This is a genomic window from Streptomyces sp. NBC_00045, from assembly GCF_045041095.1.
Classification (GTDB): domain Bacteria; phylum Actinomycetota; class Actinomycetes; order Streptomycetales; family Streptomycetaceae; genus Streptomyces.
In genome coordinates, this window is the sequence record NZ_CP108271.1 from 5,289,178 (window position 1) to 5,344,628 (window position 55,451).

The following is a 55,451-nucleotide window of genomic DNA, read 5'->3' on the forward strand; positions in this document are numbered from 1 at the left end:
GGTCTGTGTGGGTGCCGGGTTCTGCGGGCTGTCCCGATCGCCATGAAGAGATTCGCAAACCTCGGACGGGGATACAACCCCTTCCGGAAAGTTTTTTTTGATTCGTCGGTGTCTACTAGGTCACAGCCCTACATCGTGAGGGTGGACCGGCGTGTAAACGTTCGAGTGAAAGGACTTTAGGCCCTTCCACTCACACAATCACACGCAGTGCACGGCGTACGCCTGTGAACCGAACGCTGGTGCGCAGGCCGAGGTGGTCTCCGTCCATCTGGAACGGAAGCGGAACCTTCGAATGCAAGGTGAAGTCGGTCAGATCGTGCAGAGACACTGCGTGCTTGCCGCGCGGACCGCGCTCAGGAGTCGAGGTCAGGAGCTGTGTCGCGTAGCGGGCGACCGCCGGAGTTGACAAACGATTGAGCGCCAATACGTCAAGTGCGGTATCGAACGACGCCTCCGGAGAGGCGTAAAGCGGACGATTGCCCAGATATGTCCACGGCGAGGTGTTGCAGACTATCGACAGCACCAGATCCGTGACGGGATCCGCGCCGGGGCGCTCCAGCGTCACCGGGCCGTGGCGCCGGTTCGGCTCGTCCCAGAACTGGCGCATGAGCTGTCGTACGTACAGGGCGTGCGTCGAACGCTTGCCGCGCTCCCGCTGCTGCTCCACCCGGCCCACCACGCCCGCGTCGAAACCGAACCCCGCGCAGAACGTGAACCAGCGCGCCGGAACCGACTCGTCCTCCGTGCCCGGGGTACCGGCCGCCAGGCCCAGGCCCACCGTCCGCTCGCGCTGCTCGCGCAGTGCGTCCAGCAGGGCGCCGGTCGCCTCGACCGCGTCGTTGGGCAGGCCGAGCGCGCGGGCGAACACGTTGGTCGAGCCGCCGGGGACCACCGCCAGCCGGGGCAGCCGCTCCGGATCCGGCCCGTCGTGCAGCAGCCCGTTGACCACCTCGTTGACCGTGCCGTCGCCGCCGAGCGCCACGACGAGGTCGATACCGTGTTCGGCCGCCCGGCGGGCCAGGTCCCGGGCGTGCCCGCGGTACTCGGTGGTCACCGCCTCCAGCTTCATTTCGCTGGCCAGGGCGTGGGTCAGGACGTCGCGCGTGCGCGCACTGGTGGTCGTTGCTGCTGGATTGGCCACGAGAAGTGCACGCATGACCGCCAGCCTACCGACCCGTCCACAGGCCGCCCATACTGCCCGTCCCCTCCGGGGGTGCGGGCGCGCGGCTACCCTGCTGGGGTGAGTACGAAGCCCACCCCCGCCCCGGCCGAGCCGACCGCCCCGCTGCCCGGACGGCTCACCGCCGCCGCCGCGCTGACCGCCCTGGAGGGCCTCGCGCTGGCCGGCCTCGGTGTCTACATGCTGGTCGTGGGCATCGCCGGCGACCCCGATTCCCCGCAGCAGGCCGAGACGGGCGGGATCACCCTGCTCGCACTCGCCGCGCTGCCGCTGATCGCGGCGCGCGGGCTGCGGCTGGGCCGGCGCTGGAGCCGCGGGCCCGCGCTGATCACCCAGCTGATGGCGCTGCCGGTGGCGTGGACCCTGTACTCGACGGGTGGGGCGATGATCGCCGCCGCCGTGGCACTGGCGGTGGCCGCGGTGGCCGTCGTGGCCCTGCTGGTGAACCCGACGGCGACCGACGCGCTGGGAATCGGGCCCGGCGAGCAGACCCGATAGCCCCGACGGCCCGTACCGCCCCTACTCCTCGACGAGGAGCTTCTCGCGCAGCTGGGCCAGGGTGCGGGCCAGCAGGCGGGAGACGTGCATCTGGGAAATGCCGACCTCCTGCGCGATCTGCGACTGGGTCATGTTGCCGAAGAACCGCAGCAGCAGGATCCGCTTCTCCCGCGGAGGCAGTCCCTCCAAGAGCGGCTTGAGCGACTCGCGGTACTCGACGCCCTCCAGCGCCTCGTCCTCCGCGCCCAGGGTGTCCGCCACCGCCGGCGACTCGTCGTCGGTGTCGGGGACGTCCAGGGAGAGAGTGCTGTAGGCATTGGCCGATTCCAGCCCCTCCAGCACCTCCTCCTCGGAGATCCCGAGCCGCTCCGCGAGCTCGTGCACCGTGGGGGAGCGGCCGTGCTGCTGGGACAGCTCCGCCGTGGCCGTGGTCAGCGAGAGCCGCAGCTCCTGAAGACGCCGGGGCACGCGCACGGCCCAGCCCTTGTCCCGGAAGTGCCGCTTGATCTCGCCGACCACGGTCGGGGTCGCGTACGTGGAGAACTCGACCCCGCGGTCCGGATCGAACCGGTCCACCGACTTGATCAGGCCGATGGTGGCGACCTGGGTCAGGTCGTCCAGCGGCTCACCACGGTTGCGGAACCGCCGGGCGAGGTGCTCGACCAGCGGCAGGTGCATCCGTACGAGCCGGTTGCGCAGCTCCGCCTTCTCCACCGAGCCGTCGGGCAGTGCCCGCAGCTCGATGAACAGGGCCCGCGCGCCGCTGCGGTCGCGCGGATCGGGCAGCACCGCGGGCACCGGCAGCACGGGTGCCGCCGCCGGTTCCGCGTCCGGGGCCGTGGCAGCGACCCCGGGTGGCTGTGAGGATTGTGGTTCTTCTTGCTGGTTCTCGCTCATAGGGCCCGCCCGTCGCTCCGCCGAGTCCAAAAAGCCGTCTTCCGCATCCGCGTCAGCCGGGTGCGGCCGGGCGTGCTGCTGCTCCGGGATGCCGCCGTCGACCTCGTGCCGTACCCGGGGCCGATCCCCGCCCCGCACCGGGATCTCCCCGCCGTTCACGCCGGGCCTGGACCCGCGCCGCGCTGTTTGTAGAGGCTGATGCTCACCGTCCGGTCCTCCTCGACCGTGGACTCGACCTTGCCGGCCAGCGCCGACAGGACGGTCCAGGCGAACGTGTCGCGCTCCGGCGCGCGCCCGTCCGTGGTCGGTGCGGAGACCGTCACCTCCAGCGAGTCGTCGACCAACCGGAACACGCAGCTGAGGACGGAGCCCGGCACGGCCTGTTGGAGCAGGATCGCGCAGGCCTCGTCCACCGCGATGCGGAGGTCCTCGATCTCGTCGAGGGTGAAGTCCAAACGTGCCGCGAGGCCGGCCGTGGCCGTTCGCAGCACCGACAGGTAGGCACCCGCAGCGGGCAGCCGGACTTCCACGAAGTCCTGGGTCCCGGGCTCGCCTGCGATCTGGGACACCCTCACCTCCAAGGTGGTACGAGCTCTGTTCGCCGGTGACGCTATCGCGATCCGGGCGATCGTGTCGCGGCACCCCTGATGGCGCCCGTTTCAGGCACCCCCGCCCACGGCCAGTGACTGATGGTAAGCCCATGGGTACGCACAGTGGCTAGGGGTCTGCGGGCCCAAATCAGGGGAACCGGCGGAGGGTTGAACTACCCCGCTTCAGACGATCGAACCGTCGACAAAACACCATCGCCACGTCTCGCCCGGCTCGAAGCTTCGCATGATCGGATGGCCGCTGCTCTGATAATGCGCGGTGGCGTGCCGGTGCGGGGAGGAATCGCAGCACGCCACGTACCCGCACCCCAGGCACATCCGCAACTGCACCGGATGGCTGCCCAGTACCTGACATTCGGGGCAGGTCAGGGCAGTCGGGACAGGCTCGGGGCGCGGCAGTTCGGGAACGTGGGTGCACTCGCTCATGATGGCCAGCGTACTGACGTACGGGCGCCGCAGGACGAATTCCGATCAGCGACGACGAGCGAGGGTGGATCTTCGATGGAGGTATTGCCGCTGGTGGCGCTGGTGGCGGGCAGCGCGATCGTGGCCGGGGCCGCCCGCTGGACCAGGGTGCCCGCGCCGCTGCTGCTGGTCGCCGCCGGACTGATGGCCTCGTACATCCCGGGCGTGCCCTCGTACGCCCTCGATCCGCACATCGTGTTGCCCCTGCTGCTCCCGCCGCTGCTCTACACGGCCGCGGTGGACAGCTCCTACCTGGACCTGCGGGCGAACATCCGGCCCGTCGCACTGCTGTCGGTCGGGTACGTGCTCTTCGCGACGGTCGCCGTGGGGTACGCGGCGTACCTGGTGGTGCCGGGACTGTCGCTGCCGGTGGCGCTGGTGCTGGGCGCGGTGATCGCGCCGCCCGACGCGGTGGCCGCGACGGCGATCGCCCGCAAGCTCGGGCTGCCGAACCGGATCACCACCATCCTGCAGGGCGAGTCCCTCGTGAACGACGCCACCGCGATCACCGCGTACAAGGTGGCGCTGGCCGCGGCGGTCGGGGTGAGCGCCGGCTGGGCGGGCGGGATCGCGGAGTTCCTACTGGCCTCGGTGGGCGGTGTGGGCGTGGGCCTCGTGCTGATGGTGCCGATCCACCACCTGCGCAAGCGGCTGCAGGAGCCGCTGCTGCAGAACACCCTGTCGCTGCTGATCCCGTTCGTGGCGTACGCGGCGGCCGAGCGGGTGCACGCTTCGGGCGTGCTCGCGGTGGTCGTGGTGGCGCTGTACCTCGGGCACCGCAACTGGCAGGTGGACTTCGCGACCCGGCTCCAGGAGGAGGCGGTGTGGAAGATGATCGCCTTCATCCTTGAGTCGGTGGTCTTCGCGCTGATCGGCCTCCAGCTGCCGGTGGTCCTGAAGGGGGTCGCGGAGTACGAGGGCTGGGACGCGGCCTGGTACGCGCTGGCGGTGTTCCTGGCGGTGGTGGTCGCACGCTTCGTCTGGGTGTTCCCGGCCACGTTCGTGCCGCGGCTGTCGGAGCGGATCCGGACGCGGGAACCGGACACCACCTGGAAGGCTCCGGTGATCGTCGGCTGGGCGGGGATGCGCGGGGTGGTCTCGCTGGCGATCGCCTTCTCGGTGCCGATCAGCGTGCCGCACCGGAACCTGATCCTGTTCCTGACCTTCACGACGGTGATCGGCACGCTCGTGGTGCAGGGGCTGACGCTGCCGCCGCTGATCCGGCTGCTGCGGCTGCCCCCGCGGGACCTGCACGCGCAGACCCTGGCGGAGGCGCAGGCCCAGAGCGAGGCCTCGCGGTCGGCGGAGGACCGGCTGGCGGAGATGCTGGCCGAGCCGGAGAACGCGCTGCCGCCGCCGCTGGCGGAGCGGCTCCGTACGGTGATGGAGCGCCGGCGCAACGCGGTGTGGGAGCGGCTGGGCGAGGTCAACCCGACCACCGGCGAATCGGCGGACGACGTCTACCGGCGCCTGGCGCGGGAGATGATCGCGGCCGAACGCGAGGTGTTCGTGGACCTGCGCGACCACCGCCAGATCGACGACGAGATGCTGCGGGGCCTGCTGCGCAGGCTGGACCTGGAGGAGGCGGCGGCCTACCGCGAGGACGCGGCCTGACCCTGCCGGCCCCCCCGTCCGGGGGAGCGGGACGGTCCCGGGGGCTGACGCGCGGGGCCGGCGCCGCCGCGAGGCTCGGGGCATGACATCGAGAAGTCGGTGGGCCGCCGTTGCGGGTCCCGCGGGGCTCGCGGCCGGCGTGTCGGGGTGGGGGCCGCCGCTCGCGGCGTGGCCCCTGACCGCAGCGGCGGCCGTGGCCGCGGTGGCCGTCGCGGCTCGGACGGCTCGGCTGCGGTCGCTGTCGTGGGCGGCGTGCGCGCTGTCCGCCGCCTCGGGGTGCCTGCTGCTGATGGACGTGATCGCGCTGCTGTTCGGGCAGCCGCCGGACAGTTGGACGGGCGCCGCCCTGTACGCCCTGGGGTTGGCGGGCGCGGTGCTGTCGGGCGCCGCGGCGGGCCGGGGCCGCGGCCGGGACGCTGCTGCGCCGGGACGGCCGGGCCGCTGGATCGCGTACGTGGGGGTGCTGAGCTTCGTGCCGTACGCGGCGATGAAGCTCACCTGGGCCCTGGGCGGCACCTTCGGCGGCATCACCGGGGCCGAGATGCTCACCGCGTACGAGCGCAACGGCGCGTCCGGGCTGTGGATGACGCTGGAGCGGTGGGGCTTGGACGGCACGGTGCTGATGGCGCTGATCGGGATCCTGCTGCTGTTCTGCCCGATCCGCCCGTGGGGCCTGCGCCTGCCGCGCTGGCTGCCGCTGACCCCGGCGCTGATCGGCGCGGGCACCCTGGTCCCGTACGGCCTGCTGGGGCTCGGTTACCTGGCGCTGGTCCGGCTGGGCGTGGCAGCCCCCTCCGCCAGGGGACCTCCCGTCCGCGGGCGACGGCCTGCTGGTGGGGTGGATCGGGAACGCTGCCTTCGCGGGCTACGGTCTGGCGCTCCTCGCGGCCACCCGCTGGTACTGGCACGCCACCCGCGCCGGACGGGTCACGGGCGGCCGGTGACGACGGCCGCCAGGGTGGTGCCCGCGGGGAAGGCGCCCGACTCCGTGAGGGCGGCCAGGGCCCAGAGCAGCTTGGCCACGTAGATCCGCTCGACCGGGAACCCGTGCCGCTCCTCGAAGTCGGCGGCGAACGCGTCCAGCAGGGCGGGGACGCGGGCGTAGCCGCCGTGGTGGAAGCCCTCGGCCAGGCTCCAGTCCCCGGCCGGGCCGCCGAAGGCCGCCTGCTGGAGGGAACGTATCTCCGCCCCGAGGAACCCGCCCGCCAGGACGGGAACGCCCAGCGCCCGCTGGCCCGGGGCCAGTCCGGCCGCGATTCCCGCCAGGGTGCCGCCCGTGCCGCAGGCCACCGCGACGACGTCGGACGTGCCCCGCAGCTCGCGCCCGAGCTCCGCGCACCCGTGCAGGGCGAGGGCGTTGCTGCCGCCCTCGGGGACGACGTACGAGGCGGCCGCGCCGGCCTGCGCCAGCAGCCGGGCCAGCACCTCGGGTTCGGCCTTGCGGCGGTACTCCGAGCGCGTGACGAAGTGCAGCCGCATGCCGTCCGCCGCGCACCGGGCCAGGGAGTCGTTGAGGGGCCGGCCGGCGAGCTCGTCACCGCGGACGATCCCGACGGCGGGGATCCCCAGCAGCCGCCCGGCCGCGGCGGTGGCCCGCAGGTGGTTCGAGTACGCCCCGCCGAAGGTCGCCACGCCGGGGAAGCCCCCGGTGACGGCGGCCCGCAGGTTCGGCGCGAGCTTGCGCCACTTGTTGCCGGGCAGCTCGGGATGGACGAGGTCGTCCCGCTTCAGCAGCAGCCGCACCCCGTACCGCTCGAACCGCTCGTCCCGCACTTCGAGCAGCGGCGAGGGCGGGCGCGGCTGCAAGAGCGCGTCGGGGTTCGCGGGACGGTTCACCCGTCCATTGTGGCGTCCTCGGTGTTCCGGGCGGCGGCGCAGGGCACGCGGAGGTGGACGTACGGGACCGTCGCACCCGGGAGGACGTAGCGCTCCGATTCCTCGAAGCCGTGGGAGCGGGCGAAGCGCAGGCCGTCCTCGTTGGAGCCCAGGACGATCGTCTCGATCGTGTCGGGGGCGGGGACGAGTGCGCGTGCTTGGTCGAGGCCGTGGGCGTAGAGGGCGGTGCCGAAGCCCTGCCCGCGGTGCGCGGGCAGGATCCGGGCGATCACGGTGGCCACCGACGGGGCGTCGGCCGTGGGCCGGCGCACGGTCATGCAGCCGACGAGCACGTCGCCGAGGTAGGCGACGTCCAGGAGGTGGCGCCCGGCGCGCTCGCGCACTTCTCGAAGGCTCAGGGCGTCCGGGGGAATGATCACGTTGTGGACGTGCCGCCAGTCCTGGAGGGAGGCTTCGCCGGCCACCCGTTCGATGCGAAGATCAGCCATCGGGTCAGGGAAGCGGGTCGATCACGGGGTGTCAACCGCATTCGTCAGTTGAGGCGTTCACCGACCCGGGCCCGGAACGCGTCCATCGTGAAGCCCTTCGGGTCGATCTTGCCGGGCTGCCATTCGCGGTGGCCGATCACCGAGCGCTCGGTCCAGCCGTGGACGCGGCACAGGGCTGCCGCGGCGCGGACCATGGCGTCGAGCTGGACCTCCGGCCAGAGGTCGTCGCCGTCGCCGAGGTTCTCGCACTCGAAGCCGTAGAAGTGCCGGTTGCCGTCGGTGTTCGCCCGACGGTCCGGCGGGAGCCGCTTCTCGGCGATCACTGCCGCCAGGACGTCGGAATCGCCCGCCCCGGCGTGGTTGGCGCGGCCGTAGCCGACCAGGTGGACCCGGCCGTCCTTGGTGATCACGCCGTGGCACAGCGGGCCGGGCAGGTCCTCGTCGCCGTCGCGGCAGAGCGCGACGGTGAACGCGGTGCCGTGCGTGACGGTGTGGTGGATCATCACCCCGTTCACCGGGCCCCACGGGCCCTTGTGGTTGCGGTTGTGGGTGCGCCAGGCGCCGACCTCGACGACGGTCAGACCCTCGTTCCGCAGTGCTCCGATGAAGCGGTCCGCGGACATGGGTGCGGACATGGCCGCCTCCTCTCCGGGTGCACGGTGGTCACCTTTCGTGTCCACCTCGTTGCTCTCCGGTGTAATGGAGGCGGTCCTTCCGGGCTAGTGCGTTCGTACAGTGAGCGAGCCGATCCGGACACTCGTCCCGACCGGCCCACTCGTCACGGCAGTTGAGGCAGTTGCGCCAGTCGCTGTGGTTACGCGGAGGCCAGCCACAGGTCCGGGCCGAACACCTCGTAGTGGATGTCCGATGCGGGCACGCCCTTGGCGAGCAGCTGCGCGCGCACGGTCCGCATGAAGGGGAGCGGCCCGCACAGGTAGGCCGTGGTGCCCGGGTCCACCTGGACGTCCGCCAGGTCGAGGAGGCCCTCGCCGTCGCCGGGCTCGGCGTCGGCCTCGTACCAGAAGTGGGCCGAGGCGTCGGCCAGCTTGTGCGTCAGCGCCCGGTGGTCGTCCCGCAGCGCGTGGTCGGCGGGGGAGCGGTCGGCGTGCAGGACGGTCACCCGGGCGGCGTGCCCGGTCTCGGCCAGGTGTTCCAGCATCGACAGCATCGGGGTGCAACCGATCCCGGCCGAGGCGAGCAGGACCGGCGCGGCGGAGTCCCTCAGCACGAGGTCGCCGTACGGGGCCGAGACCCGCAGCGTGTCGCCGGTCGCGATCCGGGCGTGCAGGTGGTTCGAGACCTCGCCGTCCGGGCCCGCGGCGGCCGGGCCGTGGACCCGCTTGACGGTGATCGCGTGCACGGCGGAGCCGGGGCCGCGGGAGAGGCTGTACTGGCGTATCTGGCGGGCGCCGTCGGGCAGTTCCACCTGGACGGAGACGTACTGGCCGGGCTTGAAGGAGGGGGCGGGGGCGCCGTCCGCCGGAGCCAGGTGGAAGGTGGTGCAGTCCGCGGTCTCCTCGATGCGGCCGGCGACCGTCCAGGTGCGCCAGACATCCCCGGCGAGGACCTGCTGCTCGGCGTAGAGCCGCTCCTCGATGGCGATCAGGGCGTTGGCCATCAGCCAGTAGACCTCGTCCCAGGCCTCGGCCACCTCGGGGGTGACGGCTTCGCCGAGGACGTCGACGATCGCCGAGAAGAGGTGGTGGTGGACGACCGGGTACTGCTCGCGGGTGACGCCGAGGGAGGCGTGCTTGTGCGCGATGCGGTGCAGCATCACGTCCGGGCGGGTGTCCGGGTGGGCCACGAGGTGGGTGGCGAAGGCCGCGATGGAGCCGGCGAGGGCCTGCTTCTGGAGACCGGCCTTCTGGTTGCCGCGGTTGAACAGGTCGCGGAGCAGCTCGGGGTGGGCGGCGAACAGCTTCGTGTAGAAGAGGTCCGCGATGTCGCCGATGGCCGCGCCGACGGCGGGCAGGGTGGCTCGTACGGTCTCGGTCGACTTCTCGGACAGCATCCGGTGCTCCTAATTGGTATGTGAGATGCGTATTTTTGGATGTGGGTGCACCCGTTCGAAGCGGGGTGCGTGGGCGCCCCCGGGTTCAGGCGGTCCCGGTCCGCCCCGGCGGCCCGCTCGACAGGCCCAGCAGTACCGGGCCGGTGGGCGCCGCGACGAGGTCGTCCACCGTCAGCGGGTCCAATGCGGCGAAGAAGGCCTCCTGGGCCCGGCGCAGCGCGCCCCGCAAGACGCAGGCGCCGCGCAGCGGGCAGGGCGTGCTGCCGTCGCAGTCCACGACGTCGCCCGCACCCTCCAGTTCGCGGACGACCCCGCCCACCGAGGCGGCCCGCCCGGCGGCGGTCAGGGCGAGCCCGCCGCCGCGCCCGCGCCGCGCCTCGACCAGGCCGAGGTGCTGCAGCTTGGCGACGACCTTCGCGGTGTGCGTGTACGGGACCTCCATGGTCGCCGCCACGTCCCGCGTGGTCGGGAGGTCCGCGTCCTCGACGGCGAGGCGCATCAGGACGCGCAACGCCAGGTCGGTGAATCGGGTCAGCCGCATGGCCTCACTCTAGAAAACTCGCATCTGCGATGCAACTTAAGTTCCACGCAAGAAGAGGTGAACCACAAAGGGTGCCCACCCCCGAACGGAGTAGTCCCACCCTTTTGTGTAATGGTCCCACCACGTTCCGTACTGGAAGGCTGCATCCCGCAGATCCATGGAGTGATCGAAAGGGATGCACATGTCGGTCCAGGCAGGTTCCGAATCTGAGGTCGGGACACCACAGCGGAGTCTTGCGACAGCGGCCGCGCGGAACTTGGCAACCACGACCAAGTCGGCGCCGCAGATGCAGGAGATCACCTCCCGGTGGCTCCTGAAGATGCTCCCGTGGGTGTCCGTGCAGGGCGGCACGTACCGGGTGAACCGGCGACTGAGCTACTCCGTCGGCGACGGACGCGTGGAGTTCATCAAGACCGGGACCCAGGTCCAGGTCATCCCGGCCGAGCTCGGCGAACTCCCGCTGCTGCGCACCTACGAGGACCTGGACGTGCTCGCCGAGCTCGCCCAGCGGTGCCGGCAGGTCGACTTCGAGGCCGGTCAGGAACTGACCTCCTTCGGCAGCCCCTCCGACAGCGTGTTCCTGCTCGCGCACGGGCGCATCGACCAGATCGGCCCCGGCCCCTACGGCGAGGACGCCGTCCTGCGGACCGTCGCCGACGGCGCCTACTTCGGCGAGCACTCCCTCGCCGACGAGGAGGCCATCTGGGAGTACACCGCCCGCGCCGCCACCTCCGGCACCGTGCTCGTCCTGACCCGCCAGGACTTCCGGCTGCTCGCCGACCGGGTCGACTCGCTGCGCGAGCACGTGCAGACCCAGCGCTCGCTGCCCGCCCAGCGCACCAACGACTACGGAGAGGCCGCGATCGACCTCTCCGCCGGCCACCAGGGCGAAGCCGTCCTCCCCGGCACCTTCGTGGACTACGAGGCCAAACCGCGCGAGTACGAGCTCTCGATTGCACAAACGGTCCTGCGGGTGCACACGCGCGTCGCCGACCTCTACAACCAGCCGATGAACCAGACCGAGCAGCAGTTGCGGCTCACGGTCGAGGCGCTGCGCGAGCGCCAGGAGCACGAGATGCTCAACAACCGCGAGTTCGGCCTGCTCCACAACGCCGACTACGACCAGCGCATCCAGCCGCACGACGGCGGGCCCGGCCCCGACGACATGGACCAGCTGCTCAGCATGCGCCGCGGTTCCGACATGTTCCTCGCCCACCCCGCCGCCATCGCCGCCTTCGGCCGCGAGTGCAACAAGCGCGGGTTGTACCCGGAGACGATCGACGTCGCCGGCACCCGGGTGGCGTCCTGGCGGGGAGTGCCGATCTTCCCGTGCAACAAGATCCCGATCAGCGACGCGCGGACGACGTCCATCCTCTGCATGCGCACCGGCGAGGACGACTCCGGCGTCATCGGCCTCCACCAGCCCGGCCTCCCCGACGAGATCGAGCCGAGCGTGTCGGCGCGCTTCATGGGCATCAGCGAGCAGGCGATCACCTCGTACCTGGTCACCGCCTACTTCTCCGCCGCGGTACTGGTGCCGGACGCGCTCGGCATCCTGGAGAACGTCGAGATCGCCCGCTGGAGCTGAGCGGCCGGCCGGGCACCACCGGGGATCGGGATTTCGGGGATCGGGGATCGGGGACACGCCATGGGCACCACTGAGGCGATCACGACCGGCGAGGGGCAGGAGGCCGCGGCCCTGCTGGAGCGGACAAGAGAAACGGTCAACCCGGAACTGCGCCGCACGGTCGAGAGCCTGCCGGGTTCGATGCGACGCGTGGCGATGTACCACTTCGGCTGGGAGCAGGCGGACGGCACCCCGACCGCGGGCTACGACGGCAACGCGGGCAAGGCCATCCGGCCCGCGCTCGTGCTGGCCGCCGCCCGGGCCCTGGGCGGCATCCGGGGCGACGACGAGGACGGCAAGGCCGCCGAAAGCGCCGTGCGGGCGGCGGCGGCCGTGGAGCTGGCGCACAACTTCACGCTGCTGCACGACGACATCATCGACAAGGACACCAAGCGGCGGGGCAGGCCCACGGCCTGGACCGTCTTCGGGGTACCGGACGCGATCATCACCGGTGACGCGATGATGGCGCTCGCGCTGCGGCTGCTCGCGCAGGATCCGCATCCGGCCTCCGCGGAGGCCTCGGCGCGGCTCTCGGCCTGCATCATCGAGCTGTGCGCCGGCCAGCAGGCCGATTGCGCCTTCGAGCAGCGGCCGTACGTCTCGCTCGACGAGTGCCTGACCATGGCGACGGCCAAGACCGGGGCCCTGCTGGGCTGCGCCTGCGCGCTCGGTGCGCTGTACGCGGGCGCCGGGCCGGACGAGGTCGACACGATGGACGCCTTCGGGCGGGAGGCCGGGCTGGCCTTCCAGCTGATCGACGACCTGATCGGCATCTGGGGGGATCCGGGCCACACCGGCAAGCCCGCCGGGGCCGATCTGATCGCCCGCAAGAAGTCCCTCCCGGTCGTGGCCGCCCTCACCTCGGGCACCGCGGCCGGCGAGGAGCTCGCGGCCCTGTACGCGGGGCCCATGACGGAGGACGAGGTGCACAAGGCCGCCGCGGCCGTGGACCGGGCCGGCGGGCGCGACTGGGCGCAGGCCCATGCCGCGGACCGGATGGGCCGGGCGGTGCAGCTGCTGTCCCGGGCCGTACCGGACCTCGCGGCGGCGGGCGGGCTGCTGGCGCTGGCGGAGTTCGTCACGCGGCGCACCCGGTGAGCCCGTAGCGCGCAGGAGGGCGTGCGCAAGTCCCGTTCCGGCACTGCATGGTGCCGGAACGGGGCTTTCCGCTGTTCGGGGTCAACTCTAGGATCGCTGGCGGTAGTTGAAACGCGAGCGAAGGGTGTGACCAGTGGCGCTGGAGATACGTCAGGCGGATCAGTCGGACCGGGACGCGGTGGCGCGCCTGCTCGACGAGGCCTTCCGCACCGACCCGGTGAGCAGCTGGGTCTTCCCGGACCCGGAGCACCGGGCCGCGGTGCACGGCCGGTTCCTGGGCGTCTTCGTGGACGTGGCACTGGCCGAGGGGCGGATCGACTACGCGGTGGACGGTTCGGCGGCCGCCCTGTGGATGCGGGTGCCGGAGGGGGAGCCGGAGGGGGAAGCCGCCGAGGACGACGTCCCGGCGAAGATGCGGGCGGTCGCCGACCCCGACAACGAGCGGTGCGAGTTGGTCGGCCGGCTGACGGGGGCGGTGCATCCGACCTCCGAGGAGCACGAGTACCTGCTGATGATCGCGGTCGCCCCGGGCCGGCAGGGCGAGGGGCTCGGGACCGAGCTGATGCGGCCGGTGCTGGAGCGCTGCGACCGCGAGGGCGTGGCGGCGTACCTGGAAGCGAGCAGCGAGCGCAGCAAGGGGCTGTACGAGCGACTCGGCTGGGAGTTCACCGGCGAGCCGGTGCGGCTGCCGGAGGGGCCGCTGATGTGGCCGATGTGGCGCAAGCCGCAGGGGTCGGCGGCGTCCTGACGGCGAACACCCTTGCGTGACCACTGCAAGCACAGTACTTTGGCCGACGTGTCCCGGAGCGGTGACACCGACCGACGAAAGAGATTTCGCTTGCGCAAGCTGACGTACTTCATCGCCACCACCGTCGACGGCTTCATCGGAGCCCCGGACGGCGACGGCGATTTCTTCTACAGCTCCCTGGACCCCGAGTTCGTCGGGTTCCTCGCGGCCGAGTACCCCGAGACCATCGCCGCCCAGGGGCGCGTGCACCTCGGGCTCGCCGACACCCCGCCGAAGCGCTTCGACACGGTCCTGATGGGCCGCAACACGTACGAGCCGGGCCTCAAGGAGGGCGTGACCAGCCCTTACGGCCACTTCGCCGATCAGTACGTCGTCTCGCGCTCGATGACCGCCTCGCCGGACCCGGAGGTGCAGCTGATCAGCGGCGACCTCGTGGCCCGGGTGCGGGAGCTGAAGGCCCGGGACGGGCTCGACATCTGGCTGTGCGGCGGAGCCGACCTCGCCACCCAGCTGATCGACGAGATCGACGAGTTCATCGTCAAGACCTACCCGTTCTTCGCCGGCACCGGCATGCCGATGTCCCGCGCCGGATTCGGGGTGCGGCCCCTGGAGCTGACCGGCGTCCGCGGCTTCAGCGGCGGCCAGGTCGTGAGCTCGTACGCCGTCAAGCGCTGAGACCGGCCGAACGGCCGAAACCGGCCTACCGTGGAGGTATGGCCGGTGAACAGCACCAACAGCACGACCGGCGCCACACGCACCCGCATGTCGAGGCGGTGACTCCGCAGACCGCGCACGAGCAGCTCGCGTGCCCGGTCTGCGGGCGCCCCGTCGAAACCGTCATCCGGCGGCGCAAGTCGCTGGGGATCTTCATTCCGGAGTGGGTGCCGGGTCCCTGTCGGAACCCGGACTGCGCGCAATACGTACCCGAGGTGGGAAAGATCCCCTAGCCCTTCGGCTTCCTAGCCCTTCGTCCCCAGACCCGACGCGGCCAGCCCGTTGCGCCACAGCTGGTCCACGCGCGAGCGCTCCGTGCCGTTCGGGTAGGCGTTCGTGCACGAGGTGCCGGGGCCTCCGCCCGACATCAGCTCGGAGCACGGGCCCGAGTAGTGGTCCGGCAGTCCCAGCACGTGGCCGGTCTCGTGCGCGGTCACCCGGGTCGAGTTGTACTGCTGGTTCTGCTGGTAGTCGAGGAAGATGTAGCCCCGGCCGTGGCCGTCCGTGCTCGCGTAGGAACCGCGCGAGTCGTTGCCCTCGTAGTACGAGAAGTTCCCGCCGGAGGACACCTCCTGGAGCTTCACGTTCGAGACCGAGCCGTTCCATATCTGCGCGGAGCGGGATATCTGGCTGCGGAAGCTGGGCGCGTTGCGCGTGTTGTACGTGACGGTCACCGCGAGGACGCCCGGGTTCGCGGCGCGCTGCTCGGCGACCGAGCGCTGCACGGCCTCGAAGAAGGCGCGGTTCGCGGCCTGGTTCTCCTGCGAGCGCTCGTACGCCGCGTAGCTCGCGGCATTGCCGGCGGGTGCGGAGGCGGGGGCCGCGCTGGCGGTGGGGACGACGCCGAGGGCGGCCACGAAGCCGAGGCCGATGGTGGCGGCCAGCATGGCCTTGCGGGACATACGGGAGTGGCGCATGTGGGGGAGCTCCTACTCATCCGGTGCGGGGGGTGGGTCGTTCGGTACCGGAGTCTGCGGGAGCCGGAGCGGTCGGCGGATGATGTCAGCCACCGATAGCGCCGCCCTATCGGGAAGATTTCGGAAGGTCAACTTCCGTGAGAATGGCGGGATTAGATGGGGTATCAGTGGCTGGTGCGGTCCACTGGCACCGGCCTACCCTCGGGACATGGAGCTTGAGGTGAGGCACCTGCGCGCACTGTGCGCCATTGCCGACGCCGGCAGTCTGCACAAGGCCGCGCGGCAGCTCGGCGTGAGCCAGCCCTCCCTCACGACGCAGCTGCGTCGCATCGAACGCGCCCTGGACGGCGAACTGTTCCTGCGCGAGCGCACCGGCTGCCGGCCCACCCCCTTCGGCCGCACCGTCCTCGGCCGGGCCCGCCCGCTGCTCGACCAGATGGCCGCGCTCGTCGCCGAGGCGAGGGCGCTGGCCCGGGGGCCGCGGCTGAACATCGGTTCCACCGCGAGCCGGGCCCTGCCGGGATGGCTGCGCAGGATCCACCGCAGGCTGCCCGACACCGAGACCTCGCTGGTGGTGGACGTGTCCGCCAACGCCCTGCTACGGATGGTGGCTTCGGGGCAGCTGGACGTGGCGTTCGTCCACGAGGTCGAGGGCAGCTCCCTTTGGGTGCCCGCCGGGCTGGAGCTGCGGGTCCTGATGGAGCGGGAGCCGCAGTTCGTGTCGATGTCCCGGGACCATCCCGCGGCGCGCAGTCCGGTGGTCCGGTTACAGGACCTGGCGGCCGACCGGTGGACGGTCGACCCCTCCGTGGACGGCGAATGGGACGGCCTGCGGCGGGTGTTCGCGGGGGCCGGGGTGGACCCGCCCGTGCTGCACGCCGACTACCACACCGCGACCTCACTGATCATCTCCGGCGAGGCGGTGGCCCCCTGCCAGCCGACGTCGGGGCCGCGCGAGGACATGGCGATCCGGCCGCTGTCCGGGGACCCGCTGGCGGTCCGGCTGCTCATGGCCAGCCGGCCGGGCGCGCATGCCGAGACCTTCGAGGACCTCCGGGCGGCGTACCGCGAAGCCGCGCTCAGGACGCCGCCGTACCGCGCCTGGCTCCACCACAACGAGAGCCCGCTGCTGGCGGCTTAGGCGCGCGCCAGTCGTCGGTGGCTCCCCAGGGCCAGTGCGGGGGAGGAGAAGGCGGAGCGCGCGTCACCGCCCCGCCACCAGACCCCGACGGCGAAGAGGGCGGTGGCCTCCAGGAGCGGCGCCCGGGAGAGTCCGCCGCAGGGCAGCGGGGTGCAGCCCGTGCCGGTGATGAGCTCGGTGGTGAGCCGTACGCCCTCCGGTGCGTCCGCTGCGGGTGGACTACGCGCTGACGGAGGCGGGCGCGGCTCTCCTGGACCCGATCCGCGCGATGGGTGCCCGGGCGGCCCGGTACGCGGAGGTGGTCGTCGCCCCCCCAGCAACGCCGCGCCCCGGACCCCTCCGGCTGCGACGGCCCAGGCGGACCCGGGACGGGAGCGGTCTTGACTTCGCGCGACCGCGATATATCGTGTTAGCCAGAAGACGCGATATGTTGCGTGCCTGAGGAGGATCCATGGCAGAGCAGAAGACGTGGTCGGTCGCCGAACCGCAGAAGCTCACCTTCGACGAGCCGGTGACCGAGCTCCGCGTCCGTGTCGTCGGCGGCACGGTGAACGTCGTCGCCGACGAGGGTCCGGCCCGGCTTGAGGTCGCCGCGGTCGACGGGCCGCCGCTGTACGTCGTCCAGGAGGGCGGCACCCTCACCGTGTCCTACGAGGACCTTCCCTGGAACGGCTCCCAGAGCTTCAAGCAGTGGTTCGACGGCAAGCCCTGGAAGGCCTGGTCCGGCTCCGGCCGGGGCCGCAAGGCCTGGGAGCGCAAGGCCACCGTCACCCTCACCGTCCCCGCCGCCACGCACGCCCAGCTCGCGGCGGTCAGCGCCGCCGCGGTCGTCTCCGGCATCGGCGGCGGCACCGACGTCCACGGGGTCTCCGGCGACGTCACGCTGGTCGGCCTCTCCGGCAGGGTCAGCGCGAACACCGTCTCCGGCAGCGTCGAGGCCCAGTCCGTCACAGGCGAGTTCGGCTTCCACTCCGTGTCCGGCGGCCTGACCGTCGTCGACGGCGCCGGCGGCAGCGTACGGGCCGACTCGGTCAGCGGCGACATGCTCATCGACCTGGCCCTCGACCCGGCCGCGCCGCACCCGGTGGACATTTCGCTGAACTCCGTGTCCGGGGAGGTCGCGATCCGCCTTCCGCACCCCGCCGACGCGCGGGTGGAGGCCAACACGGCCAGCGGCGGCGTCTCCAACGCCTTCGACGACCTGCGCGTATCCGGCCAGTTCGGCGCCAAGCGGATCACCGGCACCCTGGGCGCGGGCACCGGAACCCTGCGGGCCACCACCGTCTCGGGTGGTATCGCCCTGCTGCGCCGCCCGGCCTCCGACGCCCCGGCCGGCGCCCCCCTCGTGCTCGACAAGAAGGTGCTCTGACATGCCGCCCGTCTTCGCCCACGGCCGCCTCCGCCTCTACCTGCTCAAGCTGCTGGACGAGGCCCCGCGGCACGGGTACGAGGTGATCCGACTGCTGGAAGAGCGTTTCCAGGGCCTGTACGCGCCCTCCGCGGGCACGGTGTACCCGCGGCTGGCCAAGTTGGAGGCCGAGGGGCTGGTCACGCACGCCACCGAAGGCGGGCGCAAGGTGTACTCCATCACCGAGGCTGGCCGCGCCGAACTGGCCGACCGCGGCGGTGAGCTCGCGGACCTGGAACTGGAGATCCGCGACTCGGTCTCCGAGCTGGCCGCGGAGATCCGCGACGACGTACGGGGCGCGGCGGGCGCCCTGAGGCGCGAGATGCGGGCCGCGGCCTCCGCGACGGCGACCCCGGTCGAGGACGCGTCCTGGGCGGCGGCCAAGGAGGAGCTGCGCAAGGCCAAGCAGGAGTGGAAGGAGCAGGCGCGCCGGGCGAAGGACGAGAGCCGCCGGGCCCGTGAGGAGGCCCAGCAGGCCCGCCGCCAGGCCAAGGAGGCGCAGGAGCGGGCGCGCGAGGAGGTCGTGCGGATCGCGGGCCAGCTCCAGGAGCAGTTCGCGAAGTCCGGCGGGATGCTGGGCAGTCTGGCCGGCAGCTGGCTCGGCGGTGCACCGACCGGTACGGCCGGCGCCGGTCCGGCCAGTACCGGTACGGCCGGCAGCGGTGCGGGGGCCTTCACGGCCGCCGACCCGCACTGGGCCGAGGACCTGACACCCACCGGCGACCCGGCCCGGGACCTGGACCGGCTGCTGGACCGCTTCCGCGACGACGTCCGCGACGCGGCCCGCGACCACGGCGTCACCCCGGGCGTGCTGGCCGAGGCCCGCGCCCACCTCGCGGCGGCCGCGGGCCGTCTGGCCGAGACGCTCCGGCCCTCGCGATAGATCGCGAGTCAGGCCGCCAGGCCCGTCTCGGCCGCCGCGTACGTGACGCCGTGGTCCGCCAGGACCTCGGCGGCCGTACCCGGACGCGAGAGCAGGGCGAGCAGCAGGTGCAGGGTGGCGATGTGGCGGTCGTGGCGACCCAGTGCGATGCGCAGCGACTGCTCCAGGGTCTTCTTCGCGCCCTGCGTGAACGGGACGTGGCGGCTTTCCGGCTCCGGGCGGCCCAGTGCCGAGCGGAGCGAGGAACCCAGCGTCCGCCGGCGCGGGGCCGCGGCGGTCAGTGCGCCTTCGCCGTGGGTCTCCTCGACCCGGGAGAGGACCGCGGTGAGGTCGATGCCGAGGTCCGCGAGGGCCTCCTCGTCGGCCCGGGACATCCCGCCGCGACGGCGGGCCGCGGCGAGGTCCGCCGCCACCGCGGCGCGGTCGACGCCCAGCGGGTCGAGCGCCCCCAGGTCCAGCAGGGCGAGGAGCAGGTGCTCCTCGGTGACCGTGGCGGCCCCCGTCCGCCGGGCCTCGGCCACGGCTCCCGTCACGGCGTCCCGGGCGTCCCGCGTGAAGCGTTCGAACATCAGACCCTCCCGTGCTTCTTGTGTACGGCCTGCCGGCTCACGCCCAGCTCTGCCGCGATCTCCTGCCAGGACCACCCCTGCGCGCGGGCACTGCGCACCTGTACGGCCTCCAGCTGCTCCAGCAGCCTGCGGAGGGCGGCCACGGCACGCAGGCCCACGCGAGGGTCGCGATCACCGGCCCGTTCGGCGAGATCGGTTGCTTCCGTCATGTCTGTCAATTTAGGTTGACGAGCGGCCCGTGTCAATCGTCGTTGACAGATGAGGAGGGGCAGACGGGGAGGGGAGGAGTGCCGGCGTTCCGCTACACCGTCAGGACGATCTTGCCGAAGAGGTCGCCCGCCTCCAGCTTCGCGAAGCCCTCCCGCGCCCGGTCCAGCGGCAGGACCTCGTCGATCACCGGCCGCACCCCGGTCGCCGCGCAGAAGGCCAGCAGGTCTTCCAGCTCGTCCTTCGATCCCATCGTCGAGCCGACCACCTTGAGCTCCAGGAAGAAGATCCGGGTCAGTTCGGCGTGCGCGGGGCGGTCCCCGCTCGTTGCGCCCGAGATGACCAGGGTGCCGCCGGGGCGCAGGGACTTGATCGAGTGCGACCAGGTGGCCGCGCCGACCGTCTCGATCACCGCGTCCACCCGCTGCGGCAGTCGCGCGCCCGGCTCGTACGCCTCCACCGCGCCCAGCTCCACCGCCCGCTTGCGCTTGGCCTCGTCCCGGCTGGTGGCGAAGACGCGCAGGCCCGCCGCTTTGCCGAGCACGATCGCGGCGGTGGCGACACCGCCGCCGGCGCCTTGGACCAGCACCGAGTCGCCGGGCCGTACGCCCGCGTTGGTGAAGAGCATCCGGTACGCCGTCAGCCACGCCGTCGGCAGGCAGGCGGCCTCCTCGAACGACAGCTCGGCGGGCTTGCGCAGGACGTTCCAGGCCGGGACGGTCACCTGTTCCGCGAAGGTGCCCTGGTAGCGCTCGGTCAGGATCGAACGGGGCTCGTCGGGGCCGACCCCGTGGCCGCTCTGGCCGATCACGGAGTGCAGGACGACCTCGTTGCCGTCCTGGTCGATGCCGGCGGCGTCGCAGCCGAGGATCATCGGGAGTTTCTCCTCGCCGAGGCCGACCCCGCGCAGCGACCACAGGTCGTGGTGGTTGAGGGAGGCGGCCTTGACGTTCACGGTCACCCAGCCGGGGCGCTCCTCGGGGGCCGGGCGCTCGCCCAGCACGAGGCCGCTCAGCGGCTGGTCACGGTCGATTCGGGCGGCGTAGGCAGCGAACATGCCGCGACGCTACCGCCCGGTAGCCCGGTGGGCCAGCCCTGCCGGGGCTCTGTGGGTGAGGCCTTCGTCGCACGGCGGCCTGCGCGGGCGGGTGGCCGTGGGCGGGAACCGGGTGGGGGTTCCCGTGCGTCTCATGAGGGCCGGGCGCGGCCTGAGCGGAACCATTCGTTGCGCGCTCAACCATGCGTTCCACGTGGGGTCTTGCGTGGTGCGGCAGGGTGAAGCGGAACGTCAGGATCAAGCCGCGGAGGGCGGTAGGATTCAGGCCATGCGGTCCGGCTCGCCATGTGCCTGTCATTTGTTGGCCGCATTCCCATTGACGAAGCGTCAGCTTCATTGAGGCGCTGAGGCGGAGCATCCCCTCCCGGTTCGGGGGCGGGGAGGGTGTGCCCGAAAAACAGGAGAGGGGCCCGGCCGGATGAACATCCGGCCGGGCCCCTCTTTCCGTCAGCTGCCCGGTCAGACCAGGCGGGCCACGCCGTCGGCCTTGGCGGCGGCGGCGACCGCGGCCGCGACGGCCTCGGCGACGCGCTCGTCGAACGGCGACGGGATCACGTAGTCGGCGGCGAGCTCGTCACCCACGACACCGGCGATGGCGTCGGCGGCGGCGATCTTCATGCCCTCGGTGATCCGGCTGGCGCGGACCTTCAGGGCGCCCGCGAAGATGCCCGGGAACGCCAGCACGTTGTTGATCTGGTTCGGGAAGTCCGAGCGGCCCGTAGCCACGACCGCCGCGTACTTGTGCGCGACGTCCGGGTGGACCTCCGGGTTCGGGTTGGCCATGGCGAAGACGAAGGCGTCCTTCGCCATCGAGGCCACCGCCTCCTCGGGCACCGTGCCGCCGGAGACGCCGATGAACACGTCCGCGCCGTTCAGCGCCGCTTCCAGGGAGCCGGTCTGGCCGGTCTTGTTCGTCAGGCCCGCGATCTCGGCCTTAACGTCCGTCAGGTCGGAGCGGTCCGCGGAGACGACGCCCTTGCGGTCGGTGACGCACACGTCGCCGATGCCCGCGTCCACGAGGATCTTGGCGATGGCGATGCCCGCCGCGCCCGCACCCGAGATCACGGCGCGCAGGTCGCCGAGCGTGCGCCCGGTCAGCTTCGCGGCGTTGCGCAGGGCGGCCAGCGTCACGATGGCCGTGCCGTGCTGGTCGTCGTGGAAGATCGGGATGTCCAGGGCTTCCTGGAGCCGGCGCTCGATCTCGAAGCAGCGGGGGGCGGAGATGTCCTCCAGGTTCACCCCGCCGAAGGACGGCGCGAGGCGGATGACCGTCTCGACGATCTCGTCCGTGTCCTTGGTGGCGAGCGCGATCGGCACCGCGTCCACACCACCGAACTGCTTGAACAGGATGGCCTTGCCCTCCATCACGGGGAGGGAGGCCTCGGGACCGATGTCACCGAGTCCGAGCACCGCCGTACCGTCGGTGACGACGGCGACCACGTTGGACTTCCAGGTGTACTCGTTCACCAGCTCGGGCTGCTCCGCGATCGCGCTGCAGACCTTCGCCACGCCCGGCGTGTACGCGAGGGACAGGTCGTCCTTGTTCTGGACCGGCACCGTGGCCTGGATGGCCATCTTGCCGCCCCGGTGCAGCGCGAACACCGCGTCGGGGTTGTTGTCCGTCGCGCTGTCGCTGCGAGGATTGACGATCTCCGCTGCCACTTTCTTGGCCCCTTAAGTCTTTGAATCGTTGAGGGTGACCACACCTGGTTAAGGGGTGGGCGGGCACCGCGTCCGTACTCCGCATCGACGGTTGGCCCGTCTCCGCGAAGGGGAGGTTCGTACGCGCGGGCGCGCCGCACGCGCGCCCTGAGCCCCGGATGAGGGGTGTAAGGATCCGTTGTACCCGAAGAACGCTCGCTCAGACGAGTCGATTCCTGCTCGACTGTAGACCGCTTGTCCTGTTTTTGGCGAAAGGTCCAAAGGTCTCTGTCCAATGGGCGAGACGGGCCGCAAATAGTCCGTCAAAAGGGCCAGGTCGCAGGGGTTCCTGCGGCCATGAAGCCCCCATTCCGCAGTCCTGTTGGGTACCCACACTCGCCCGTTATCCGATTTTGACCTGACGAACTGCCTGAATGCGTCAGTCCGAATGGCAAGATGCCGTAATCACACGAGGTCGCGACACTCGAAGGTGCGTGCCGACCGCTCTCGGATGCTTTCCCCAGCCACCCGGAGGAACCAGCTCATGACCGCTAGCACCACCCGTCGTACGACCGCCGCCCGGTCCCGGATCGCCGCGGTCGGTGCGATCGCGGTCACCGGCGCCCTGATCCTCACCGGCTGTGGTGACCAGACGGACAAGGGCTCCTCGTCTACCCCCTCCGGCGGTACGTCGAAGGACAGCTCCGCCCCGCTCTTCTCGGCCCTGCCGAAGAAGATCCAGGACGCCGGCGTCATCAAGATCGGCACGGACTCCGCCTACGCCCCGATGGAATTCGTCGAGGGCGGCAAGATCGTCGGTGTCGACCCCGACATCGCCGAGGCGCTGGGCAAGCAGCTCGGTGTGAAGATGCAGTTCACCGCGGGCACCTTCGACGGCCTGATCACCTCGATCTACACCGGCCGCGAAGACGCGATCATGTCGTCGATCACCGACAACAAGCAGCGCCAGGAGGGCCTGGACGACAAGGGCCAGAAGATCGGCAAGGGGATCGACTTCGTCGACTACTTCTCCTCCGGCCTCTCGCTCCTCGTCAAGAAGGGCAACCCCGAGGGCATCAAGTCCCTGGACGACCTCTGCGGCAAGACGGTGGCCGTCCAGCGCGGCACCACCTACGAGGACGCCTTCAAGGCCCAGGCCGAGAAGTGCGGCGACAAGAAGCTCACCATCCAGGCCTTCGACACCGACGCCGAGGCGCAGACCCGCGTCAAGGCCGGCGGCGCCGTCGCCGACCTGAACGACTACCCGGTCGCCGCCTACACGGTGAAGACCTCCGGTGGCGGCAACGACTTCGAGATCGCAGGCCAGCAGAGCGGCGTCGGCCTCTTCGGCATCGGCGTGAGCAAGGACAACAACCAGCTCCGCGACGCCCTCAAGCAGGCCCTGGACGCCGCGATCAAGGACGGTTCCTACGGCAAGGCGCTGGAGAAGTGGAACGTGCAGGACAGTGCCGTCAAGTCCGCGACGGTCAACGCAGGTCAGTAAGTCCCGCGCTCCACGCTCCACTGAAGGGCAGTCATTGTGACTGACAAGATCGAAAAGGGTCCGGCCGAGAACCCGCCGGCCGGACCCGGCGCCTCGGGCCTCCCGTACGAGGCCATCAAGGCAATTCCGGTGCGGCACTACGGCCGCTGGGTCAGCGGCGTCGTGGTCGTCGCGCTGCTCGTCTGGCTCGTCTACGCGTTCGCCAACGGCAACGTCATCTGGGCGACGGTCGGCGACAAGCTGTTCGACCCGGCGGTTCTGAGCGGTCTCGGCAACACCGTGATCATCAGCGTCTCGGCCATGGCGCTGGGCCTCGTGCTCGGCATCCTGTTCGCGGTGATGCGCCTCTCCAAGAACCCGGTGACCGGCGCCGTCTCCTGGCTCTACATCTGGTTCTTCCGCGGTACCCCGGTGTACGTCCAGCTGCTGGTGTGGTTCAACCTGTCGCTGATCTTCCAGTACATCAACCTCGGTCCGATCTACAAGAACGAGACCGTCGACATCATGACCCCGTTCATGGTCGCCCTCCTGGGCCTCGGCCTGAACGAGGGCGCGTACATGGCGGAGATCGTCCGGGCCGGCATCCAGTCGGTCGACGAGGGCCAGACCGAGGCCGCCCACGCGCTCGGCATGCCGCAGACGAAGACCATGCGCCGGATCGTGCTCCCGCAGGCGATGCGCGTGATCATCCCGCCGACCGGCAACGAGTTCATCAACATGCTGAAGACCTCCTCCCTGGTCTCGGCCGTGCAGTACACGGAACTCCTGCGGGCTTCGTCGAACATCGGCAACACGGCCGGTGCCATCATGGAGATGCTGTTCGTGGCGTCCTTCTGGTACCTGGCCCTGACCAGTGTGTTCAGCGTCGGCCAGTACTACCTGGAGCGCCGCTTCGCCCGTGGTTCCACGCGGAACCTGCCGCCGACGCCGTTCCAGCGTCTGAAGGCCAACCTGAACATGTTCCGCCGTACGGAGGTCGCGCGATGACCACTCAGCCGATGGTCAAGGCCGAGGGCGTCCACAAGTCGTACGGCGCCGCCCACATCCTCCGGGGCATCGACCTTGAGGTCGCCCCGCGCGAGGTCTTCTGCCTGGTCGGCCCGTCCGGCTCCGGCAAGTCGACCTTCCTGCGGTGCATCAACCACCTGGAGCGCATCAACTCCGGGCGGCTCTCGGTGGACGGCCAGCTGGTCGGGTACAAGCAGAAGGGCGACAAGCTCTACGAGCTGAAGGACAGCGAGGTCGCGGCCCAGCGCCGCGAGATCGGCATGGTCTTCCAGCGCTTCAACCTCTTCCCGCACATGACGGCCATCGAGAACGTCATGGAAGCCCCGGTCATGGTCAAGGGCGAGAGCAAGGCCGTGGCGCGCGAGCGCGCGGTCCGCCTCCTCGACCGCGTGGGCCTGGGGGACAAGGGCGGGAACTACCCCACACAGCTCTCCGGCGGCCAGCAGCAGCGTGTGGCGATCGCCCGCGCGCTGGCCATGGAGCCGAAGCTGATGCTCTTCGACGAGCCCACCTCGGCGCTCGACCCGGAGCTCGTCGGCGACGTCCTCGACGTCATGCGGGACCTGGCCGAGTCGGGCATGACCATGATCGTGGTGACCCACGAGATGGGCTTCGCCCGCGAGGTCGGCGACAACCTCGTCTTCATGGACGGCGGCGTTGTGGTCGAGTCCGGCCACCCGCGCGAGGTGCTGGGCAACCCCCAGCACGACCGGACGAAGGCGTTCCTGTCCAAGGTGCTGTAACCGCACGCGGTGCGTGAGGGGGGCGGTACGGGAATCCCGTACCGCCCCCCTCCACGTTCTGAAGTTCTCACTTTCCTACAAGGGCGCTGTTCCCGTCCTACTTCAGGCCTAGGACCAGCCCGTCGGAGGGCGAGCGCCAGATCGTCCGGGCCTCCGAGAAGCCCGCCTCGCGCAGGGTCCGGGCGTGCCAGGCGTCGTCGGGGGTGTCCCCGTCGGCGTGCTCGCCGTAGATCTCGAAGCGGCGCTTCGTCGGTTCGGCGAGCACCGGGTCGGCGGCCGCGAGGGCCCACCAGTCGGCCCAGTCCAGCGCGCCGGCCGCGCGGGCCCGGTCCATCCCGGCGTGCCGGTGGGCGCGCTCGGCGGCGTTGATCCCCGGGGTCGCCGGGTCGGGCATGTGGTCGGCGTTCATGAAGACCCCGCCGGGGCGCACCAGCGGGGCGAGCTGCCCGTACAGCACGGCGAGCCGCGGGCTGTGCAGCCAGTGCAGGGCGGTGGCGGTGAGGACGGCGTCGTACGTGTCGTACGGGAGCGCCGAGGTCCAGTCGGGGTCCTTGAGGTCGGCGGTGACGAAGGTGACGCGCCCGTCGCCGTCGAAGTGGCCCCGGGCGATGGTCAACAGCGCCGGGTCGAGATCGACGCCCGTGCTGGTGGATTCCGGGAACCGCTTGAGGACGCGGTCCGTAATACTTCCCGTACCGCACGCCAGGTCGAGGACCCGGGGGGCGGGGCCCACCAGTGCCTCGACCATGTCCAGCATCACCCGGAACCGCTCCTCGCGGTCGGGCATGTACCACTCCTGCTGCCGGTCCCAGCTCTCCTGCCAGACCTGCCAGTCGGTCGTGGTCCGCACCATCGTCCACCCTCCAGCCGTAATACCCTCGAATACATCTCAGCCGTTACCTGAGACACTAATCCGCAGCCGTAAGGACTACAAGTGGAACTGGCCCATTACTCGGACTATGCCGTGCGCCTGGTCAACACCGAGGAGCCGGCCCGCAACAAGGATTCGCTGACCTCGGTGGACGCCGTCCGCGGCCTCTTCGGCACCGGGGTCCAGGCCGCCCGCCGGGCCACCGACGCCGACGTCACCCGCTTCCGCAACGTCCGCGGCCGGCTGCGCGCCGTCTTCGAGGCCGCCGACGGCGGCGACCACGTCCTCGCGGTCGACCTGCTGAACTCCCTGCTCATGGAGTTCCCGGTCAGCCCGCAGGTCTCCGGCCACGAGTACCTCGACGACGAGGGCCACCCGAACTGGCACATCCACCTCGCCGACCACCCCTCGAACGCCTCCGCCGGCTACGCGGCGATCGCGTCCTTCGGCCTGGCCTTCCACCTCACCGAGCACGGCCCCGACCGCCTCGGTCTGTGCCAGGCCGCGCCCTGCCGCAACGCCTACCTCGACACCTCCACCAACCGCTCCCGGCGCTACTGCTCCGACCGCTGCGCCACCCGCGCCAACGTGGCCGCCTACCGGGCCCGCAAACGGCTGGAAGCCGAGGCGTCCGGCCAGAGCGGACGCAACGCCGACACCGCCCAGGACGCCCGCGCCCTCAGCGAACTCTGATCCGCCGCGCGCGGCCTGAACCGCAGCACCGCCGTCGCCAGCACCAGCTCCTCGGGCACCGTGCCGTAGTCGGTGCTGTCGCCGGTCTCGTTGTACGGGTTGTCCCCGAGCACCCACCAGCCGCCCGGCCGCCGCTCCACCGCCCGCTTGACCACCAGCAGGTCCTGCTGGAAGGGGTGCCGCAGCACCACCACGTCACCCGGGCGCACGGCGGCCCCGTACCGGACCACCAGCCGGTCCCCGTGCAGCAGCGTCGGCACCATCGAGGGCCCCGCCACCTCCAGCACCTCGAACGCCATCCGCGAGTGCCTCCTCTCCGCCATGCGCGACCTCCTCGCCCGCTCTCGCCCCACTGCGCATGGTGCCGCACACTCCCGTACATTCACTCACCGGTCCGCACGCCACCCTGGACTTTTGTCCTAAGCCCCCGGGGCCGCTCGCGAAAACCCCCTTCCCACGGAGTAATCTCCCCTCTTGAGAAGACGATCACGAGGAGGACAAACTCCATGCTTTCCCGCCTCTTCGCCCCCAAGGCGAAGGTCTCCGCCCACTGCGATCTTCCGTGCGGCGTGTACGACCCTGCCCAGGCCCGCATCGAGGCCGAGTCCGTCAAGGCCGTCCAGGAGAAGTACCAGGCCAACGAGGACGCCGACTTCCGCGCGCGCGCCATCACCATCAAGGAGCAGCGCGCCGAGCTCGCCAAGCACCACGTGTCGGTGCTGTGGAGCGACTACTTCAAGCCCCCGCACTTCGAGAAGTACCCGCAGCTGCACACCCTGGTCAACGACACCCTGAAGGCCCTCTCGGCCGCCAAGGCGTCGAACGACCCGGCGACCGGCCAGAAGGCCCTTGAGCTCATCGCCGAGATCGACCGCATCTTCTGGGAGACCAAGGCCGCCTGATCCAGGCCCTCCCCGAGCACGGCGAAGGGGCCCGACCGTCATGGTCGGGCCCCTTCGCCGTGCTCGGGGACAGTGCGTCCCGCGTGGACTATTCGTCCTCGTCGTCCTCGTCGTCCAGCCGCGCGAGCCACGTGGCCAGGCGTTCCACCGGGACCTCGAAGTCCGGGTTCAGGTCGACGAAGGTGCGCAGCTGCTCGGCGAGCCACTCGAAAGTGACCTCCTCCTCGCCGCGCCGCTTCTCCAGCTCCTCGATGCCGCGATCGGTGAAGTACAAGACGGGCTCCGTGCCGTGATGATGGTGTGCAGGGGGACGTTTCCCGCCAGGATAATCCGCATACCCGCCGAGACCTCCCGCCCTGCGGGACCCGGCGCTAGCCTGGACTGCCCAACACCTGAGGGGGCAGGGGATGCCGGACGGGCGCACGGGCGGCAGTGCGCGCGCCTTCGAGCTCCTCGAACCCCTCGTCCGGGCGGCCACCGTGCGCGTCCACGCGGCCCCGGACGGGTATGCACCCGGTGGGACCGGTCCCACCTGGGGGAGTGGCTTCTTCATCGCCCCGGGCTGGGTCCTGACGTGCGCGCACGTCGTCGGTGAAGGGGGTGCAGCGGTGCGTCTCGTGGGGCGTGAGCTCGGCATCACCTTCTCCTCCGGCGCCGACGGCGCCACCGGAACTGTCACCGGCCGCGTCGAGTGCGTCCTGCCCGAGCGGCTGGAGGAGCGCCGGCCCGCCCGGCACGCCCTGTGGGACCTGCCCGACCTGGCACTGGTCCGGGTCCTCGCACCGATCACGCACGCCTGCGTACGGCTCACCGACCGCGGTAGACCACGCCTCGACGAGGTCGCCTACTTCGGCTGCACCGAGGACCTCGGCGCCCCCGAGATCACCGGCCGCACCACCCGGCTGCGCGGCACCGCCGGCGCAGGCGCCGCCCTGCGCCTGGGCAGCGACGATGAGATCGAGCCGGGCATGTCCGGCGGCCCGGTCGTCGACCTGGCCCGCGGCGAGGTCATCGGCGTCGTCAAGGCCCGCCGGCACACCGGAGGCGGCGGAATCGCCGTCTCCGTCGTGCAGTTACGCACCCTGCCGCTGGCCGCCACCGGCCAGGTCGGGCTCTACCGCCGCGTCATGCAGGCCCACGACCTGTACCACTACGACCAGCACCTGAGCGATCTGGGCAGCAGCCGCACCTGGACCGACGTGCACGACGAACTCCCGACCGGCGGCGACCCGTACGAGGGCCGCAGACGACTCACCCCCGCCGAGCTCACCACCCTGTGCGGGCTGCTCGCCGAACTGCCCCCGCCGCGCTCCTCGGAGGACGTCCGCGCCCTGGTCGAGGCGGCCCGCGGCGAAGAACCGGACCCGGGCCTGCCGGCTCCGCTCAGCTGGCGCGACGGACTCGGCATGCTCCACGACCCGCCGGGCGGCACCGGCGAGGCCGCCGTGATGCTCCGGTACGCGACCGACGTCAGCGTCGCCGACCACCGCGAGCCCCCCGCCCCGGGCTCCGACGAGGAGCTGTGGGACTGGGTGCGGACCACGGCCGAACGGCTCTGGCGGCCCCTGCGCCGCGAGTTGGGCGAGCGGCGCGATCAGGGCCTCGCGCAGCGCGACCGGCGCCGGCGCGCCCGCGCCGACCGGCACCCGAACGGGCACGCCCGGCCGCCCGGCGGGCTGCCCCAGGGGCCTTCGGTGCTGCTGGAGGCGTGGGCGCACGGCTGGGAAGACGTCTACGACTGGCGCGTCTCGGTGCTCTACGGGCCCGCCCACCCGGGCCGGGTGACCCCGGTGGACTCGGGCGTACGGGTCACCCGCGCGGGTCTCGCGGAGGTGCTGCGGGCCCCCCTCGCCGAGGCCTTCCGGCGCTGCGACACCCACGAGGCCGCCGCCCTCCTCGAAGTCGCCGTGGCGCCCGAACTGTTCGGCCTGCCCGTGGACACCTGGACGGTGGCGGGCCGGGTCCCGCTGGGCGCCCAGCGGCCGGTGGTGTTCCGCTACCCGGCCGGTAGCGCAGACACCCCGCCCGACGAGGAGGACGTCCACCGCCGGGCCGACCGCTGGACACGCGTCCAGGCCGGGCCGGTGCTCGACGAACGGGCCGACTGCGCGCGCGGGCGCCCCCGGACCCCGGCGCCGGAATGGCTCGACGCACTGCCCGACAACACCGTGCCCGTGCACTGCCGGGCCGCCGACGCGGAGCCCACCCGCGGCTCCCTGTACGCGGTCCACGACGCCGGATACGGAGTGGCCGTCACCCGGCGGCCCCCGGCCGATCCGGCGGCCGACTGCGCGCCGTTCCACCGCGGGCTGCGCGAGGAGCTGACCGAGGCGGGGCGGGGAGCGCCGCTGCCGGTCCGGCTCCAGGCACTGCGGGCACGCGCGCACGGGGCCGACCCCGACGCGTACTGGGCCGACGGGATGGCCCTCGTATGGGACGACCCGGCCCGCGCGCTGCCCGACGACGAGCCGCTGCAGGGAGACCTGTGACGGGCGGGACGGGGAGGGAGCAGGCGTGAACGAGGAATGGCTCATCTACCGGGGGGTCGGCGAGCCCCACGACGGGATCGGGGCCCTGCCCGATCCGCCGCCGTGGCGGGACTTCGACGGAGGTCCCGTCGGCGAACCCGGGGGACCGGCGGACACCGCCGACGGCAACGTCGCGCGGCGCCTCGGCGCGCACCGGCAGGCCGCCGAACTGCACCGGCCCGAGCCCGAGGAACTGGAAGCCATCAACGCGGCCCTGTACCTGCGCCGGCCGCTGCTCGTGACCGGCTACCCCGGAACCGGGAAGTCCACCCTCGCGCACGCCGTCGCGCACGAGCTGAAACTCGGCCGGGTACTGCGCTGGCCCGTCGTCTCGCGGACCGTGCTCCAAGAAGGCCTGTACCGCTACGACGCCATCGCCCGGCTCCAGGACGTGCAGATCGCCGCGAGCGGCGGCGCCCCCGGCGGAGCGCCCGGCACCGCCGGCCAGGCCCCCGGCATCGGCAAGTACATCCGGCTCGGACCGCTGGGGACGGCCCTGCTGCCCACCGAACGGCCCCGCGTCCTGCTCATCGACGAGCTCGACAAGAGCGACATCGACCTGCCCAACGACCTCCTGAACGTCCTGGAAGAGGGCGAGTTCGCGCTGCCCGAACTGGAAAGGGTCGCCGACACCGAACCCGAGGTGCAGGTGCTCACCGACGACGGGGCCAAGGTCACCGTCCGGGGCGGCCGGGTCCGCTGCCGGGCCTTCCCCTTCATCATCCTGACCAGCAACGGCGAACGGGACTTCCCGGCCGCCCTGCTGCGCCGCTGCATCCAGCTCAAGCTCGGCCAGCCCGGCGAGAAACGCCTCGCCACCATGGTCCGCGCACACCTCGGCGAAGAGGCCGCCCAGCTCGGCGCCGACCTGATCCGCGAGTTCCTCAGCCGCTCCCAGTCCGAACTCGTCGCAGCCGACCAGCTACTGAACGCCATCTACCTCACCCACTACGCCGCCCCACCCACCCGGGAGGACCTCGCCGACCTGCTCATCCAGCGCCTCGACCGCCCGAGGTGAGCGCCCGTGTCCCCCGACCGGCCACCCGTCCCCGCCGCCCTGCGCGACCTCGCCGCCCTGCTGCGCGCCGCCGGGCTCGACCCCACCGCCGAGGAACTCGCCGACGCGCTGTGGCTGGCCGGGCGGATCGGCCCGCCCGGCCCCGCCGCCCCGGACCGGGGCCTGACGGCACAGCCCCGGAAGCCGCGGACCGCGGGCGGGACGCCGCCGCCCGAGGAGGAACCCGTACGGCCCGAACCCGAGCCCGAGGACCCGGTCCGGCTCTACGCCTCCCGGGTGCTGGGCGCCGTGACCGAGGAGGCGGCCGAGTTCCCCGCGGGCGCCGGCGTGCCCGTACGGGTGCCCGGAGCGGCCGCCCTGCCCCGCATCCTGGAGATCCAGCGGGCCCTGCGCGCCCTCCAGCGGCACCGCCCGCCCGGCCCGCCCACCCGCCTGGTCCTCGACGAGCCCGCCACCGCCGAGGCCAGCGCCCGCGCCCTCGGGCTGGTCATCCCCGTACTGCGGCCCGAAACGCGGCGCGAGGCGACCGTGCGGCTGGTGATGGACGCCTCCCCGTCGATGGCCGTCTGGCACGACATGTTCGAGGAACTGCGGTCCGTGTGCGAGCGCCTCGGCGCGTTCCGGGACGTGCAGGTGCACTACCTGCACCGGCTCGCCGACGGCCGGGCCGCCGTCGGCCGCGGACCCGGCGCCGGCACCCGGCTGCGCTCCGGGGACCAGCTGCGCGACCCGACCGGGCGGGCGCTGACCATGGTCGTCTCCGACTGCGCCGGGCCGCTCTGGCGCGAGGGCGAGGCCCAGCGGCTGCTGCACCGGTGGGCCGAGTGCACCCCCTGCGTCGTCGTCCAGCCGCTGCCGCAGCGGCTGTGGAGCCGCAGCTGGCTGCCGACCGAGCGGGGCACCCTCACCCGCGCCGAGGGCAACGCCGGCCGGTTGCGCTTCCGGCCCGACCGGCCGGCCCGCCCCGGGCGGCCCACCGGCGGGCTTACCGTCCCCGTCCTGCCGCCCAGCGCCACCGCGCTCGGCGCCTGGGCCCGCCTCGTCGCCGGGCTCGGCACCGGGCCCGTGTCCGCCGAGGTGGGCCGGGTGCTCGTCGACCACCCCGCCGCGCCCCTCCCGCCGCCGCGCGCCGTCCGCCCGCCGCGCGAACTGGTGCGCCGCTTCCGCGCCTCCGCGTCACCGCGCGCCGTACAGCTCGCCGTGTACCTGTCGGCGGCGCCGCTGACGCTCCCCGTGATGCGACTGGTGCAGCGCACGATGCTGCCGGACTCGGAGCCCTCGGACCTGGCGGAGGTGCTGCTCAGCGGGCTGCTGCGGCGCGGCCAGGCCGCCGGGCAGTGGTACGAGTTCGTGCCCGGCGTCCAGGACGTCCTGCTGGGGCCGCTCGGCCGGGACGAGGCCGCGCTGGTGCTCAAGCACTGCTCGGAATACGTGCTCGCGCACTTCGGGCGGGGCGTACGCAACTTCCCCGCGCTGGCCGTCTCCCAGCTGACCGGCGCCCCGGTGGTCGAGGAGGACGGTGAGGAGCGGGTCCCCGCGGGCCGGCTCCCACAGGCCTTCGCCGAGGTCTCGGCACGCGTCGTGCGGCGCTACCTGCCCGGGCCGCCCGCCGGGGACCCGGCCGCCGCCGAACCCGTGGCGCCCCCGCCCGGGCGGGCCTGGGCGCTGCGCACGGCCCGCGACCGGCTCGCCGCGCAGGACCGTCAGGGGGGCGACGGCGGCCAGCGCGGACTGTACGAGGCCGCCGCCGTCCTGCGCCGCGCGGTGGTCGTACCCGCCGGACCCGAGGACCTGCCGGGCGAGGCGGAGTGCGAGCTGGCCGCGGTGCTGCTGCGCCTGTGGGCCGGCCAGCGGGACCCGGAACTGCTGGCGGAGGCCGAGCGGGCGGTGAGCGGGCTCGCCGCCCCGCCGGCCCGGGCCGTACTGGGCAGGGTGCTGTACGAGCGGGCCCTGGCGGCCGAGCCCGACGCGGAGCTGCTGGCCGCGGCGGAACGGGAGTTCGCGGCGGTCGCCGGAGTCCCCGACCCGGACATGGACCCGCGGCTGCGGCTGGACTGCGTGGTGCGGCGGGCCCAGACCCTGGTCCGCCTCGGCGAGCTCCGCGAGGACACGGGCGCGCTGCGCGAGGCGCGCTCCGCACTGGAGGCGGTGGCCGACGACCCGTCCTGCGACCCGGCGGTGCGACCCGCCCTCGGCCGGGTCCTGCTCGCGCTGCTGCCCCGCAACCTCGACCCGCAGGAGCGCACGGCCCTGGCCGGTCAGGCCGCCGAGCACCTGGCGGCCGGGCTGGCCGCCGAGCCGTCGGGAGCGGCGGCCGCCCGCGTGCGGGTGGAGCTGGCCACGGCCCTGCGGTACCTGCCCGGGCGGCTGGAGGAGGCGGCCGGGCAGTTGGACCTGGCCCTGGCGGAAGCCACCGGCGACCCGGAGCTCAGGCTGGCCGCCCTGGTGTGCCTGGCCCGGGTGCACCGGGCCCGGTCCGGGCGGGACGCGGACCCGGCGGCCCTGGAGGACGCGGCCGAGGCGTACGGCAGGGCCCGCCGGCTGATCCCCCGCGACGGGGAGGCGTACGGGGAGCTGCTGCCCGAGTGGGGCGACGTACTCCTGGACCGGGCGCGGGCCGCCGACGGGCGGCGGTTCACCTCGACGGCCGTACGGGTGCTGCGCGACAGCCGGGCGGCGGTCCCGCAGTCCGACCCGCGCTCCGCGCAGCGGCTGGTGCGGCTCGCGGAGGGGCTGCGGCTGCGGCACGCGTACGAAGGGGACGTGGTGGACCTGAGGGAGGCGGAGTACCTGCTGGAGCTGGCCGTCCGGCAGGGCCGCAGCCCGCTGGAGCAGGCCCGCGCCTGGCGGGAGCACGGCGACGTCCAGCAGGAGATCCACGCGCACACCCGGGCGCTGGACCGGCTCGACCGGGCGGCGGACTCCTACCGGCGGGCGTGGCGGGCCGCGCTGGCCGCCGACCGCGAGGAGCGGCGGGACGTGGCGGTGGAACTGGCGGCGCGGGTGCAGGAGATGCGGGGTGAGGTGCTCGAACGCCTGGCGCGGCCCCGGGCGGCGCTGGACGCCTACCGCTCGGCCGTGGAGCTGTGGACGCGGCTCGGGGAGCCGGCCGCGGAGCGGCGGGAGGCCCTGCGGTCCCGGGTCCGCACCCTGGAGGCGGGGCTGTGACGGGCCCGCCGGGCCCGCCCAGGCTTGGCCGCCCCGGCCCGGGGGAAGTGGACCATCGGACAGGCGACGCGACAGGGGGACGGGCAGCCCATGGTGACTCGGCAGCAGGAAGCGGAAACGGGGGGCTCCGCGACACCCGGGCCCTGTTCCGGGCAGTTACCGGACCTCTCCGGGTTCGATCTGGCCGCACTGCGCGGGATCGACCATCCCGTGCTCGCCCGGGTCATCGAAGGCATGGTGGAGCGGGTCACCCATCCCGCCGAGATCCTCAACGCCTTCGACTCGGGCGTGGCCTGACCCGGATCCCGGGCCTGAGCCCGGGCCTGACCCTGAGCCCGGGCCTGACCCTGAGCCCGGGCCTGACCCTGAGCCCGGGCCTGAGCCTGGCCCCGGCTTGACCCTGAGCCTGGCCCTGACCCCACGCCGGCCCGGGCCCCTTACGCACCGCATTCCCAAGGCAACGCAGAGCAGCCACAGTTGACCCGTTTCCGCCGTTAGCCGGTGCCGTCCGCCGGGCAGGGATGCACCGTCCGCGGCGCGGGAGGTACGAACGATGAGGCAGACCGACACGAGCGACGTCGTGCTGCCCTCCCATCGGATCCACGCCCCCTGGCCGTACGCCCGCCTCGACGTGCCCGCGCTCCGCGCCGCAGGCCACCGGCCCCACCCCGTACGACAGTTCGTGTTCAAGACGCGCAGCCGGTGCAACCTCGCCTGCACCTACTGCTACGTCTACGAGATGGCCGACCAGGGCTGGCGCGGGCAGCCCGCCGCCATGTCCCCGGCCACCGTCGCCCGCGCCGCCGAGCGGATCGCCGAGCACGCCGCCGCCCACGGCCTGACCCGCGTCGACCTCGTCCTGCACGGCGGCGAACCCCTGCTCACCGCCCCCGCCGAACTGGCCGCCCCCGTCGACGCCGTACGGGCCGCCCTCGCCCGGACCTCCCCGCGGACCCGGGTCACCGCCACCGTCCAGACCAACGGCACCCTGCTCACCCGGGGCCGGCTCACCGCGCTGGCCGCCGCCGGGATACGCGTCGGCGTCAGCCTCGACGGGGGACTGCCCGCGCACAACCTGCGCCGCGTGGACCACACCGGGCGCCCGGGGTTCGGTGCCGCCGCTCGCGGCTTGCGCCTGCTCGCCCGGCACCCGGAGAGCTACGCCGGGGTGCTCTGCGTCGTCGACCTCGCCCAGGACCCGGTGGAGACGTACGAGTCCCTGCTCGACTTCGCCCCGCCGGTCATCGGGCTGCTGCTGCCGCTCGCCAACTGGAACACCCCGCCGCCCGGCCACCACCCGCCCGGCACCCCGTACGCCGACTGGCTCCTCGCCGTCTTCGAGCGGTGGTGGCACGACGCGGTGCTGCGGACCCGGATCCGGATCTTCGAGGAGATCGTCGCCCTGCTGCTCGGACTGCCCACCGCCACCGAAACCCTCGGCCTCGCCCCCGCTGCCACCGCCGTGATCGAGACCGACGGCGGCATCGAGCAGGCCGACTCGCTCAAGTCCGCTTACGAGGGCGCCGCCGCCACCGGGTTGAACGTGGAGAGCCACGGCTTCGACGCGTTCCTCGACCACCCCGGGCTCGTCGCCCGCCAGCTCGGCCGGGAGGCCCTCGCCGACGGCTGCCGCACCTGCGAGCTCGTCGAGGTCTGCGGCGGCGGCCACTACCCGCACCGCTACCGCGCCGGCGAGGGCTTCCGGCAGCCCTCCGTCTACTGCGCCGACCTCCAGGTCCTCATCCGCCACATCGCCACGGCACTGCACACGGCCGCCGCGCAGTCGGCCCCCGGGCAGCCGGGCGCCGGCCCGCCCGGACCGACGTCCGCCGGTCAGGCACCCCGGCGGGCGGCCGCCTCATGACCGACTCCCTGACCGGCTTCACGGTCACCTCCGCCACCCTGGGCGCCCTCGCCTCCACCGAGCCCTCCGTCGACGGCACCTCCCTGGTCCGCGACATCCGCCGCTCCAAGCGGCTCGTCCTGCTGCGCGGGGTCCTCGACGCCGCCCCCGGGGGCCGGGGCGGGGAGGCCGCCGACCACTGGGCGCTGCTGGAGGAGGCCGAACGGCACGACCCCGAGGCCGTGCGCGACGTACTGCACTACCCGGCCACCGGGGTGTGGGCCGAGGAGACCCTGCGCCGGCTGCACGCCCCGTACGGGCCCCCGGCCGACCTCGGCCACCTCGGGGCCCTCGCCGTCGCCGCGGCCCTGCGCTCCAAGATCACCTTCAAGGCCACCCTGCGGCCCGTCCACGGCCGACTCGTCCTGCCCACCCTCGGGCTGCTGCGCCCCACCCGGTCCGGCCCGCTCGCCCTCACCGAAGGCTCCTGGGACCCCGACGACCCCACCACCCTCGCCCTGCACACCCTGCCCGGCGGCCGCACCGCCCTCGATGACCTCGACCCTTACCGCGCCCCCGGCCCCGCCCACCCGGCGCCCGTCCGCCCCGCCCGCCGGCTCACCCCCAAGGGCCACAAACGCTGGGACATCCAGTGGTCCGGGGCGCTCACCCTCCTCGACCGGTACGACACCGCCCGCGCCGAGGAGATCGGCCTGCTGCTGCGCTCCGTCGTCCCGCTCGGCGGCGGCTCCCGTTCCAGCGGGGCCACCCTGCCCGCGGCCGCCGGGTCCGTGCTCGCCCGTACCCAGGCCCCGCCCGCGCTGGCCGCCACCCTCGTCCACGAGGTCCAGCACGGCAAGCTGACCGCCCTCGCCGACGTCCTGACCCTGCACACCGCCGACCGCACGCCCCGCCACTGGGCCCCCTGGCGCAGCGACCCCCGCCCGTTGGAGGGACTCCTGCACGGCGCGTACGCCCATCTGGCCCTGGCCGGGTACTGGCAGCGCGCCGCCCTCTACGGCGCCCGCGGCGCCTGGGCCCAGCACGCCCGGATCCGCGCCCAGGTCGCCGCCGTTCTGCCCGCCCTCCACCGGCATCCACAACTCACCACCGCAGGACGGGAGTTCATCGCGGCCATGGCGGCCGCCGAACGGGCCATGGACGACCTGCCGCCGCCCGGCGACCAGCACGCCACGGCCCGCCGCACCGTCGACCGGGAACGCCGCGCCTGGTGCGCACAGCACCCCGAACTCGCCTCGTTCACACAGGGCTGACGGGCCGTCCGCTGCGGTACCTTTTCAACCCCGTCCACCGCCCGGATGCCAGGGAGACGGCCGCATGACCACCGGACTTCGCCAGGACCGAGACCGCGACGGAGCCGCGCAGCCGCAACGCTTCGTCATCAGCTTCGCCGGGTTCAACCGGCCCTGGGCCGTGTGGATCGCCCACCGCCTGGAGGAGCACGGCCACCGGGTCGCCCTCGCGCGCTGGGACCCGCAGTCCAGCCCCGGCCTCGCCCCGGCCCTCGACGACCTGGCCCGCAGCGGCAGCCGGGTCCTGCTCATCCTCAGCGAGCGCTTCTTCTCCGCCGGCGCCCACACCGACGAGGAGTGGAACACCGCCCTGCGCACCGTCACGGACGACCACCCCGAGCGGTTCGCGGCCGTCTGCCTCACCGACGCGCCCCTGCCCAGCGCCGTCGCCGTGCTGGAGAAGACCGACCTGTGGGGCCTGGACGCCTACGAGGCGGAGTACCGGGTGCTGCGCCGGCTCGAACTGCCCACCGACCGGATCGGCGCCGAGACCGGCCGCCGCGGCCCCCGCTTCCCCAACGACCCGCCCGAGATCTGGGGCCGCGTCCCGCGCCGCAACCCCCGCTTCACCGGCCGCAACGACGTCATCGGCCGGCTGCGCGCCGCCCTCGCCGACGCCCCGCCCGGCGCGTCGACCGTCACCCTGCTCGGACTGTCCGGGGTGGGCAAGACCCAGGTCGCCACCGAGTACGCGTACCGCTTCGCCTCCGAGTACGACGTGGTGTGGTGGGTCCCCGCCGAGGACCGGCCCACCCTGCGCGAGCGGCTCGCCGACCTGGCTCCCGCGATGGGCCTGCCGCGCGGCGCCGGCAGCTACGGCGAGCAGATCCGGGCCGTTCTGGAGGCGCTGCGCCGCGGATCCCCGTACAGCCGCTGGCTGGTGGTCTTCGACGGCTGCGACAACCCCGACGACCTCACCGACCTGCTGCCGTCGGGCGCCGGCGACGTCATCATCACCTCCCGCAACCGCGAATGGGCCTCCCGGCACACCAGCCTCCTCGAAGTCCCGTTGTACGCCCGGCCCGAGTCCGTCACCTTCATCCGCCGCCGGGCCCGCCGGCTCACCGGCGACGAGGCCGACCTGCTCGCCGAGGCCCTGGAGGACTACCCCCTCGCCCTCGACCAGACCGCCGGCTGGCTCGCCGACTCCCCGCTGACGGTGGGCGACTACCTGGCCCTGCTCCGGCGCAGACTGGACTCCCGGGAGGCCGTCACCGTCTCCGACGACTACCCGCTGCCCTTCCCCACCGCCCTGGCGATACTGCTCAACAACGTCCGGGAGAACTTCCCCGACGCGCTCGCCCTGCTGCGACTGTTCGTGTTCTTCGCCCCCGGACCGGTCCCGCTGCGGCTGCTGCGCGAGTTCCCCGCCGACGACGTGCCCGAGCAGCTCGCCGGACTGATCAACGACCAGATCAGGTGGAACGCCGCCCTCAACAAGCTCGTCCAGTTCTCCGTCGTCCGCCTCGAATACTCCGACCTGTCGGTGGAGGAGGGCGGCGGGCTGGAGACCGTACAACTGCACCGCATGGTGCACGGGATCGTCCGCGAGAACCTTTCCGAGGAGGAGGCCGAACCGCTCTCCCGCGCCGTCCGGCAGGTCCTCGCCGCCGCGGACCCGGGCCGGCCCTCCGACTCGCGGCTCTGGCCCCGGTACGCCGAACTGATCCCGCACCTGGAGACCGCCGGCGTACTGACCAGCAGCAACCCGCGGATCCAGACCTTCCTGCTGCACTGCCTGCGCTACCTGATCCTCTCCGGGGAGTACCGCACCTGCCTGCGGCTCGCCGAACAGACCGACGCCGTGTGGCGCGCGATGCTCGGCGACGACCACGACCAGGTCCGCGAGCTCAGCTACCACTACGGCGGCGCCCTGCGGATGCTCGGCCACTTCAAGCGCGCCGAGACCCTCGCCAAATCGGTCGCCGACCGGCTGCTGGCCGAGCGCGGCGACCGGGACCTGGAAACCCTGCGCGCCACCAGCACGTACGCCGGGGTGCTGCTCAGCACGGCCAAGTTCGACCGGGCCCGCGAACTGCTGGAACACGCCTTCGCCCGCTACCGCGAACTGCTCGGCGAGGACGACTCCACCACCCTCAACGCCGAGAACAACGTCGCCGTCGCGCTGCGGCTGCTGGGCCGCTACCAGGAGGCCTACGACACCGACCTCGACACCCTGCGCCGCCGCGAGCGGGTGCTGCGCGTACGGCACATCGCCACCCTCTCCTCCGGGATCGGCTGCGCGATGGGGCTGCGGCTGATGGGCCGCTACCGCGAGGCCCTCGCCCGCCAGGAACAGGGCCTCAAGCTCAACAGCCAGGTCCTCGGCCCCAACCACCCCCAGACCCTGCGCGCCGAACACAACCTCGGCATGTGCCTGCGCCGCTCCGGGGACATCCCGGGCGCCGGTGCCCGGCTGCGCAGCGTGCTGGAGCGCTCCACGCGGGTGTTCGGCGCGGAGTTCCCGTGGACGCTGATGGTGGCCTCGGACTACGCGACGTACCTGCGGGAGTACGGGGACATCGGCGAGGCCCGCCGGATCTCGGAGGAGGTCGTACGGGGCTACCAGACGCAGCTGGGGCTGGCCCACCCGTACAGCATCGGCACGGTCGGCAACCTCGGCCTCGTCCTGCGCGCCCAGGGCGAACGGGTGGAGGCCCTCAACCTGGCGGAACAGGCCCTGGTCGGCATGCGGGGCGCGGTCGGCGACCGCCACCCGTGGACCCTGGGCTGCGCCCTGAACGCCACGGGCCACCGCAACATCACGGGCCGCCTGGCAGATGCCCTGGACCTGAGCCGCGAAACCCTCCGCGGCTGCGAACAGGTCCTGGGCCCGGACCACCCGATGACCCTGAGCGCCCAGATCGCCCTGGCGGCCGACCTCCGCTCGGTCCGCGAGGACGAGGAGGCCCAGAAACACGAGGACGCCGGCATCAAGGCCCTGACCCGCACCCTGGGCCCCCAACACGTCCACACGGTCTCGGCCAAACAACAAACCCGCCCCTACTGGGACTTCGAGCCGCAGCCGTAGGTGGCGGACGCGGCACGCCCGCGTGGCGTCCGGCGCCCGGTCGCGTGGTGGCGGTGTCCACGAGACCGGGCGCCGGCGGGACCCTCAGCCGTCGTGCGAGGTGACGACGGCGCCGGAGTCCTCCGGACCGCTCAGCCGTAATAGGAGGCGAAGGGGTATTTCAGAACTCCCGGTGACGGTCACTTGAGCATGATGCTGGCACCGAAAATGTTGCCGACCTCCGCGCATTCCTTTACGTTGGCCCGGCTGAAATAGGGAGTGCTGGCGGTGCCGGTCAGCCCCTTCGCGGTCGCAGTGCAGTACCAGTTGCCAGCCCCCTTGTACTCCACCTTGTACACCTCACTCTTTCCTGCCGCTATGTTTCCCGAGCACTTCGTCGCGACGTCCGTGTGGACGCAGATGTTCGCGATGGTCGCCGAGAAGTTGCTGAGGCGGAAGGCCGCGACCGGCGCCGCCTGGCTCGCAGGCGCGGTCACGAGCATTCCCGCGCCGACGGCCGCCACCATTCCGGCGACCGTTGCCAGCCTGGTGCTCCGCTTGACGGTTCGAGACATGTTTCCTCCAGTTGGGTAATTCCGTGCTGCGATATGTGAATGGACTGGTCTGTGAGTGCGTGACGGGCGCATCGGCGGAGCTCTGGCGAATCGGCGCATTGATCTGTAAATCCCCGAGGTGAATGATCTCGGCGGTTCGGAGGCGGTCGTCAGACCTCGCATCGGTGCTGTTCGGCCTGCCGTGCGATCTCGCTGCGCTCCCGGCGGGCCGCGTCCGCCTCCTCGCGTACGCCGTCGAGTCGCTCCTCCAACTGGGCGACCCGCTCGCGGTAGCGCTCCAGCTCGGCCCGCACGAACGCCACGTCCGCCACCTGCTGCGCGGCCTCCTGGCGGATCTTGTCCGCCTCCTCCTCGAACCGGTGCTTGGCCACGTCCAGTTGGGCGACGGCCATGTCCGCGGCCTCCTCCGCCAGCGCGGTGCGCTGTTCGGCGTCCAGGGTCCGCTGGGCCGCGGCCTGGGTCACGGTCCGGATGCGCTCCTCGGCGGCGGCCGAGTCCGTGATGATGGCCAGTTCCTCGATGTAGCCCGGCAGGTCCGTGGACAGCTGGGAGATGAGCGCCACGAGGTCGGTGCGAGGGTCGGATCCGTCCATGCCCGACATCGCGGCTTCCACAGCGGCTTCCCTCGTCCGCTCGACGGGAAGGGCATCCGCGGCGGGCGCCGTCCTGGCCGCCTTCTTGGCCTCGGCCGCCTGGCGCTTCTCGTCCTTGCGCTGCTGCCGCTTGGCCCGGAACTTGCGGAACGCGCCCAGCGCGTTGTGGTCGGGGTGGGCGCAGTACCGGGGCTCGGGGTTGCCGGGCGTCGGCGCCTCGGGGTGGTTGGTGCACTCCGGGTAAGCGCAGAGGGGAAGCGTCTCGACCGTCATTTTTCCGCCTTCTCACGAAATTTCGGGCTTCCCCGGATTCGAACCGTCATCGGGTGCGGCTTGCGCCGACCGATCGCACTCGGGGATGTACGAACACGCTAGAGGCAGCAGGCGACTTGTGGACGTCCCAAGAGGGCGCGTCAGAAATCGGTAAGATCATCGGCCGCCCCGGGCCACGACAGCCGGACGGTGGTTGCCCACCCGCCTCCCACCGGCGGCGGGCGGGACTCGGTGAGTTACCGGGCGGGGTCGCAGACAGCGGCATTTGGGCGGGCCAAGTCAGCCCGTGCGCCGACTGGTTCGGGGGCGGCATCCGATCACCCCGGATCAGGGAGGGTTCGGGGTTTCCCGGCAGAACGGCACGGGTCAGCGCGCAAGGAGCGGGGAGGTCAGGGAGCATCTGCCGGTTCCTGGGGCGGCATCCGGCCGAGCACCACCGCCCGGCCGGGCAGCGTCGGGGCCCCGGGCCCCATACGCAGGCATCCTCCGGGTCGGTGACTGCTCTACCTGCACGAAACAGCGACCAGCAGCACATCAGGAGCCACCGGTCGCGTCAGATCGCTACGCGCTCCTCGTCGACGGCGTCTGACGCCCGTCCGGGGCTGAGAGCCCCAAGGGTGCGTGAGCGGATGGCCATCCATGGTGTCAGGCTTTCTCGCCGAGGGCGTTACGCAGCCAGTCCAACGGTCCTTGTGCGAGCAGTTCGTCGGCCAGTCGCCGCCCTGTCCCGGTCGTGAGCCGCGCCCGGCTGTTGTCGATCCACCGCTGCGCGTTCGCGTAGCCCTGGGCCTTGTACTCGATGCCCTGGAGCATGCACTCCAGCTTGTCCGCGTCGCGGGCGCAGACCGCCTCGGGTGAGTCTTTCGCCTCGTACTCGGCGACCAGCTCGCGAATCGCCGACGCGAGTACGTCGGGCATGCCCGCGGTCTGGTCGGCCGTCACGGCCTGCGGGTCGCCGGCCGGCGCGTACTTCTTCCCGAGGTGGTTGACGTCCCCGGTACGGGTCTCCTGGGTGTCGTGCCAGACGGCCAGGAACGCGGCACGCGCGGGGTCGGCGCCCTCCAGCTTCGCGATGACCGACGCGATGAGAGACGTCCGCCACGAGTGCTCGGCGACGCTCTCGGGGTCGTTGACGCCGGCCATCCATCAGCCGCTACGACGGGTGTGCTTGAGCGTGCCCGCTTCGTAGAGGAAGCGCGCCACCGCGGACAGGTCGTCAGCCACTGTCTCTCCTTCTCACGCCTCGGCGAGGCGGATCGCATGCCTCGGCGCCCGCGCGCCGAGACCGTGGCGCCATCCAACAGCGTGTGGACGCTGAGGTCGAAGAAGCCGCACTGCGGGGAGAGCGCAGCAATGACGTGGTGCAGCAGCCGGTGACTACGCCAGACCATTGCGCCCGCACGAGACAGCGATCGGCAGCCCGCCGGAGGCAGGGGCGCCCTGCCCGGTGGTTCGACCCACAGCGGATCAGGCGTCGAAGTCGTACTCAAGGACGTAGGAGGCGGAGTCCAAAGTCATCTCGTTGACCTCGATGGCTCGCCCGCCTTCGGCGAAAGCGGTACGGACGATCTGGATCACCGGCGTGCCCATAGCGAGCGAAAGCCGTTCGGCTTCGTCGGCTGAGGGCATGCGGCACCGGATCTCCTCGCGGAAGTGCACGGGCTCATGCCCCAGCTCGGCCAATCGCGCGTACGTACCGCCGGGTCCCGTGTCGACCTGAGTGACAGCAGAGTCCGCAACGATGTCCGACGGCAGGAACGACGTCGCGAGAAGCACGGGTTTGCCCTCAAGCACGAAGCGGCGGCTACGTACACACACCCGGGTCCCTGCGGGAAGGGCAAGGGCGTCGGAGATCCGGTTGTTCGCCTCTTCCTCACGTACTTCGATCTGATCGACGACCAGCTGCCGATCCTCGGTGTCGGCGGACCAGATAGAGCGCCCTGAGCCCCACTGCTCGTGCGCCAACCGCTGGATACCACGCCGCCGCAGGGGCTTGAACGCCCGGACGAACACGCCGGCACCCTTCCGTGCCTCCGCGATGCCTTCGTTCTGCAGGACTCCGAGTGCCTGGCGTGCGGTCATCCGGGCGACCTCGTACGTGGCCATGAGGTCGTTCTCCCCGGGCAGACGGTCACCCGGACCGTACTCGCCCGTCTGGATGGCGGTCCTCAGTGCATCAGCGATCCGCTGGTACTTCGGCCGGCGGGCGCTGCCCTGGCTGGTCATGAAACCGATCACTCCTTCTCCTCTCTAGACACCCTAGGGCCACCAGTAGGTCGCCGCACGCAGCGGCGCGGTCACCCCCCTTCGGCTGAGATCTCTAGAGATCTCTTGACGACTGAAGCGCATTTCGGCTGTAGTGGATACATCTCTAGAGAGGAGTGGTCTGGATGTCGCAACACTGCGATGCCTCCGATGCCGACTCGGGGCGCGTCGTTTCCGTCCCCCACCGTCTTCTGCGCCGCCAGGTCCGTGACATCGCGTCCGGCGTCGAGGGCGAACTGATGGCTGTGGTCCGGGAGGAGGTCTCCGATGACCCGGTCCGTGAGCGCTGGGTGGTACTGGCGTACGTCCGAGGTCCGTCAGGCCGGGAGATCTCCACGGCCGTGGCCAACATCGAGGCCGTGTAGTGGAGGCCGCCGACCTGTTCCCCCGGCTGCCGGTCCCCCCGGACTCCTGCGCCGAGTGTGCCGCTCACGTCTTGGCCCGCTTCCAGGCCCACGTGGACCGTGACCGCTCGCGCGTCAGCGACATGAACGTACTGATCATGCGACACCACCCCGAACTCCGGGCCCGCTCCTCTACAGTCGAGTGACTGCTTTCTGCGAGCGGGGAGTTGTGGTGAGCGAAGATCCTGACGAGTCTCGTCCACAGGGGTGGATTGACCCTCGGTTCCATGGGGTGGCGGCAACCTTCGCCGCGACCCGGGTTGAGCGCCGGCCAGGGAAACGACCCCGTCGAGTGTGCCCCCACGGGTCCGGGGTGACCGTCATGGTGGACTCCGAAACAGGCGCCTCCCGGAACGTCGCGTGCGCGACATGCTCCACGACTGAGACCTGATCGCCGCCAGGTCGCTCAGCCGCGTAGCGATCCGTGGCGGCCCATGCCCAGCCCCGGACGGCCGTCGGACGCCTTCGGTGAGGAGCGCGTAGCGATCAGATGCGATCGGTGGCTCCCGAGGGGCTGCCGGCCGCTGTTTCGTGCAGGTAGAGCAGCCCCCGACCCGGAACACACCTGCCGATGGGCACCGGGCGGAAGCCTGCCCGGTGCCCGGGCCCCCGCCGCTGCCCGGCCGGGGTGGTGGGCCTTGGCCGGACGCTGCCCGGGGAACCGGGCAGTCGCTCCCTGATCTCCCCGCTCAGTGCGCGCTGACCCGTGCCGTTCTTTTGGGGGCTTCCCGGCAGTCCTTGTCTTTCCGGGGTGGGACGGGCGGTCAAGGGTGGCCGGAGGCCATCGCGGAGCGACGCGACCGCAGGGAGCGCCCTTGACGGGCCGGCCCGTCAAGGGAAGGACGATGGGACTGACGGGAAACCCCCGAACCCTCCCCGATCCCGGGTGATCGGGTGCCGCCCCCCCGAAGCCACCGCCCCTCGCCGGCCGACTCGGCTCAGCGGAATTCCGCTGCTCGCGACCCCCGCCCGGCAATCCGGTGGGGCGGCTGGGCAACCACCGCCTGGCGGTGGTGGTGAGAGGGGGGCGGAGCCCCACCCGAACGGGTGCGGGGGAGGCGGGAGCGGAGCCCCCCCCCGCCACAGCCGGAAGGCCCGGCACCCCTCGGGGTGCCGGGCCTTCCGTCGTTCGAGCAAGCGCAGCGACTACGCCTCGAAGACCTCGTTCAGCAGGAGCTGCTGCTCCGCCTGGTGGCGCTTCGCGGAGCCCACCGCCGGGGAGGAGCCGTGCGGGCGCGAGATGCGCCGCAGGCGCTCGCCCGCCGGGACGTCCGCGCCGACCGCCAGGTCGAGGTGGTCGATCAGGTTCAGCGCGATGAACGGCCACGCACCCTGGTTCGCCGGCTCTTCCTGCGCCCAGATGTACTTCGCCGCGTTCGGGAACTTGGCGATCTCGGCCTGGATCTCGGCACCCGCCAGCGGGTACAGCCGCTCGATGCGGATGATCGCGGTGTCCGTGATGCCGCGCTTCTCCCGCTCGGCCTCCAGGTCGTAGTAGACCTTGCCCGCGCAGAAGACGACCTTGCGGACCGCGTTCGGGTCGACCGTGGTGTCGCCGATGACGGGACGGAAGGAACCGCTGGTGAACTCTTCCGCCTTCGACGCCGCAGCCTTCAGACGCAGCATCGACTTCGGGGTGAAGACGATGAGCGGCTTGTGGTGCGGGTTGTGGACCTGCCAGCGCAGCAGGTGGAAGTAGTTCGACGGCAGGGTCGGCATGGCGACCGTCATGTTGTCCTGCGCGCACATCTGGAGGAAGCGCTCCGGGCGGGCGGACGAGTGGTCCGGGCCCTGGCCCTCGTAGCCGTGCGGCAGCAGCAGCGTGACGCCGGACGTCTGGCCCCACTTCTGCTCGGCCGAGGAGATGAACTCGTCGACGACGGTCTGCGCGCCGTTGACGAAGTCACCGAACTGGGCCTCCCAGAGGACCAGCGCGTCCGGGCGGGCCAGCGAGTAGCCGTACTCGAAGCCCATGGCCGCGTACTCGGAGAGCAGCGAGTCGTAGACGTTGTAGCGGGCCTGCTCGTCCGACAGGTACTGCAGCGGGGTGTAGTCCTCGCCGGTCTCCCGGTCGATGAGGACCGCGTGGCGCTGGCCGAACGTACCGCGGCGGGAGTCCTGGCCGGACAGTCGGACCGGGGTGCCCTCCATCAGCAGCGAGCCGAAGGCGAGGGTCTCGCCCATGCCCCAGTCGATGGTGCCGTCGTCGATCATCGCGGCACGGCGCTGCAGCTGCGGCAGCAGACGCGGGTGCACGGTGACGTGGTCGGGGATGTTGACCTGGGACTCGGCGATCCGCTTGACGACGTCCTGCGAGATGGCCGTGGTCACCGCGACCGGGAACTCCTGCGCGGTCTGCGCCGGCGGCACCGGGGCGCCGGCAGGCTGCGCGGACGCCTCGCGGACCTCGGCGAAGACCTTCTCCAGCTGGCCCTGGAAGTCCTGGAGCGCCTGCTCGGCCTCTTCCAGCGTGATGTCGCCGCGACCGATGAGGGACTCGGTGTACAGCTTGCGCACCGAGCGCTTCTTGTCGATCAGGTCGTACATCAGCGGCTGCGTGAACGCCGGGTTGTCCGACTCGTTGTGACCGCGGCGGCGGTAGCAGATGAGGTCGATGACGACGTCCTTGTTGAACGCCTGGCGGAACTCGAAGGCGAGCCGCGCGATGCGGACCACGGCCTCCGGGTCGTCGCCGTTCACGTGGAAGATCGGCGCCTCGATCATGCGGGCCACGTCGGTCGCGTACATCGAGGAACGCGAGGACTCCGGGGCGGCGGTGAAGCCGACCTGGTTGTTGATCACGACGTGGACGGTGCCGCCGGTGCGGTAGCCGCGCAGCTGCGACATGTTCAGGGTCTCGGCGACGACACCCTGGCCGGCGAAGGCCGCGTCACCGTGCAGGGCGACGGGCAGGACGGTGAAGTCCGTGCCGCCCTTGTTGATGACGTCCTGCTTGGCGCGGACCACGCCCTCCAGGACCGGGTCGACGGCCTCCAGGTGGGAGGGGTTGGCGACGAGCGAGACCTTGATCTGCTCGCCGTCCAGGCCCGTGAAGGTGCCTTCGGCGCCCAGGTGGTACTTGACGTCGCCGGAGCCGTGCATGGACTTCGGGTCGAGGTTGCCCTCGAACTCGCGGAAGATCTGCGCGTACGACTTGCCGACGATGTTGGCGAGCACGTTCAGGCGGCCGCGGTGGGCCATGCCGATCGCGACCTCGTCGAGGCGGGCCTCGGCGGCCGAGTCGATGACGGCGTCGAGCAGCGGGATGACGGACTCGCCGCCCTCCAGGGAGAAGCGCTTCTGGCCGACGTACTTCGTCTGCAGGAAGGTCTCGAAGGCCTCCGCCGCGTTCAGGCGGCGCAGGATGCGCAGCTGCTCCTCGCGCTCCGGCTTGGAGTGCGGGCGCTCGATGCGGTCCTGGATCCAGCGGCGCTGCTTCGGGTCCTGGATGTGCATGAACTCGACGCCGGTGGTGCGGCAGTACGAGTCGCGCAGCACGCCGAGGATGTCGCGGAGCTTCATCATCGACTTGCCGGAGAAGCCGCCGACCGCGAACTCGCGCTCCAGGTCCCACAGGGTGAGGCCGTGCTCGGTGATGTCGAGGTCGGGGTGCTTGCGCTGCTTGTACTCCAGCGGGTCGGTGTCGGCCATGACGTGGCCGCGGACCCGGTAGGAGTGGATCAGCTCGAAGACGCGGGCGGCCTTCGTGACGTCGTCGTCGTGCGAGGCGTCGATGTCCCGGAGCCAGCGGACCGGCTCGTACGGGATGCGCAGGGCCTCGAAGACGTCGTCGTAGAAGCCGTTCTCGCCGAGCAGCATGTTCGCGACGATGCGCAGGAACTCGCCGGAGGCCGCGCCCTGGATGACCCGGTGGTCGTAGGTCGAGGTCAGGGTCATGACCTTGGAGATGCCCAGCTTGTTCAGGGTGTCCTGGGAGGTGCCCTGGAACTCGGCCGGGTAGTCCATGGAGCCGACGCCCATGATGACGGACTGTCCGGGCATCAGGCGGGGCACGGAGTGGACGGTGCCCAGGCCGCCGGGGTTGGTCAGCGAGACGGTGACGCCGGTGAAGTCGTCCATCGTCAGCTTGCCGACGCGGGCGCGGCGGACGATGTCCTCGTACGCCTGCCAGAACTCGAAGAAGTTGAGGGTCTCGGCCTTCTTGATGCCGGCGACGACGAGCTGGCGGTCGCCGTTGGGCTTCACCAGGTCGATCGCGAGGCCGAAGTTCACGTGCTCCGGCTTGACCAGGGTCGGCTTGCCGTCCTTCTCCTGGAAGGAGTAGTTCATCGACGGCATGGCCTTGATGGCCTGCACCATCGCGTAGCCGATCAGGTGCGTGAAGGAGATCTTCCCGCCCCGGGCGCGCTTCAGGTGGTTGTTGATGACGATGCGGTTGTCGAACAGCAGCTTCACCGGGACGGCGCGGACGGAGGTGGCCGTCGGCACGTCGAGGGAGGCGTTCATGTTCTTCGCGACGGCGGCCGCCGGGCCGCGGAGCGTCACCATCTCGGGGCCCGCGGGGGCCTCGGTGGCGGGCGCGGCCTTCTGGGCGGCGACGGGGGCTGCGGCCGGAGCCGGGGCCTGAGGGGCGGCGGCGGCCGGTGCGGCGGCCTGGGCCTGGGAGGTGACAGTCACAGCAGGGGCACCAGAGGGGGTGGCAGGAGCAGGGGCAGGAGCTGGCACAGGCGTCGGCGCGGCGGCAGGAGAGGGCGCGGCGCTCGCCGCCCCCGTGGCGGCGGCGTCAGAGACCTGCGGGGTCGCGGCGGCGGTGGCGGCCTGTGCGGAGGCGCCGTCCGTCGTCGGGGACTTCCGGGACTCGTCCGGCTTCACCGGAGACGCAGTGCCCCCCGGCTTGTAGTCGGCGAAGAAGTCCCACCAGGCCCGATCGACCGAATTCGGGTCCTGGAGGTACTGCTGATAGATCTCGTCGACGAGCCACTCGTTGGCACCGAAGCCTGAGGCAGGGGTCTTCCCGCCCTCTGCTGCTTCGGTCGTGGTGCTCGGGTTACTGGGGGACTGTGGCGACACGGCGGCAACCGCCCTCTTCCGCTTCACAAGGTATGGACAGCGGGAATAAAGGCTACGCCTCCCTGGCCGCTGGATGCAGACCGGGCGGGACTTACGTCACGTAGGTCACACCGAACGGCGGGTTTCGCCGCTGTGAATGGCGGGAAACCAGCCTGGTTCGGGTAGGGGGCATCGTGGTTGCGGCCCCCGTGGCTTCGCACCCCTGACGGACCCCGGGCACGTGTGGCCGAGATCATGTCCTACGCACTCGAACCCTACGTCAATGTGACGCCGGGGAGCTGCCCGGAAGCGTGACGAGGATGCGGCAGCCGCGTGACGATTCGGCCACTCCTATATGCCCTCCGTGCAGGCCGACGGCCCAGCGGGCGATGGCCAGCCCCAGTCCGGTGCCGCCGTCGCCGCCGTTCGCGCTGCCCCGGTTGAACCGCTCGAAGACCCGGTGCCGCTCCTCCTCCGGGATGCCGGGGCCCTCGTCCCGCACCTCCAGCGCGAGACTCCCGGGGGCCTCGCCGGTCCGGGCCCGGACGGTGACCCGGCCGTGCGGGGGGCTGTGCTTGACCGCGTTGTCGATCAGGTTCGCCACCACCTGGTGCAGTCGCTCGGCGTCCGCGTACGCCGTCAGTTCGGGCGGGAACACGTCCAGGTGCAGGTGGACGTCGTTGCGGGTGTGCCCGCCGGAACCGGAGAGCAGGCCCGGCCGGCCGGCGGCCGCGAGGCCCGACTCCTTCAGGACCCCCGACAGGTACGGCCACACCTCGAAGCGGCGGGCCCTCAGCGGCACCACCCCGTTGTCGACCCGGGACAGGTCCAGCAGGGTCTCCACGAGCCGGCCCAGGCGCTCGGTCTGCTTCAGCATCGTCCGCATGGTCTCCGGATCGGCCCGTGAAACCCCGTCCACCACGTTCTCCAGCACCGCCCGCAGGGCCGCGATCGGCGTGCGCAGCTCGTGCGAGACGTTGGCGACCAGCTCCTTGCGGTGCCGGTCCACGGCCTCCAGGTCGTCCGCCATCAGGTTGATCGTGGAGGCCAGGTCGCCCAGCTCGTCGCGGCGCCCGGCTCCGCGCACCCGGCGGGTGTAGTCGCCGTGGGAGATCGCCCGGGCCACCCGGGTCATGTCGTCCAGCGGCGCCGTCAGGCTGTGTGCCACGAACTGGGTGATCAGCATCGAGGCGATCACCGAGAAGACCGTGATGAACCGCAGCTCGGTGTCGGTGCGCAGGGCCACCATCAGCAGGCCCGTCGTGATGAAGACCGAGACCACGACGAGCGTGCCCAGCTTGGTCTTGATCGAGAACGGGGAGAACGGCCTCAGCCCGCCGGGCGGGCGCCCGCCGCTCATGACTGGGCCGGGGTCTCCAGGGCGTACCCGACGCCGTGGACCGTACGGATCCGCTCCGCCCCGATCTTCCGGCGCAGGGCCTTGATGTGGCTGTCGACCGTACGGGTGCCGGACGCGTCGGCCCAGTCCCACACCTCGGCGAGCAGTTGTTCCCGTGAGAGCACCGCCCGCGGTGTCCCTGCCAGGCACACCAGCAGGTCGAACTCGGTGGGCGTCAGGTGGACGTCCTCGGCCTGGACCCGGACCCGGCGCTGCGCGTGGTCGATCTCCAGGTCGCCCAGGCGCAGGGTGGCCCCGCGCGGGGTGGTGGCGGCCAGGGTGGCCCGTTCCACGCGCCGCAGCAGTACGTGCACCCGCGCCGCGAGCTCGCGCATCGAGAACGGCTTGGTCATGTAGTCGTCCGCGCCGACCCCGAGCCCGACCAGCATGTCGGTCTCGTCGTCGCGCGCGGTGAGCATCAGCACCGGGACCGGCCGCTGCGCCTGGACCCGGCGGCAGACTTCCAGGCCGTCGAAGCCGGGCAGCATCACGTCGAGCACCAGCAGCTCGGGCTGCCAGCTCTCGGCCGCCGCCACGGCGGCCGGGCCGTCGAAGGCGGCCTGCACCTGGAAGCCCTCGGCGCGCAGTCGGGCCGCGATCGCATCGGCGATCGTGCGGTCGTCCTCGACCACGAGCACGCGCCGCTGGGCGCCGGGGGTGGCCGCGGCGCCGCCGTGGGTGGTGTGTGTCTGTTCCATTTCCCGCCCCTGAAGATCCGCGTAGTAGGGGTGCAGCGTAGAGGAGGCACCGGCCTGCGGCTATGCGGGGTTCGGACAGGGAAACCAGCGGAAGCAGTGATTCCGATTATGGCGGGAATGGGGATATGGGCGGTGATGCCGGGTGGCCGTACCCCCACGGCACGGCCACCCGGTGCGCGGTGATCATCAGCCACCGCGCGCTTTTGTCGACCCCCTACAGGACCAGGCCGTGCCCGTGCGCGAACACCGGGTCGACCGTGTCGTTCGGCACGTCCGGCCGCGAGGCCTCCACCGCCGCCATCGACCGCGGCAGCTCGAAGGGCGGCCGCCCCTCAGGCGCGGCCCGGCCGAAGGCCGCGTCCAGCAGCGCCGCGTCCTCGGCGCCGTAGTCCGCGACCAGCGCCGCCGCCCGCTCGGCGATCTCCGGGATGACCGCGGCCCGCTCCAGATTGATGCAGACCGGCGTCGGTACGGCGGCCAGCAGCGCCAGGATCCGGGACAGCTCCGGCTCCGCGAAGACCAGCGAGCCCGAGTGGAAGAACGACTCGAAGACGTTCTCCCGCGGCTCGTACGGGGTGCGCAGCCGCAGCGCCGCCAGGTCCGCCGCACCCGGATCGGACACCACCTCGCCGTTCCCGGCCGCGACGCCGGCGTACGGCTCCTGGGTGCGCTCCGGCGGAGGATGCCCACCGTGAACGCGAAAACCGTGTACCCACTAGGTTTTGGAAAAGTGACCCGGACCACTCCGCCCCGGAGGCGCGAGAAGGCACCGGCCTAGGGTGGGCCGCATGGCACAGGACAAGGAGCGGGCCGTCCCCGAGGCCGCCGGGCGCGGGACCTACGCGGTGGGCGACGCCCGCCGCCGCAAGATCCTCGACACCGCGGTGGAGCACTTCGCGCAGTGGGGCTTCCACGCCTCCTCGCTCGCCCGTATCGCCGCCGAGTGCGGCATCACCCAGGGCGGGTTGCTGCACCACTTCCGCAGCAAGGAGGACCTCCTGCTGTCGGTGCTGGCGCAGAGCGAGCAGCACGACGTGGAGCGCCTGTTCAGCGAGGCCGCCGAGTCCGTCGCCGCGTACTACGCCACCGTCGTCTCCCTGGCCGCGGACAACGCCCGCCGGCCCGGCCTCGTACGGATGTACAACACGCTGGTCGGCGAGTCCGGCAACCCCGGCCACCCCGCGAACGCGTACTTCGAGCAGCGCTACGCCCGGGTGCTCGCCCACGACGTCGCGCTGCTGGAGACGGGTGTCGCCCGGGGAGAGCTGCGGCCCGACACCGACTGCGAGGCCCTCGCCCGCGAGACCCTCGCCGTCATGGACGGGCTCCAGATCCAGTGGGCCCTGGCCCCCGGGGCCGTGGACATGCCGACCCGGCTGCACGGGTACCTGGACCGCCAGCTGCGCGCGATCTCGACAGCGGGAACCGGACTCCCGGCGGCCCCGGCTTCGACCTAGCCGGCCTCGAACGGGGGCAGCTCGTCCAGCACGTCCTGCAAGTGCGGCGTCAGCGACTCCTGGTCGGCCGCCACCTCGTGGCCGCCGTGCACGAAGGCGTAGAAGAACCCGTCGAAGACCGTCCCACCGCCCTTGAGGACCCTCGGCAGGTGTGCGAAGTCCGCCTGCCCCAGCGCGGCACGCAGCTTCGCCACCCGGTCCGGCGCCAGCTTCCCGGTGCCGGCCGGGCGCGCCTGCGCGTCGAGCCGGGTCCACGAACCGTCGCCCTTGACCAGCAGGCTGCTCGTCCTCCCGGCGATGCCACCACTACGAGTGACCGTGACCAGGCGTTCCAGCGCCGAGGACGGCCCCGGGGAGACCGGGACGGACGGGGCGGTCGGGGCACCCGCGGTGTCCGTCGGCTTGCCGGACGGAGCGGCCGTCCCACCCGACGAGGGGCCGGGAGACGGCTGCGCCGGGGCCGACGCGGCCGTGCCACTTCCGCCGGACGGTGGACGTCCGCCCGGCCCGTCCGAGTCGCCGCCGCCGTCGGAACCGCATCCCGCCAGGACCACCGCACCCAGCAGCACGGCCGCCGCCGTTCGTAACGCGCGCACACCCCACCCCCGGATGACTACGGGCCGACCCCCGAGTATGGAGTCGGCACCGCCCCCACGGATAGCACCAGGAGGACGACATCCGCCGCATCGCCGCCTGGCGCTGGCTGCCGCCGCTGCTCGCCGTCCTCCTCGGCCTCTGGGGCCTGCAACGCGCAGGCGCGGGCGGCCGCGGCAGCATGTGGCGCGACGAGTCCGTCACCTGGCAGGTCGCGCACCGCCCGCCCGACGGCATCTGGGACCTGCTCGGGCAGGTCGACGCCGTGCACGGGCTGTACTACCTGCTGATGCACGCCGTGTTCCTGGCGTGGGACGGCGGCGGACCGGCGACCGGGGGCCTGTGGGCGCTGCGCCTGCCGTCCGTCGCCGCCACCGCCCTCGCGGCCGCCGGGGTGGCCGCGATCGCCCACCGGCTCGTGGGGGAGCGGGCCGCGCTGCTCTGCGGAGCCGCCTACGCCGTGCTGCCGCCCGTGCAGACGTACGCCCAGGAGGGCCGCTCGTACGCCCTCGTCGCAGCGGCCGTGGTGTGGGCGACGTACCTGATGCTGCGCGAGCGGTGGATCACCTACACCGTGGTCCTGCTGCTGGGCTGCTGGCTGCACGAGTTCGCCGCACTGGCCCTGTTCGCGCACGCGGTCACCGCCCGGCGCTCGCACGGCTGGCGGTGCAGCGCCGCCGTCGTGGTGGTGCTGCTGTTGCCGCTGGCCGTGGTGAGCGCCCGGCAGGCGGAGCGGCAGCTGGGCTGGCTCGGGCGGCCGAGCTGGCAGGACTGGGCGGCGTACGGGGTGCTCGCGGTGGCCACGCTGCTGCTCGCGCGGGGCGCCGAGCGCGACCTCGTACGGGTGGCTCTGCCGCTGGCCCTCCTGCCGCCCGGCCTGCTGATGGCGGTCTCCCTCGTCCACCCCTGGTACGTCGACCGGTACGTGCTCTACGCGCTGGCCGGGCTCGCCCTGCTGGCCGGGGCCCGCCTCGCGGCGGCGCGGCTGCGGTGGCCGTGGCTGCTCGTGGCCGCGCTGCTGGTGCCGTTCGGATGGTGGTCGCTGTGGCTGCGCACCCCCGAAAGCCGCAAGGACGACGTGCTCGCGGTGGCCGCCGCGGTCCGGGAACGGGCCCGGCCCGGGGACGCCGTGCTGTTCATGCCGTCGCGGCGGCGCGAGTGGCTGCTGTCCTCGCCACAGCTGTACGGGAGCCTGCGCGACCTGGCCCTGGCCCGCACCCCGGTGGCTTCGCACAGCCTCCAGGGAACGGAAGCGCCGACGGAACAGATCTGGACCCGCCTGGTGGACGCCCCCCGGGTGGTGGCCCTGCTCGACCCGGCGGACCAGCCGCTGGACCCCTACCCCCGGGAAGCGGTCAAACGGCAGGCGCTGGCCTCGCACTTCGACCTCTGCTCGGTGGACGAGGTCCGCGGAGCCCGCATCGCGCTCTACGC

51 protein-coding genes and 1 pseudogene (1 of these 52 running past the window's edge) are annotated in these 55,451 nt (G+C 72.1%); 26 read left to right on the forward strand and 26 right to left on the reverse strand.

Annotation, left to right across the window (positions count from 1 at the left end; genetic code table 11):
- Window positions 1–190 precede the first annotated feature (190 nt).
- Window positions 191–1,156 (reverse strand): diacylglycerol kinase family protein, encoded by a 966-nt coding sequence (locus tag OHA65_RS24940; protein WP_327285343.1) that lies wholly within the window; start codon window positions 1,154–1,156, stop codon window positions 191–193.
- Between the two features lie 84 nt (window positions 1,157–1,240).
- Between OHA65_RS24940 and OHA65_RS24945 the strand changes: the two genes are divergently transcribed.
- Window positions 1,241–1,678 (forward strand): hypothetical protein, encoded by a 438-nt coding sequence (locus tag OHA65_RS24945; protein ID WP_327285344.1) that lies wholly within the window; start codon window positions 1,241–1,243, stop codon window positions 1,676–1,678.
- A 21-nt stretch (window positions 1,679–1,699) separates the two neighbouring features.
- Here OHA65_RS24945 and OHA65_RS24950 read toward each other — a convergent pair whose 3' ends face one another.
- The 3 genes from OHA65_RS24950 to OHA65_RS24960 form a co-directional block, all read right to left on the reverse strand.
- Complete coding sequence (locus OHA65_RS24950) at window positions 1,700–2,734, reverse strand: RNA polymerase sigma factor SigF (RefSeq protein ID WP_371644745.1); 1,035 nt, start codon at window positions 2,732–2,734, stop codon at window positions 1,700–1,702.
- The gene (locus OHA65_RS24955) at window positions 2,731–3,144 is read right to left on the reverse strand and encodes an anti-sigma regulatory factor (RefSeq protein ID WP_030153599.1); all 414 of its coding nucleotides are present in this window, start codon (window positions 3,142–3,144) and stop codon (window positions 2,731–2,733) included. The genes OHA65_RS24950 and OHA65_RS24955 overlap by 4 nt, the downstream gene beginning before the upstream one ends.
- Before the next feature lie 204 nt (window positions 3,145–3,348).
- Window positions 3,349–3,609 (reverse strand): UBP-type zinc finger domain-containing protein, encoded by a 261-nt coding sequence (locus tag OHA65_RS24960; RefSeq protein WP_327285346.1) that lies wholly within the window; start codon window positions 3,607–3,609, stop codon window positions 3,349–3,351.
- 75 nt (window positions 3,610–3,684) lie between these two features.
- Between OHA65_RS24960 and OHA65_RS24965 the strand changes: the two genes are divergently transcribed.
- Window positions 3,685–5,262 carry a Na+/H+ antiporter gene (locus tag OHA65_RS24965; RefSeq protein WP_327285347.1) on the forward strand — a complete coding sequence of 526 codons (1,578 nt, stop codon included), beginning with the start codon at window positions 3,685–3,687 and terminating at the stop codon, window positions 5,260–5,262.
- 82 nt (window positions 5,263–5,344) lie between these two features.
- On the forward strand, window positions 5,345–6,289 hold the full coding sequence (locus tag OHA65_RS24970; RefSeq protein WP_405762445.1) for a hypothetical protein: 945 nt from the start codon (window positions 5,345–5,347) through the stop codon (window positions 6,287–6,289).
- On the opposite strand, the gene OHA65_RS24975 is transcribed toward OHA65_RS24970, so the two are convergent.
- The 5 genes from OHA65_RS24975 to OHA65_RS24995 form a co-directional block, all read right to left on the reverse strand.
- Window positions 6,190–7,098, reverse strand: coding sequence for a 1-aminocyclopropane-1-carboxylate deaminase/D-cysteine desulfhydrase (locus OHA65_RS24975; RefSeq protein ID WP_405762447.1), 909 nt, complete (start codon window positions 7,096–7,098; stop codon window positions 6,190–6,192). The genes OHA65_RS24970 and OHA65_RS24975 overlap by 100 nt on opposite strands.
- On the reverse strand, window positions 7,095–7,586 hold the full coding sequence (locus OHA65_RS24980) for a GNAT family N-acetyltransferase (RefSeq protein ID WP_328763625.1): 492 nt from the start codon (window positions 7,584–7,586) through the stop codon (window positions 7,095–7,097). The genes OHA65_RS24975 and OHA65_RS24980 overlap by 4 nt, the downstream gene beginning before the upstream one ends.
- 44 nt (window positions 7,587–7,630) lie before the next feature.
- Window positions 7,631–8,221 (reverse strand): N-acetylmuramoyl-L-alanine amidase, encoded by a 591-nt coding sequence (locus tag OHA65_RS24985; protein ID WP_405762449.1) that lies wholly within the window; start codon window positions 8,219–8,221, stop codon window positions 7,631–7,633.
- Window positions 8,222–8,400: 179 nt separating this feature from the next.
- Window positions 8,401–9,597 (reverse strand): globin domain-containing protein, encoded by a 1,197-nt coding sequence (locus tag OHA65_RS24990; protein ID WP_329314488.1) that lies wholly within the window; start codon window positions 9,595–9,597, stop codon window positions 8,401–8,403.
- A gap of 85 nt (window positions 9,598–9,682) precedes the next feature.
- Window positions 9,683–10,138 carry an Rrf2 family transcriptional regulator gene (locus tag OHA65_RS24995; protein WP_328763630.1) on the reverse strand — a complete coding sequence of 152 codons (456 nt, stop codon included), beginning with the start codon at window positions 10,136–10,138 and terminating at the stop codon, window positions 9,683–9,685.
- Window positions 10,139–10,319: 181 nt separating this feature from the next.
- Here OHA65_RS24995 and OHA65_RS25000 point away from each other — a divergent pair, with 181 nt between their 5' ends.
- The 5 genes from OHA65_RS25000 (at window position 10,320) to OHA65_RS25020 (ending at window position 14,558) form a co-directional block, all read left to right on the forward strand.
- The gene (locus OHA65_RS25000; protein WP_405762450.1) at window positions 10,320–11,726 is read left to right on the forward strand and encodes a family 2B encapsulin nanocompartment shell protein; all 1,407 of its coding nucleotides are present in this window, start codon (window positions 10,320–10,322) and stop codon (window positions 11,724–11,726) included.
- A 60-nt stretch (window positions 11,727–11,786) separates the two neighbouring features.
- Window positions 11,787–12,863 carry a family 2 encapsulin nanocompartment cargo protein polyprenyl transferase gene (locus tag OHA65_RS25005; protein WP_329314490.1) on the forward strand — a complete coding sequence of 359 codons (1,077 nt, stop codon included), beginning with the start codon at window positions 11,787–11,789 and terminating at the stop codon, window positions 12,861–12,863.
- 133 nt (window positions 12,864–12,996) lie between these two features.
- Window positions 12,997–13,611: a GNAT family N-acetyltransferase gene (locus OHA65_RS25010; protein ID WP_405762453.1), complete on the forward strand. Its 615-nt coding sequence runs from the start codon at window positions 12,997–12,999 to the stop codon at window positions 13,609–13,611.
- A 90-nt stretch (window positions 13,612–13,701) separates the two neighbouring features.
- Window positions 13,702–14,286, forward strand: a complete 585-nt coding sequence (locus tag OHA65_RS25015; protein ID WP_327285357.1) for a dihydrofolate reductase family protein — start codon at window positions 13,702–13,704, stop codon at window positions 14,284–14,286.
- 38 nt (window positions 14,287–14,324) lie between these two features.
- Complete coding sequence (locus OHA65_RS25020) at window positions 14,325–14,558, forward strand: hypothetical protein (protein WP_327285358.1); 234 nt, start codon at window positions 14,325–14,327, stop codon at window positions 14,556–14,558.
- A 12-nt stretch (window positions 14,559–14,570) separates the two neighbouring features.
- Here OHA65_RS25020 and snpA read toward each other — a convergent pair whose 3' ends face one another.
- Window positions 14,571–15,242 (reverse strand): snapalysin, encoded by a 672-nt coding sequence (gene snpA / locus OHA65_RS25025; RefSeq protein ID WP_328763632.1) that lies wholly within the window; start codon window positions 15,240–15,242, stop codon window positions 14,571–14,573.
- Window positions 15,243–15,450: 208 nt separating this feature from the next.
- Here snpA and OHA65_RS25030 point away from each other — a divergent pair, with 208 nt between their 5' ends.
- From OHA65_RS25030 to OHA65_RS25040, 3 genes are all read left to right on the forward strand, one after another.
- Window positions 15,451–16,383 carry a LysR family transcriptional regulator gene (locus OHA65_RS25030; protein ID WP_327285361.1) on the forward strand — a complete coding sequence of 311 codons (933 nt, stop codon included), beginning with the start codon at window positions 15,451–15,453 and terminating at the stop codon, window positions 16,381–16,383.
- Window positions 16,384–16,834: 451 nt separating this feature from the next.
- On the forward strand, window positions 16,835–17,752 hold the full coding sequence (locus OHA65_RS25035) for a DUF4097 family beta strand repeat-containing protein (RefSeq protein WP_405762454.1): 918 nt from the start codon (window positions 16,835–16,837) through the stop codon (window positions 17,750–17,752).
- Window position 17,753: 1 nt separating this feature from the next.
- Entirely contained in the window at window positions 17,754–18,674 is a 921-nt protein-coding gene (locus tag OHA65_RS25040; protein WP_328763634.1) for a helix-turn-helix transcriptional regulator, read from the forward strand.
- Window positions 18,675–18,682: 8 nt separating this feature from the next.
- Here the strand turns inward: OHA65_RS25040 and OHA65_RS25045 are convergent, their stop codons facing one another.
- From OHA65_RS25045 to OHA65_RS25060, 4 genes are all read right to left on the reverse strand, one after another.
- Window positions 18,683–19,243 (reverse strand): Clp protease N-terminal domain-containing protein, encoded by a 561-nt coding sequence (locus OHA65_RS25045; protein WP_328763636.1) that lies wholly within the window; start codon window positions 19,241–19,243, stop codon window positions 18,683–18,685.
- Window positions 19,243–19,452 carry a helix-turn-helix domain-containing protein gene (locus OHA65_RS25050; protein ID WP_008741547.1) on the reverse strand — a complete coding sequence of 70 codons (210 nt, stop codon included), beginning with the start codon at window positions 19,450–19,452 and terminating at the stop codon, window positions 19,243–19,245. Before OHA65_RS25050 ends, OHA65_RS25045 begins: the two co-directional genes overlap by 1 nt.
- Before the next feature lie 92 nt (window positions 19,453–19,544).
- Complete coding sequence (locus OHA65_RS25055) at window positions 19,545–20,507, reverse strand: zinc-binding dehydrogenase (RefSeq protein WP_405762456.1); 963 nt, start codon at window positions 20,505–20,507, stop codon at window positions 19,545–19,547.
- 459 nt (window positions 20,508–20,966) lie between these two features.
- Entirely contained in the window at window positions 20,967–22,169 is a 1,203-nt protein-coding gene (locus OHA65_RS25060) for an NADP-dependent malic enzyme (RefSeq protein ID WP_371644759.1), read from the reverse strand.
- 523 nt (window positions 22,170–22,692) lie between these two features.
- Between OHA65_RS25060 and OHA65_RS25065 the strand changes: the two genes are divergently transcribed.
- Genes OHA65_RS25065 through OHA65_RS25075 form a run of 3 tightly spaced genes read left to right on the forward strand, consistent with a single transcriptional unit; the run spans window position 22,693 to window position 25,403 of the window.
- On the forward strand, window positions 22,693–23,652 hold the full coding sequence (locus OHA65_RS25065) for an ABC transporter substrate-binding protein (protein WP_327285367.1): 960 nt from the start codon (window positions 22,693–22,695) through the stop codon (window positions 23,650–23,652).
- 36 nt (window positions 23,653–23,688) lie between these two features.
- Entirely contained in the window at window positions 23,689–24,639 is a 951-nt protein-coding gene (locus OHA65_RS25070) for an amino acid ABC transporter permease (protein ID WP_030153623.1), read from the forward strand.
- Window positions 24,636–25,403, forward strand: coding sequence for an amino acid ABC transporter ATP-binding protein (locus OHA65_RS25075; protein ID WP_328763637.1), 768 nt, complete (start codon window positions 24,636–24,638; stop codon window positions 25,401–25,403). Before OHA65_RS25070 ends, OHA65_RS25075 begins: the two co-directional genes overlap by 4 nt.
- A 97-nt stretch (window positions 25,404–25,500) precedes the next feature.
- Here the strand turns inward: OHA65_RS25075 and OHA65_RS25080 are convergent, their stop codons facing one another.
- Window positions 25,501–26,256, reverse strand: a complete 756-nt coding sequence (locus tag OHA65_RS25080; protein ID WP_327285369.1) for a class I SAM-dependent methyltransferase — start codon at window positions 26,254–26,256, stop codon at window positions 25,501–25,503.
- 81 nt (window positions 26,257–26,337) lie between these two features.
- On the opposite strand from OHA65_RS25080, the gene OHA65_RS25085 reads away from it, so the two are divergent.
- Window positions 26,338–26,967, forward strand: a complete 630-nt coding sequence (locus OHA65_RS25085; protein WP_405762457.1) for a CGNR zinc finger domain-containing protein — start codon at window positions 26,338–26,340, stop codon at window positions 26,965–26,967.
- On the opposite strand, the gene sodX is transcribed toward OHA65_RS25085, so the two are convergent.
- Window positions 26,871–27,290 (reverse strand): nickel-type superoxide dismutase maturation protease, encoded by a 420-nt coding sequence (gene sodX / locus OHA65_RS25090; protein ID WP_327285371.1) that lies wholly within the window; start codon window positions 27,288–27,290, stop codon window positions 26,871–26,873. The genes OHA65_RS25085 and sodX overlap by 97 nt on opposite strands.
- 183 nt (window positions 27,291–27,473) lie before the next feature.
- Between sodX and sodN the strand changes: the two genes are divergently transcribed.
- On the forward strand, window positions 27,474–27,869 hold the full coding sequence (gene sodN, locus OHA65_RS25095) for a superoxide dismutase, Ni (protein WP_008741558.1): 396 nt from the start codon (window positions 27,474–27,476) through the stop codon (window positions 27,867–27,869).
- Between the two features lie 88 nt (window positions 27,870–27,957).
- On the opposite strand, the gene OHA65_RS25100 is transcribed toward sodN, so the two are convergent.
- Window positions 27,958–28,143 carry a DUF6104 family protein gene (locus OHA65_RS25100; RefSeq protein ID WP_010061466.1) on the reverse strand — a complete coding sequence of 62 codons (186 nt, stop codon included), beginning with the start codon at window positions 28,141–28,143 and terminating at the stop codon, window positions 27,958–27,960.
- Between the two features lie 133 nt (window positions 28,144–28,276).
- On the opposite strand from OHA65_RS25100, the gene OHA65_RS25105 reads away from it, so the two are divergent.
- The 7 genes from OHA65_RS25105 (at window position 28,277) to fxsT (ending at window position 40,770) form a co-directional block, all read left to right on the forward strand.
- Window positions 28,277–30,358 (forward strand): trypsin-like peptidase domain-containing protein, encoded by a 2,082-nt coding sequence (locus OHA65_RS25105; RefSeq protein WP_327285372.1) that lies wholly within the window; start codon window positions 28,277–28,279, stop codon window positions 30,356–30,358.
- Between the two features lie 25 nt (window positions 30,359–30,383).
- Window positions 30,384–31,415, forward strand: coding sequence for a MoxR family ATPase (locus OHA65_RS25110; protein WP_327285373.1), 1,032 nt, complete (start codon window positions 30,384–30,386; stop codon window positions 31,413–31,415).
- A 6-nt stretch (window positions 31,416–31,421) separates the two neighbouring features.
- Window positions 31,422–34,583, forward strand: a complete 3,162-nt coding sequence (locus OHA65_RS25115; RefSeq protein ID WP_405762459.1) for an SAV_2336 N-terminal domain-related protein — start codon at window positions 31,422–31,424, stop codon at window positions 34,581–34,583.
- A gap of 90 nt (window positions 34,584–34,673) precedes the next feature.
- A complete protein-coding gene (fxsA, locus tag OHA65_RS25120; RefSeq protein WP_327285375.1) occupies window positions 34,674–34,880 on the forward strand; it encodes an FxSxx-COOH cyclophane-containing RiPP peptide in 207 nt (68 codons plus the stop codon).
- Between the two features lie 256 nt (window positions 34,881–35,136).
- Entirely contained in the window at window positions 35,137–36,447 is a 1,311-nt protein-coding gene (locus OHA65_RS25125; RefSeq protein WP_327285376.1) for an FxsB family cyclophane-forming radical SAM/SPASM peptide maturase, read from the forward strand.
- Window positions 36,444–37,700: an HEXXH motif domain-containing protein gene (locus OHA65_RS25130; RefSeq protein WP_405762461.1), complete on the forward strand. Its 1,257-nt coding sequence runs from the start codon at window positions 36,444–36,446 to the stop codon at window positions 37,698–37,700. The genes OHA65_RS25125 and OHA65_RS25130 overlap by 4 nt, the downstream gene beginning before the upstream one ends.
- Before the next feature lie 64 nt (window positions 37,701–37,764).
- The gene (gene fxsT, locus OHA65_RS25135; protein ID WP_328763649.1) at window positions 37,765–40,770 is read left to right on the forward strand and encodes an FxSxx-COOH system tetratricopeptide repeat protein; all 3,006 of its coding nucleotides are present in this window, start codon (window positions 37,765–37,767) and stop codon (window positions 40,768–40,770) included.
- Window positions 40,771–40,949: 179 nt separating this feature from the next.
- Here the strand turns inward: fxsT and OHA65_RS25140 are convergent, their stop codons facing one another.
- From OHA65_RS25140 to OHA65_RS25155, 4 genes and pseudogenes are all read right to left on the reverse strand, one after another.
- Window positions 40,950–41,324, reverse strand: a complete 375-nt coding sequence (locus tag OHA65_RS25140) for a hypothetical protein (RefSeq protein ID WP_266625558.1) — start codon at window positions 41,322–41,324, stop codon at window positions 40,950–40,952.
- Window positions 41,325–41,473: 149 nt separating this feature from the next.
- On the reverse strand, window positions 41,474–42,190 hold the full coding sequence (locus OHA65_RS25145) for a hypothetical protein (RefSeq protein WP_405762462.1): 717 nt from the start codon (window positions 42,188–42,190) through the stop codon (window positions 41,474–41,476).
- A 645-nt stretch (window positions 42,191–42,835) separates the two neighbouring features.
- Window positions 42,836–43,414 (reverse strand): annotated as a pseudogene (locus tag OHA65_RS25150) (HD family hydrolase).
- Between the two features lie 243 nt (window positions 43,415–43,657).
- Window positions 43,658–44,416 (reverse strand): GntR family transcriptional regulator, encoded by a 759-nt coding sequence (locus OHA65_RS25155; protein ID WP_327285382.1) that lies wholly within the window; start codon window positions 44,414–44,416, stop codon window positions 43,658–43,660.
- A gap of 164 nt (window positions 44,417–44,580) precedes the next feature.
- On the opposite strand from OHA65_RS25155, the gene OHA65_RS25160 reads away from it, so the two are divergent.
- Window positions 44,581–44,820, forward strand: coding sequence for a hypothetical protein (locus OHA65_RS25160; protein ID WP_328763652.1), 240 nt, complete (start codon window positions 44,581–44,583; stop codon window positions 44,818–44,820).
- 1,185 nt (window positions 44,821–46,005) lie between these two features.
- Here OHA65_RS25160 and OHA65_RS25165 read toward each other — a convergent pair.
- The 4 genes from OHA65_RS25165 to OHA65_RS25180 all read right to left on the reverse strand — a co-directional run bounded on the left by OHA65_RS25165 (window position 46,006) and on the right by OHA65_RS25180 (window position 52,588).
- On the reverse strand, window positions 46,006–49,890 hold the full coding sequence (locus OHA65_RS25165) for a multifunctional oxoglutarate decarboxylase/oxoglutarate dehydrogenase thiamine pyrophosphate-binding subunit/dihydrolipoyllysine-residue succinyltransferase subunit (RefSeq protein WP_327285384.1): 3,885 nt from the start codon (window positions 49,888–49,890) through the stop codon (window positions 46,006–46,008).
- 259 nt (window positions 49,891–50,149) lie between these two features.
- Window positions 50,150–51,229 carry an ATP-binding protein gene (locus tag OHA65_RS25170; RefSeq protein ID WP_327285385.1) on the reverse strand — a complete coding sequence of 360 codons (1,080 nt, stop codon included), beginning with the start codon at window positions 51,227–51,229 and terminating at the stop codon, window positions 50,150–50,152.
- Window positions 51,226–51,966 carry a response regulator transcription factor gene (locus OHA65_RS25175; protein WP_327285386.1) on the reverse strand — a complete coding sequence of 247 codons (741 nt, stop codon included), beginning with the start codon at window positions 51,964–51,966 and terminating at the stop codon, window positions 51,226–51,228. The genes OHA65_RS25170 and OHA65_RS25175 overlap by 4 nt, the downstream gene beginning before the upstream one ends.
- Window positions 51,967–52,180: 214 nt before the next feature.
- Window positions 52,181–52,588, reverse strand: a complete 408-nt coding sequence (locus OHA65_RS25180; protein WP_405762464.1) for a hypothetical protein — start codon at window positions 52,586–52,588, stop codon at window positions 52,181–52,183.
- Window positions 52,589–52,754: 166 nt separating this feature from the next.
- On the opposite strand from OHA65_RS25180, the gene OHA65_RS25185 reads away from it, so the two are divergent.
- Complete coding sequence (locus OHA65_RS25185) at window positions 52,755–53,423, forward strand: TetR family transcriptional regulator (protein WP_328763656.1); 669 nt, start codon at window positions 52,755–52,757, stop codon at window positions 53,421–53,423.
- Here the strand turns inward: OHA65_RS25185 and OHA65_RS25190 are convergent.
- Window positions 53,420–54,019 (reverse strand): hypothetical protein, encoded by a 600-nt coding sequence (locus tag OHA65_RS25190; RefSeq protein ID WP_327285387.1) that lies wholly within the window; start codon window positions 54,017–54,019, stop codon window positions 53,420–53,422. The two genes, OHA65_RS25185 and OHA65_RS25190, sit on opposite strands and share 4 nt — an antisense overlap.
- A gap of 179 nt (window positions 54,020–54,198) precedes the next feature.
- On the opposite strand from OHA65_RS25190, the gene OHA65_RS25195 reads away from it, so the two are divergent.
- Window positions 54,199–55,451: the 5' portion of a hypothetical protein gene (locus OHA65_RS25195; protein ID WP_405762465.1), read on the forward strand. It continues 22 nt past the right edge of the window; the window shows 1,253 of its 1,275 coding nt (coding positions 1–1,253); its start codon is at window positions 54,199–54,201; its stop codon lies beyond the right edge, outside the window.

Excerpts from the sequence above, each read along its gene's own strand:
- OHA65_RS24940 (WP_327285343.1), bottom strand. The coding sequence starts at position 1,156 with ATGCGTGCACTTCTCGTGGCCAATCCAGCAGCAACGACCACCAGTGCG.
- OHA65_RS24960 (WP_327285346.1), bottom strand. The coding sequence starts at position 3,609 with ATGAGCGAGTGCACCCACGTTCCCGAACTGCCGCGCCCCGAGCCTGTC.
- OHA65_RS24965 (WP_327285347.1), top strand. The coding sequence starts at position 3,685 with ATGGAGGTATTGCCGCTGGTGGCGCTGGTGGCGGGCAGCGCGATCGTG.
- OHA65_RS24970 (WP_405762445.1), top strand. The coding sequence starts at position 5,345 with ATGACATCGAGAAGTCGGTGGGCCGCCGTTGCGGGTCCCGCGGGGCTC.
- OHA65_RS24980 (WP_328763625.1), bottom strand. The coding sequence starts at position 7,586 with ATGGCTGATCTTCGCATCGAACGGGTGGCCGGCGAAGCCTCCCTCCAG.
- OHA65_RS24985 (WP_405762449.1), bottom strand. The coding sequence starts at position 8,221 with ATGTCCGCACCCATGTCCGCGGACCGCTTCATCGGAGCACTGCGGAAC.
- OHA65_RS24990 (WP_329314488.1), bottom strand. The coding sequence starts at position 9,597 with ATGCTGTCCGAGAAGTCGACCGAGACCGTACGAGCCACCCTGCCCGCC.
- OHA65_RS24995 (WP_328763630.1), bottom strand. The coding sequence starts at position 10,138 with ATGCGGCTGACCCGATTCACCGACCTGGCGTTGCGCGTCCTGATGCGC.
- OHA65_RS25000 (WP_405762450.1), top strand. The coding sequence starts at position 10,320 with ATGTCGGTCCAGGCAGGTTCCGAATCTGAGGTCGGGACACCACAGCGG.
- OHA65_RS25005 (WP_329314490.1), top strand. The coding sequence starts at position 11,787 with ATGGGCACCACTGAGGCGATCACGACCGGCGAGGGGCAGGAGGCCGCG.
- OHA65_RS25020 (WP_327285358.1), top strand. The coding sequence starts at position 14,325 with ATGGCCGGTGAACAGCACCAACAGCACGACCGGCGCCACACGCACCCG.
- snpA (WP_328763632.1), bottom strand. The coding sequence starts at position 15,242 with ATGCGCCACTCCCGTATGTCCCGCAAGGCCATGCTGGCCGCCACCATC.
- OHA65_RS25030 (WP_327285361.1), top strand. The coding sequence starts at position 15,451 with ATGGAGCTTGAGGTGAGGCACCTGCGCGCACTGTGCGCCATTGCCGAC.
- OHA65_RS25035 (WP_405762454.1), top strand. The coding sequence starts at position 16,835 with ATGGCAGAGCAGAAGACGTGGTCGGTCGCCGAACCGCAGAAGCTCACC.
- OHA65_RS25040 (WP_328763634.1), top strand. The coding sequence starts at position 17,754 with ATGCCGCCCGTCTTCGCCCACGGCCGCCTCCGCCTCTACCTGCTCAAG.
- OHA65_RS25045 (WP_328763636.1), bottom strand. The coding sequence starts at position 19,243 with ATGTTCGAACGCTTCACGCGGGACGCCCGGGACGCCGTGACGGGAGCC.
- OHA65_RS25050 (WP_008741547.1), bottom strand. The coding sequence starts at position 19,452 with ATGACGGAAGCAACCGATCTCGCCGAACGGGCCGGTGATCGCGACCCT.
- OHA65_RS25055 (WP_405762456.1), bottom strand. The coding sequence starts at position 20,507 with ATGTTCGCTGCCTACGCCGCCCGAATCGACCGTGACCAGCCGCTGAGC.
- OHA65_RS25065 (WP_327285367.1), top strand. The coding sequence starts at position 22,693 with ATGACCGCTAGCACCACCCGTCGTACGACCGCCGCCCGGTCCCGGATC.
- OHA65_RS25075 (WP_328763637.1), top strand. The coding sequence starts at position 24,636 with ATGACCACTCAGCCGATGGTCAAGGCCGAGGGCGTCCACAAGTCGTAC.
- OHA65_RS25080 (WP_327285369.1), bottom strand. The coding sequence starts at position 26,256 with ATGGTGCGGACCACGACCGACTGGCAGGTCTGGCAGGAGAGCTGGGAC.
- sodX (WP_327285371.1), bottom strand. The coding sequence starts at position 27,290 with ATGGCGGAGAGGAGGCACTCGCGGATGGCGTTCGAGGTGCTGGAGGTG.
- sodN (WP_008741558.1), top strand. The coding sequence starts at position 27,474 with ATGCTTTCCCGCCTCTTCGCCCCCAAGGCGAAGGTCTCCGCCCACTGC.
- OHA65_RS25105 (WP_327285372.1), top strand. The coding sequence starts at position 28,277 with ATGCCGGACGGGCGCACGGGCGGCAGTGCGCGCGCCTTCGAGCTCCTC.
- fxsA (WP_327285375.1), top strand. The coding sequence starts at position 34,674 with ATGGTGACTCGGCAGCAGGAAGCGGAAACGGGGGGCTCCGCGACACCC.
- OHA65_RS25125 (WP_327285376.1), top strand. The coding sequence starts at position 35,137 with ATGAGGCAGACCGACACGAGCGACGTCGTGCTGCCCTCCCATCGGATC.
- OHA65_RS25130 (WP_405762461.1), top strand. The coding sequence starts at position 36,444 with ATGACCGACTCCCTGACCGGCTTCACGGTCACCTCCGCCACCCTGGGC.
- fxsT (WP_328763649.1), top strand. The coding sequence starts at position 37,765 with ATGACCACCGGACTTCGCCAGGACCGAGACCGCGACGGAGCCGCGCAG.
- OHA65_RS25140 (WP_266625558.1), bottom strand. The coding sequence starts at position 41,324 with ATGTCTCGAACCGTCAAGCGGAGCACCAGGCTGGCAACGGTCGCCGGA.
- OHA65_RS25145 (WP_405762462.1), bottom strand. The coding sequence starts at position 42,190 with ATGACGGTCGAGACGCTTCCCCTCTGCGCTTACCCGGAGTGCACCAAC.
- OHA65_RS25155 (WP_327285382.1), bottom strand. The coding sequence starts at position 44,416 with ATGACCAGCCAGGGCAGCGCCCGCCGGCCGAAGTACCAGCGGATCGCT.
- OHA65_RS25160 (WP_328763652.1), top strand. The coding sequence starts at position 44,581 with ATGTCGCAACACTGCGATGCCTCCGATGCCGACTCGGGGCGCGTCGTT.
- OHA65_RS25170 (WP_327285385.1), bottom strand. The coding sequence starts at position 51,229 with ATGAGCGGCGGGCGCCCGCCCGGCGGGCTGAGGCCGTTCTCCCCGTTC.
- OHA65_RS25175 (WP_327285386.1), bottom strand. The coding sequence starts at position 51,966 with ATGGAACAGACACACACCACCCACGGCGGCGCCGCGGCCACCCCCGGC.
- OHA65_RS25185 (WP_328763656.1), top strand. The coding sequence starts at position 52,755 with ATGGCACAGGACAAGGAGCGGGCCGTCCCCGAGGCCGCCGGGCGCGGG.